The sequence below is a fragment of the Pectinatus frisingensis genome, from assembly GCF_014076555.1.
GTDB classification, from domain to species: Bacteria; Bacillota; Negativicutes; order Selenomonadales; family Selenomonadaceae; genus Pectinatus; species Pectinatus frisingensis.
In genome coordinates, this window is record NZ_CP045424.1 from 617,843 (window position 1) to 675,513 (window position 57,671).

Consider the following 57,671-nt stretch of genomic DNA (forward strand, 5'->3'; position numbering starts at 1 on the left):
TTTGCTGTTTTCTGTAATAAAGTAAGGATGAACAGCATTTTATCTTGTACGCTGAATTTATCGCGGGCAACTTTTTGTATGTTGTTTTGCGATAATTGTCCTTCGATTACATTTTGAAAGGCCTGCCAGAGTAAATTTACATCGAGATTTTCCGGGGGCAGATGTTGAATTGGTGGTAGATCAGTGGCACGGTAAAAGATATGGCCTTGTGTTATGGACATTTTATCTAGGACGCTGCTTACTTCTTTGAAACGACGATATTCTAACAGGCGTTGGACTAATTCCTGACGGGGATCTTCATCTATTTCATCTTCATCAGCAATATTGGGTTGTTCCGGCAGCAAAATGCGCGATTTTATTTGCAGCAGTGTAGCGGCCATCAATAGAAATTCACTGGCAACATCAATATTAAATTCACGGAATTGATCAAGGTAAGTGAGATACTGATCAGTAAGTACGGCAATTGGAATATCATAGATATCTATTTTATTTTTTTCAATTAAGTGCAGTAAAAGGTCCAATGGGCCTTCAAATGCATTTAGATGCACCGTATATTCTTCAACCATAGTGCGAACAAAACCTCCTGTAAACGTGACCAAGGGGAATTGACATGCTGCAATACTTAAATTGAAACTAGTATTGCGATAAGCAGCCTTATGAAATCGATAATAGGGATAATAAAAATATTGAGAAAACTTCCCAATATAGGGGTATTGGCGGCCATAATAAATATGAGAAAGATAAAAAGGCTGTAACGTTCGATTTGAGCATATTGGCGTGCCATGTTATATGGTAAAATATTCATTACTATTCTTGAACCATCAAGTGGTGGAATCGGCAGCATATTGAACACGGCAAAGTTTACATTATAGATTATTATCATCCATAAAACTTGATTTACCCAATGCTGCATATAACCTAATTTGTAAATAAACACCCATAATATAGCTGCTAATACGGCAGAAATAATATTGGATGCCGGACCAGCTAAAGAAACTAATATGTCGTCTCGGCGGGGTTTTTTAAAGTTGCGGGGATTTATCATAACGGGTCTTGCCCAGCCAAATCTGAAAAAAAACAGGGTGATAAGTCCCCATGGGTCAATATGTGCTATGGGATTAAGTGTAAGACGTCCTTGCAGACGTGGTGTAAAATCACCACAGTATACAGCTGCTCTGGCATGAGCATATTCGTGCACTGTCAAAGCAATTATAAGACCCGGAATCCCAAAAATCATCTCGGGGCCAAAACCAAACATAGAAACCTCCTGTTGCTGAAAAATCAGCGTGTATTATTTTTTATTCTATCAAGTAGAAGTATTGCTGCAATAGATTTTGCATCAATTATCTCATTATTATAAATCATTTTTATGGCTTTGGCTAATGGAATACGCAATAAATGAAGAAATTCATCATCGTCAGGGTGCATTTTTCCGGCCACAAGCTTTTCAGCCAGATAAATATGAATATATTCATTAGAAAATCCTACAGTAGTGGCAATAGTAGTGAGTTTGGTGTATTTATTGGCACTGTAGCCGGTTTCTTCGCTTAGTTCACGCTTGGCACACTCAAAAGGATCCTCTTGTGGTGAATCAAGTTTGCCAGCGGGAATTTCCAATGTGACCTTATCAACGGGATAGCGATATTGACGTACCATGATAATATCACCGCTGTCAGTATAAGGAATGACAGCAGAGGCACCAGGATGTTTTATCCATTCACGTGAAGCTGTGTGCCCATTTGGCAGGGTGACAACATCTTTTTTTACATGTAGTAAGTTGCCGTCAAATACATTTTCTGATGAAAGTTTTTTTTCAATTAGATCTTCATACATATTGTTCATCTCCAGATAAATTTCAAATGAATTATGTTAATTTTTTTTTAGCTGATTTTTTTTTAAGCGGGCGTTGTTAATCATTTCCATGGCATTATCCAGAGAAGCCGGTGTTACATCTATACCTGAGGCCATCCGGGCTATTTCGTTGAGTTGTTCACCAGCAGACAGTTGTTTTATGCGGGTTATAGTGTGGTTATTTTGGATATATTTATCAATATAAAAATGAGCATCAGCCATACAAGCTATCTGTGGTAGATGAGTTACGCAAAGTACCTGTTTAAAAATTGCTATTTTGGCAATGCGTTCAGCTACCATTTGTGCTGTTTTACCACCAATACCGCTGTCTATTTCATCAAATACCATTATACCAAGGTCATCATTGGCAGCGGTAACAGTTTTTATAGCCAGGGCGATACGTGATAATTCTCCGCCGGAGACAACTTTCTGCAGTGGTTTTGTTACTTCACCAAGGTTGGCGCAGAACATTATTTGCGCTGTTTCGGTTCCGTTAGGTGTGTAGTCTTTTAAATCGTTTATTTGAATATTGAACTGTGCATTAGGCATGCCCAAATCCAATAATTGTGCTTTTATAGCTTGGGATAGTTTGGCTGCCGTTGTCTGGCGCAATTGCTTTAATTGCACAGCGGCAGCCTGTAATTTCTTTGTTGCTGCAGTTAATTGCTGACGCAGTTCGGTTATTATTATATCGTGATTTTCAATTTCATTCAGTTCAGCTTTAATTTTTTCCTGGTAGTTCAAGACATCGGTTATTGTCGGACCATACTTACGGCAGAGACGTTCGATGTCATCACTGCGGTGCAGCAGTTGATTAAGCATATCGGGATCATATTCAATATTGTCGGCATAGTCGCGGACATCATATGATATTTCTTGCAATTGTATGTAAATATCATCTATTGTTGTTTTAGAATCGGCAAAGTGTTTATCAAATTTTTCTAATGATGCAAGATTTTTTTGTATAGAAGATAATAATGTGAGCAGGGAGATGTCAGTATCATTGGATAGTGTGGTGCAAACGGATTTTACCAGATCGGCAATTTTTTCGCTGTTGGAAAGTTTTTTAATTTTTTCTTCTAAATGGATATTTTCATCAGGGTTAACAGCCAGTGTATTTATTTCATTATACTGCCAACGGAGCATGTCCAGACGGTTGGTATAGTTTTGTGAATCAGTTAATTTTTGTTCTAGATTTTTTTGGGCTGCAATATATTGCCGATATTTTGCCGTATAATCGGCAATACAAGAAGCAAAGTTGGGTGAAGCACAGTCGATGATTGCTAATTGTGCTTCTGGACGCAGTAGTGATTGATTTTCATTTTGACCGTGAATATCAATAGTCAATTCACCCAGAGCTTTGAGTATGGTTAAGGTTACCTGACAACCGTTTATCTGGATGATGTTTTTCCCATTTTTGTTTACTTGGCGCACTACAATAAGTTCATTTGATTCGTCAATAATAGCGTTGTCGGACAAGAAAGCATGTATTTTGTCACTATTTATATCATAAACAGCTTCAACACGTAAATAATTACCACCATTTCTAATGGAATCAGTGTTGGAACGCTGTCCCATCAGAAGTCCCAAAGCACCAAGCAATAGTGATTTACCAGCGCCTGTTTCTCCGGTAAATATATTGAGTCCCTCATCAAAATGAACTTGTATATGCTCAATCAGAGCAAGGTTCCATACAGTCAATGTTTTTAGCATATAGAAATATCCTTCTTTAATATAAACATTGGTTGGTTAAAATAGATAAAATTTATTCATCAGTTCATAAATTTTTCTAATTTTTTTAATACTTTCTCCACTGCGGATAACGGTTTAATGATGATTAATATATTATCATCACCGGCCACTGTACCAATTATTTCCGGCCATTTGGCATAATCTAAAGTCGAGGCAACGGCATTGGCTGCACCGGGCAGGGTCTTTATGACTATGATATTTTCACTAAAATCAATATGTATTACACTGTCATGAAAAAGTCGTTCCATGCGATTTTTAGAAAAAAAGAATTTTTTGTCGGATGGGCAGGCATAGCGATATCTGCCGTCATCGGTGGGAATTTTTATTAGCATCATTTCCTTGATATCACGGGAAACAGTAGCCTGGGTAACGTCTATATGGTGATTACGCAGCGCTTCAGCTAATTCTTCCTGGGTTTCAATAATGGAATTTTCAATGATGCTTTTAATTTTTTCATGTCTCAATGATTTCATGTAGTCACCCCTGTTTTTCTATCCAGCATAGTGCTGGTGCATCGATATGATTGTGTAATTGATACCAACCGACGGTATAAGTATGTTTATCCATGGCTTTAGTATAGTTGAGTAAGGCGTTATATTCCCGTTTCCCTTCTGTATGTCCCGGGTAGGCCGTAATGGAAATTATGCCGTTGGTTTTTAGAAGTTGTCTCATTATGTCAAGCGTTTCCAAGGTCGTTTTAGTATGTGTCATTATCAAATGTGGTGCACCGGGCAGGTAGCCAAGATTAAAAACAGCTACATCAATTGGTATCTGTTTAATGTACTTTTTTACATTACTGTGTGAATCGCAGATATAAGTGATTTTGTTTTTATAAGGCAGTGTCTGTTGTTTGGTATTTTCAACAGCTGCTGGCTGTATATCAAAGGCATAAATTTTTGCTACGGGAGAATTTTCAGCAAGAAAAAGTGTATCTGAGCCATTGCCGCAGGTAGCATCAATTACCAATTTGGCATTTTGCAGTACTGTTTTCAGCAGACAATGATTTATTTGGATAGCATTACTGATTGTCTGCATTAGTATCGCTCCGAATCAATTTATTTAATAAAATTTTATAATAATTTTTATCATCAAATTTTATTATTTTAGCCATAAAAGGAGCTTTACAGATCATCACTTGTTCATCTGGTCCGATTGGGCAGATATCCTGCCCGTCAAAAGTCAAACTAACCTGCTGACTGGTGTTTTTAACTGTGATATTGATCTGCTCGGTTTCATTTATTATCATTGGACGCACATAAAAAGTGTGCGGACAAATCGGTGTTACTAAAAGAACTTTTACTTTAGGATTGATTATTGGTCCGCCGGCGGATAAAGAATAGGCAGTTGAACCGGTGGCTGTTGAAACGATAAGCCCGTCGGCCCGATAGTCGGCTACTTTATAAGAGTCAAGTTCCAATTCAAGTCCTATCATGCGGGCAACGCCGGTGCTGGTGAGTACAATATCATTTACAGCATAACCAGCCAGTTTCAATGCATTATCTTTCTTTAGATAACCGGCCAGCATCAGACGTTGTTCAATTTTATAATTACCGGTTAATATTTTTTGCAATTTATTGGTAAGTTCACTGACTTCGATGTCGGCTAAAAATCCCAGATTGCCGATGTTTATACCGCAGACAGGAATATTATGTGGTGCCAGCAGACGGCATACTCCCAGTAATGTGCCGTCACCGCCGATACTAAGCCCGACATCGATGTTGGTTTTTAAGATATTGTCGGTGGCGAAGATCTCATAACCAAAAAGTTTAGCCATATTTAAAGGGATAAATATGTCAGAATGACGTTCAGTGAGAAAAGCTATGACTTTATCTAAAATTTTTTTGCTGTCTTTTTTTTTGCAATTAGGGAAAATACCTATTCTCATATTTTGGCCTCAATATTATAGAAATTACATAAACAAATTTAATGTTGGTTTTTATCCAATTCAGTGTGAGCTGTATGAACAATTTCATGAATGACTTCATCAGTAATATTAATACTGTCGGTTGAATTGTCACAACCGAGGTGGATGAGATATTCAATATTGCCCTCGGGTCCCTTTATCGGTGAGTAAGTTATGTTTTTGATGATAAACCCGATTTGTACCGATAAATCGACTATTTTTCTTATCACAGCCGTGTGGATAAGTGGATCTCGTACGACCCCTTTTTTACCGACATGTTCCCGGCCAGCCTCAAATTGTGGTTTTATTAATGCCGCTATTTCACCGGTGGGTTTTAATAAAGTTTTTGCAACCGGCAATACTTTTTCAAGTGAAATGAAAGCTACGTCGATAGAAGCAAAATCAGCATATTCACCAAGAGTTTCAGGTTTTACAAAACGGATATTGGTGCGTTCCATATTCATCACGCGTTTATCAGTTCTGAGTGACCAGGCAAGCTGTCCGTATCCAACATCGATGGCAAAAACTTTTTTCGCACCGTTTTTTAGGGCGCAATCAGTGAAACCACCGGTAGATGCACCTATATCAATACAAATTTTATCTTTTAAATCGAGAAAAAAAGTTTTTATCGCTTTTTCCAGCTTGAGGCCGCCCCGACTCACATATTTGATGCTGTCGCCTAATAGACGTATGGGTAGATCTGGGTCGACCGGTGCTCCGGCCTTATCTATTTTTTGTTCATTGACCAGAACCAGCCCTTCCATGATCGAAGCTTTAGCCCGTTCTCTGCTTGAAAACAGTCCTTTTTCAACTAAAACTATATCTAATCGTTGCTTTTTCATCCAACTGCTCCATATCGTAATCAATTATGCTGATGATTGACCAGATTTTTTATTGTTTTTGCTATTCCTCCGGCAGTAAGACCGTAATCGCGGAGAAGTTCATCACGTGGACCTTGAGGAATAAATTTATCAGGTAATCCCAGACAGGTTATTTTGCCTGGAGAAATATTGTTTTGGGATAACACTTCCAGTACAGCTGAACCAAATCCGCCGGCCAGCACGTTTTCTTCAACAGTAATAAGATGTTTTTTGGTTTGTGCCAGAGTAATGAGCAACGCTTTGTCAAGTGGTTTTATGAAGCGCGCATTGATTACACTACACAAAATATTGTCGCTGCGCAGTATCTCAGCGGCTTTTAATGCCGGACAGACCATCGAACCAATTGCAATGATAGCATATTCTCCGCTGTCACTGAGTATTTTACCGAACCCTATAGGAAGATGATGCAGACTGATGTCCATTGGTATTCCACAAGCCTGGCCGCGAGGGTAGCGGAGCACGATCGGACCATTATGTTCTATGGCTGTGTAGAGCATGTGCTGAAGTTCATTTTCGTCTTGTGGTGCCATCAGGGTGATACCGGGAATATTGCGCAGAAAAGAATAATCAAATACACCATGATGTGTGGGACCATCCTCACCGACAAGACCGGCTCTGTCTAAACAGATCGTTACAGGCAGATTTTGAAGACAAATATCATGTAAAATCTGATCATAGCCACGCTGGGCAAATGTTGAATAAAGAGCTACAACTGGTTTTTTCCCAGCAGAAGCTAATCCGGCAGCCATAGTTAAAGCATGTTCTTCCGCAATACCAACATCAAAAAATCGTTCGGGATATTGACGAGCAAAAGCACTGAGACCCGTGCCGCCGGGCATAGCAGCTGTTATTGCTACAATATCTTTGTCATCAGAAGCTATTTTTAATAACGTATTACTGAATATTTGCGTGTAAGTGGGGATGGATGAAGGTTTGCTGACAGATTGACCGGTTTCAATATTAAAGCGGCCTATGCCGTGGAATTTATCTGGATGCTTTTCAGCGGGTGGATATCCTTTTCCCTTTTTAGTGAGTATATGCAGCATGACAGGGCCGTGTATATTTTTTATACGTTGCAGTATTGTTATCAGATTAGGCAGGTTATTGCCGTCAACCGGGCCAATATATGATATTCCCATTTCTTCGAATAAGCCGCCGGCAATAAAAGCATTTTTTACACTGTCCTTTAGTATTTCAGCTGTTTTGTAAAAAGTTTGTCCTACTTTAGGCAGACGGGCAATAAGGCTGCCTATGTCTTTTTTTACCCGGGTATATTCCGGATTAGTGCGAATCTGGGAAAAATATGATGATAGCGCACCAACATTTTTAGAAATAGACATTTCGTTATCATTTAGTATGATGAGCATGTCTTTTTTCAATGCGCCGACATTGTTTAATGCTTCGAAAGCTTCTCCGCCGCTCATGGCGCCATCACCAATTACAGCGATTACCTTAAAGCGTCCGCCATCAATGTCTCTGGCCGCTGCCATGCCTAAGGCTGCCGAAATAGAAGTGCTGGCATGGCCGACTCCAAAGGCATCATAAGGGCTTTCACTTCTCTTGGGAAAACCAGTCAGGCCGCCTTTTTGACGTAAAGTAGAAAATTGATCACGTCGTCCGGAAAGAATTTTGTGGGTATAAGCTTGATGCCCGACATCCCAGACGAGTTTATCAGTGGGAAAGTCAAAAATTTTGTATAAAGCTATTGTTAGTTCCACTGTACCGAGGCTTGGAGCCAGATGGCCGCCGTTTTTTGATACTGTATCAATAATTAAACTGCGTATTTCTTCGGCAAGCTGCAGTAGTTGTTTAGGCAGTAATAATTTTAAATCATCGGGAGTATTAAGCTGTTCTAAAATATTCAAAAAATCACTTCCCTTAACTTTGTCTATCCAGAAGGTTTTTTACTAAGGTTTTTAAAAATTGTGCGTTGTCACCAAATATGGTTAGGGCAGTGACAGCATTTTCTATTGAAGTTTGAGCTAAGTGTTTGGCTTCGGATAATGATAATAAAGAAACATAAGTTGATTTGTGGTTTTTAATATCACTACCGGTTGGTTTGCCAGTTTTTTTGTCATCTCCAATGATATCAAGTATATCATCAGTGATTTGAAAGGCAAGGCCAAATTCTTCTGCATATTTAGTAAGAGCGGCTAATTGAACAGCAGAAGCCTGCGCTAAAATAGCTCCGGAACGAACAGCAGCGCGAAATAATGCTCCGGTTTTTGCTGAATGTAATTGGCGCAGCTCGGTTAAACTTATATTCTTGTTTTCAGACAATAAATCTATTGCCTGACCGCCGACCATTCCTTGCGGACCTGCGGCATAGCTGATTTCTTGAACCACTTTTAACAGGTGCTCCGATTTGATATCGGGATTTGAAGCTATGACATCAAAGGCCATGGTCAAAAGAGCATCACCAGCCAGGACTGCCATGCCATCACCATATACTTTGTGATTGGTGAGCTTGCCGCGGCGATAGTCATCATTATCCATGGCGGGTAAATCGTCATGGATAAGTGAATAGGTGTGAATAAGCTCTAAAGCGCAGGCAATGCGGTTGTATTTTTCACCGTTATCTCCTATCGCATCGGCAGCTGCCATCAGCATCAGCGGACGTAATCTTTTACCGCCGGCAGTCAGACTGTAGTTCATTGACTGTGCTAATATTTTGTTTAAGGCAGCATCAGCTGGATATAAATCAGACAATGTATTATTGATAAGTTCGATTCTGTGGGCAATATATTTATTCATTGGAGATATTCTCCTTTGTCTCAAGGTTTAAAGATGTTGTGGTACCATCAGCGTTAATTTCCAGCAGTTTACAGATAGTCTTATCGGCACTGTCCAGTTCTTGACGGCAAAATTGAATGAGAGCAGTACTTTCCTTATATTTTTTTACTAAATCATTAAGAGTAAGTTTATTTGTTTCCATATCATGAACTAATATTTCCAGCTTGTTTATCGAATCCTCAAATGTTTGTTTCTTTTTTGGCATAATGCTCACCTTTCTTTTTTAAAGCATTGACAGTGGCGGATACTTGTCCGTCAGAAAGTATAATTTGCAGCAAGTCATTTTTAGTTAATTGGTCAGTGGAAGTTATAATAGTATTGCCACGGTAAACCATTGAATAACCTCTTTGCAAAGCAGTCTCCGGATTGAGCAGAGCCAATTTTTCAGACAATACAGTAATTATGTGTTGCCTATCAGTAAATTGATGATTTACAGCATTATTGAGCTGGCTGATAAGTAAGTCAAGCTCTTGCCAACTATCACCTAAAGGAGAGTATGTATCATTGAAAAGTTTGTTATTACGACAGTTGTTAAGGCGGGTATGACAGCTGTCAAGATAATTTTCAATGACATTGGATAAATTGGTTTGTAATAAATATATTTTTTTTAGAAGTTCTTCACGGGAGGGAACGCATAACTGTGCTGCGTGTGATGGTGTAGAAGCACGTACGTCACTGACAAAATCGGTAAGAGTATAGTCTGTTTCATGACCGACAGCAGAAACTATAGGTAATTTTGCAGCATAAACTGCCCTGACAACTCGTTCATCGTTAAAAGACCATAAATCTTCCATAGAGCCGCCGCCGCGGCCAATGATAAGAACGTCACAAAGATCATAATGGCAGTCAAAGTATTGCAGTGCCTTGACAATTTGCTCGACAGAACCATCACCCTGTACCATTACAGGATAAAGCAGTAACTTTACCGCAGGATTGCGCTGGGATGCTACATTGTATATGTCATGCAGTACAGCACCTGTTTTGGAAGTAATGATGCCAATGGTTTTAGGGTAAACAGGTAATGATCTTTTATGTTCGGGATTAAACAATCCCTCTGAAGAAAGTTTATTTTTTAGTTGTTCATAATAAAGATTTAAATCACCGATACCATCCGGTACCAGCTGTTCTATGTACAATTGATAAGTCCCGTCACGGTCATAGACGCTTATACTGCCGCAGGCAATGACTTTCATGCCATTTTCTGGTCTAAAACGTAATTTTTGCGCAAAACGACGAAAAATAACTGCTCGCAATGCAGCGTGCTCGTCTTTAAGCGTAAGGTAGCAATGACCGGAAGAGTGGAATTTAAAATTGGATATTTCACCACGGATCATCACTTTGCGTAAATTGTTATCTGTGCTGAAAAGTTCTTTTATATAAGTATTTATCTCACTGACATTATAAATAGTCATCAAATTAATTCCTTTTAAGAAAAAAGCCGGGCTTTTGCCCGACTTTGATTACTTTTTGACAATTGACCCTAAGACACCGTTAATAAAACGGCTTGAATCGTCTGTTCCAAATTGCTTGGCCAGTTCGACAGCTTCATTTATGACTATCTTAGGAGTCAAATCCTTATCGCCAAACTTAAGTTCATAAACGGCAATACGCAGGATATTTCTGTCCACGGCTGGCATCCTATCTAAATGCCAGTCCCCTGAAACAGAACTGATTGCTTCGTCAATATATAATTGATTATCAATTACTCCGCTGACAATTTCCTGCATATAAGCGGAGTCGGAGTCTTTTAAAGCCTTTATTGTGGTTAAGACAGCATTGACAGCAGATTCTTTATCGAGGCCGGTATTTAAATCAAGCTGGAATAAAGTTTGCAAAGCTGCGCAGCGTGATTGCCTGCGACTCATAAATGAAAAATTCTCCTTTTTAACGACGAAATATCGGCGGAATAAATTTTTGAATGTGATCAAGAATATCTTCCGCAGTTTCAAATAAATCATCTTTTTTATCTATTTTGTTACCGATAAACAGCCCTGCCCCAACAAAAAACAAAACAAATATAGTTTTAAAAAAACCAAAAATCAAAATGGATAAACTGAACACAAAACCTAGGATAACCCCGGAAATTTTTCCGGGATTGTTATTCCATAGATATTTTATATACTTTTTCCAAGAAAAGTTTTCCATAATTTACTCCATATTAATTACTGTTTTAAACTACGCGCCTTTTTTTTACGCTGCTGCTATCAGATACACTGTCGACGATGATATCAATTGCAACATCATTCAAGGACATATACGAAGACAGTTGATCTTTGATATTTTTTTGCAATTCGTCAGACATTCTGATGGCATCATATTCTTGGCCTATTATCAGTCTTATTTTTAATTGTGTGCTCATTTCAATGTGATTGGCTTTTTTTAAAAATTTTACTTTGATTTTTGTATCGTAAACACCGGGCATATTGTGACATAATCTGTTAGTGACGTCGAGAACTGCATTTTTAGTGATATGCACATCACCGTTATTGCCATGTACGATAATACCTTCATTGCCTAAATCACTGTCTTTTTTGCCGGAAAAACAATTACCCATTAGTTCAATGCTAAGCAAAAATATGACAACGGCTGCACCAATAGTTTCAAAACGGCTGAGCATATATAATGCATTATTCCACAAATCATCTATTGGAATGATACCTGTGCATAAAACAATTAAGCCTAAAGAAAGTAAGGCGAAAAATAATGTATAAAAAAACAATAAAAATCTATTGATAATCCCCATTAGAAAACCTCTTCCTTAGCGGACCCGGACGACCTCTTCCTTTTGTTCTTCAGGTGGAAACCCTACACCTTGAACATGAATATTGACTTCAACAACATGCAGTCCTGTCATCGTTTCAATGGCTTTTTTAACATTTTCCTGCACATTCAGGGCAATATCGGGTATACGGACACCGTATTTTACGATCAGATATAAATCTACGGCAGCCTCCTGTTCGCCTACTTCGACTTTGACACCCTTAGAAAAATTTTTTCTACCGAGCATTTCGGCGATGCCGCCAACTAATCCACCGCTCATACCGGCAATACCTTCGATTTCTGTCGCGGCGAGACCGGCGATGATGCTCACTACTTCATCGGCTATACGAATAGAACCGAGAGCGGTTGATTTAGTTTTTTTATCTGTAGCAGTATCCATTATTATCTCTCCTTTAGCTCATGAATGATTTTCTATTATTATATCAAACATTGTATTATTATACAAATTATTTATAAACGGAAAAAAGCTGCCGCACATAAACATTTTATTCGTAAATATGCAATATCGAGCTCTTTTATTCGTCTTTTTAAGGACGGATAAAGGAATTGAGACGGGTTGCATCTTTATGAGGTAATGTTGTTTATGCGGCAGCCTATCTATGCCGGCAGACAGCATAATTTTTTATAAGTAATATTATGAGAATTTAAATAGGAGCGTCAAGCCTTATCAGCAATTTGTTTTTGCAGTAGGCTGATGAATTGATCGGCAGGCATGGCGTTGGTGGCTTGTTCACCGTGTTTTCTGACTGATACGGTATTTTCAGCTAATTCTTTGTCACCGACTACCAATATATATGGAACCTTTTTGACTTGGCATTCACGCATTTTATAACCGACTTTTTCATTGCGGTCATCTACTTCGACACGTAAGCCCAAGTCAAACATTTTCTTTTTCAAGGCAAAGGCATAATCGGCATGTTTGTCAGTAACCGGCAGAATTTTCGCCTGTATTGGTGCAAGCCATACAGGAAAAACTCCGGCGTAGTGTTCAATCAATATACCGATAAAACGTTCGATACTGCCATATACAACACGGTGCATCATGACAGGACGATGTTTTTGTCCATCTTCACCGGTATAGGTAAGGTCAAATTTTTCCGGCATCAACATATCAAGCTGTATTGTGCCGCATTGCCAAGTACGGCCCAGTGAGTCCATTAGATGAAAATCTATTTTTGGACCGTAAAAAGCGCCATCACCTTCATTGACAACATATTTTAACCCACGGTTTTCAAGTGCATTGCGCAAAGCAGCAGTCGATTTTTCCCATACATCATCAGAACCCATGGAGTTTTCCGGACGAGTGCTGAGTTCGGCATGATATGATAGGCCAAATGTACTGTATATTTCATCGAATAAGTCGATTATACTTTGAATTTCACCTTCGATCTGTGAGGGAAGGGCAAAGATATGGGCATCATCTTGTGTGAAGTTGCGCACACGCATAAGTCCATGCAGAGCTCCGGATAATTCATGACGATGGACAAGCCCCAATTCAGCCATTCTAAGCGGCAGCTCCCGGTAACTATGGGGTTGGGTTTTGTAAACGAGCATGCCGCCTGGGCAGTTCATTGGTTTTATTGCATAGTCTTCACCATCTATCTTAGTGAAATACATATTTTCTTTGTAATGATCCCAATGCCCAGACTGTTCCCAAAGCTGACGATTCAATATCATCGGTGTTCTTATTTCCTGATAACCATAGCGGCGATGAACAGAACGCCAGTAATTAATTAGCTCATTTCTTATAATCATACCATTGGGATGAAAGAATGGGAAACCAGGACCTTCTTCATGCAAACTGAACAAATCAAGTTCTTTGCCTAATTTTCTGTGATCTCGTTTAGCAGCTTCTTCGAGCATATTAAGATAAGCATCGAGGTCCGTTTTCTTTTCAAAGGCTGTTCCGTAAATGCGCTGCAGCATTTTATTTTTTGCATTGCCGCGCCAATAAGCACCGGTAACATTTTGCAATTTAAGAGCTTTGATTTTGCCGGTCGAAACAAGATGGGGGCCGGCACAAAGATCTGTGAATTCTCCTTGTGTATAAAGTGTGATAAGAACATCTTCCGGCAGATCTTTTATTAGTTGAACTTTATATTTTTCACCCTTGGCTTCAAATAATTTTATGGCATCTTCACGCTTTACTTCTCTGCGTTCAATAGGCAGGTTTTCTTTGACGATTTTTTCCATTTCTTTTTGAATCTTATCTAAATCAGATTGACTAAGCTGTTTTTGCATGTCAATGTCATAATAAAAACCATTGTCAATGGCTGGACCAATAGCCAATTGGACATTTTTTTCACCATAAATACGCTTGATCGCCTGAGCCAGGACATGTGAAGCACTGTGACGCAGTGCCCAGCGTCCGGCCGCATCTTCAAAAGTCATGAAATCGATCGAACAGTCATTATTTAATGGTGTCATTAAATCAGAATTAACGCCATTGATTTTAACTGAAAGTGCTTTTTTAGCCAGACTATTACTTAAGGATTTTAAGAAAGTTAATGCTGTAGTGCCCCTTTCTATTTCGCATACTTTACCATCTTTTAACTTGATTTTTATCATTATAAATGCCTCCTATTGTTAGTAAAAAAACAAAACCCCGTACCTGCATGGAAAAATCCATACAGGGACGAGGTTATATTCGTGGTTCCACCCTGATTACCGCTATAAGAGCGATTCCTTAATTAAGTCTGTAACGGTGACGGCCGATATAGCATACTAAAATTCTGCTATACAGTTTGAAAGTGGTAATTGCTAAGATTATCTTAAAACGCTCACAGCAAATGCGTCTCTCTCTGAATGATAATATCCTGACAATCATGTCTTTCGCATTACTTTTGATAAAATTCATTATAGCATTAAAAATAGCGGTGTCAAGTGGTCCTTAATTTATATCATTATCAATCATATATTCGGCTATTTGTAAAGCATTAAGTGCTGCACCTTTTCTTATTTGGTCACCAACCACCCAAATATTGAGAGCATTTTTGATAGAATAATCTTTTCTTATTCGACCGACATATACATTGTTTTTGCCAGAAGTCATAAGCGGCATTGGATAATCCATTTCGGCCGGGTTATCCTGGACAGTCACACCAGGAAAAGCAGACAGTAATTCTTTTGCCTCAACAACACTTATTTCGTCGGTAAATTCGATGTTGATCGATTCAGCATGACTTCTAAAGACCGGTACACGTATGGTCGTTGCAGTAATGCCGATAGAATCATCATTTAGAATTTTATGGGTTTCATTGATCATCTTCATTTCTTCTTTGGTGTACAAATTTTCCTTAAATACATCAATTTGCGGAATGAGATTGAAAGCAATCTGGTAATGTTTTGGAAATGATGCTCCCGGCAAAATCTCTGCTTTAACCGGATTGCCGGCGACAATGTCTTTTGTTTGCTGCTGCAGTTCGGCCATTGCCTCTTTACCGCCGCCGGAAACAGCCTGATAGGTAGAGACTACTATACGCTTGATTTTTGAGCGGTCGTACAGCGGTTTAAGTGCCATTACCATGATTATTGTTGAGCAGTTAGGATTGGCTATTATACCTTTATGTTCTTTGATAAATTCAGGATTGACTTCCGGGACGATAAGCGGTACATCGGGATCCATGCGAAATGCACTGGAGTTATCAATGACGACTGCGCCTGCTTTTACGGCAGCCGGGGCAAAAGTTTTACTGGCGGCACCACCGGCAAACAAGGCAATCTGAATATTTTCAAAGGAATTGTCGGTTGCTTCTTCAACAGTGTATTCTTTACCCATAAAAGTTATTTTTTTGCCGGCAGAACGTTTGGAAGCCAGTAATCTAAGTTTAGCAAAAGGGAAATGCCGTTCTTCTATGAGTTTTAAAAATTCCTGCCCTACAGCACCGGTTGCTCCTAAAATAGCAACGTTGTATTTTTTCATGTATATTCCTCCGTTACATTATTTTGTCGAGGTTGCGGACTAAGCCTTTTAAATGAATTACTTTTTTACATGCCAGCAAAACCCCCGGCATAAAGGAAGTACGGTCAATAGAATCATGGCGTATAGTGAGTGTCTGACCGAGACCACCGAAGATTACTTCCTGATGAGCTACGTAACCGGGCAGACGTACACTATGAATTGGAATGCCGTTTAATTGTGCACCGCGTGCGCCTTTTAATTTTTCTGTTTCATTGGGATTGCCTTGTTTCATTGGTTTGCGTACTTCACTGATCATTTCAGCGGTGGTGATTGCCGTCCCGGAGGGAGCATCAAGCTTTTGGTCATGATGTAATTCGATTATTTCGACATTAGGGAGATACTTGGCGGCTTTCTTGGCCATTATCATCATGAGCACGGCACCAATAGCAAAATTTGCCGCAATAAAAGCCGGAGTATTATATTTTAAAGCTATTTCATTAAGCTTATCCTTAGCTTCATCTGATAGTCCGGTTGTACCAATGACAGGACAAACATGATTTTCAAGTGCCTGGCAGGCATTATTAAAAACTGCATCGGGACGTGTAAAATCAACCATTACATCAGGGTTCACAGTAGTGATTACCCGTTGCAAATCACTGTCGACAATGATACCGGTTTTTGCTGCTCCGATGAGATCACCGATATCCATTCCACCAGTGACATCAACGGCACCGACTAACTCTAAGTCTTTGTCGGCAGTTACAGCAGTCAGAACGGCACGGCCCATTTTGCCGCGGGCACCGTTAACTATAACTTTGATCAAAAGATTACCTCCTAATAGATTGTAACATTGTATAATGTCTTGCTTTTTTATTATACTAAAAATATAAATAAAATCAATAGAATAACCATGAAAGTATTATTTTTTATTACGAATGTGCTTTTTATTGAAATACCAAATGCCACCATAAACTATTATAGCTAATATAATTACTATGAACAAACGTTCTAAGTTCTGGTTGTAGGTGAAGATATCATGGCCGATCATAACTTCGAGAGCAGTTGCCGGCAATTTGCCGATAAAACTGGAAAGAGCATAATCTTTGGTTGATATTTTACTTATGGCACCAAAGGCTGTGAGTACACCGGAGGGAAAGTAAGGCAGTGATCGTAACACCAGCATAAGCTTGAACCCGCTTTCACCGCTGAAATCATCGATTTTGCTTAGTTTAGAACTTTTATGAATAAGTTTTTCAGCTGTGGGACGGAGAATAGTACGCATTAACCAGAAACCTATCACTACGCCGATGCTTTCGGCAATCCAGGAAATCATTATGCCGATAGCAGGACCAAACAATAAACCATTGGCTGTGATTATAAATATAGATGGCAGGCCGACAATATTAACGAGCAATACCAGCATAAATCCAAGGAAAATAGCCAGTGTGCCGAATGAATCAATGTAGGCGGCTATTTCCTCCATATTGCCATTGACGGCCAGATAGAAAATATTGTTATAAAAATCCGGTGCCAGGACATACACACTGCCAATTAAAATAATGAGCAGCCCATAACCTAAAAACTTTACTTTTGTTTCTGCTTTCAATTAGTAGTACTCCTCAGATTAATTTGTTTACGGCCTTATTTTATCATAAATTGATTTTCATTACAGTAATATATTATAGCAGATTTACAAAATGAAAATTTTCGACAGTAGAATTGGTTGGCTTTATCGGATTATATTGCAAATGAGCCGGTTATGTTTTATACTCAGTGTATTGGTAGTATCTCTGCGGGGAACTGCACAATGATTATAGTATTATAGAAGTGTCACACGTAATATAGTCAATTTATGAATATGCAATATGCTTATCATTGCGGGAACTGCATTTTATGAAACTGATACCATTCGTGCGACAGATTAAAAACACCTGTTATGTCCATTATTTTATATTATGCTTTGATCCTTGCGGGACAAAGACTGACACATATTGCATTAGGAATAATAATGTCTTTTTCATTTAAAAATGCATCAGCCTTTGTTGCGACGATGTATTCGGGTGAAAAAGGCATTTTTTATTTTTTAAGGAGTTGATATTTATAAATATAGGATTTATCGGAGCTGGAAAGGTTGGTAAATCATTGGGGATATATTTAAAAAAGCATTGTCTGACTGTTGCCGGATATTACAGCAGATCATTTGAATCTGCCAACAATGCTGCAAACTTGACACAAAGTACAGCTTATATATCACCTGACGAACTGACTGCCGGCTGTGATGTTATTTTTATAACTGTAAATGATGATGCATTACCGGATGTTGATGCTCAGATCGCTGCGCTGTTACGGCGGAAAACGTGGCGTTGCAAAGTATGGCTGCATACGAGCGGAGCTCATAGCAGCGAATGTCTGAAAAATATTAAAATTGCCGGAGGTGCAGTAGGCAGTATTCATCCATTACAAAGTTTTAGTGATCCACAAATCAGTGCAAAATTTCTTGAAAAAACATTTTTTACTATTGAGGGAACAGCACAAGCACTGTTGGTAATACAGGAGATTTTGAATGCTGCTGATGCCGATTATGGACAAATAACTGTACGGCAAAAAGCCCTATACCATACCGGAGCTGCAGTAATATCCAATTATCTGGTTACATTACTTGATTTTGGGATGCAATGTATAGAAACAGCAGGTATTGATAAGAAAGCTGTGTTTTCAGCAGTTGCTCCACTTATAGAAGGAACACTGGACAACATAAAACGATATGGCACAGTTAAAGCGTTGACGGGACCAATAGTACGCAATGATGCGGGGACAGTAGCAGCGCAATATGACAGTATTAAAAAATATTTGCCGGAAAAAACTGAGTTATATCGTATTTTGACTATAGCAACAATAAAAATGGCAGAAAATAAAAGAATTACACTGTCTGATGCCCAAAAATTAAAATGCTTATTAAAAAAGGAGAATTATGATGAATAAAGATAAATTTACGACGCAATCGTTTTTTGATGCCAAACAGACCGGTAAAAAAATAACTATGCTGACTGCATATGACTATTCAATGGCACAAATTGTCGATGACAGCGGCATAGACAGTATTCTTGTTGGTGACTCACTCGGTATGGTCATGCAGGGTAATAAATCAACACTAAAAGTGACAATGGAAGATATGGTTTATCATTCCCGTTGTGTTTCCCGTGGGGTACATAGAGCTTTGATAGTTGCCGATTTACCGTTTTTGTCTTATCAGGTCAATAGTGAAGATGCCATACGCAATGCCGGCAGGTTGATCCAAGAGGGCAGTGCAGATGCAGTGAAATTGGAAGGCGGACAGCGTATGGTGCAGACAGTACAGGCTGTTGTCAATGCACAGATACCAGTTATGGGGCATATTGGCTTGACACCTCAGTCGATAAATATCATGGGTGGGTTTAAAGTACAGGGAAAAGAAACAGCTGCTGCGCAGAAGCTTATAGATGATGCTATGGCTTTGGAACAAGCAGGCGTTTTTAGCATTGTATTAGAAGCGGTACCGGAAAAGCTTGCACAAATAATAACTGAACGGGTCAAAGTACCTACTATCGGAATAGGTGCCGGACGATATTGTGATGGACAGATTCTTGTTGTAAATGATGTATTAGGAATGTACAGTGATTTTACACCCAAATTTGTAAAGAAATATGCCGATTTAAAGACAAGCATCACAAAGGCACTTAATAACTATGCCACAGAAGTGCAAAACGGACAATTCCCTGAAAAGAAGCACACTTTTAAAATTGATGAAACAGTTTTGGAAAAGTTATATTGATAATAATGATTGCCGTTGTTTGTGAATCTCATCAGCAAATTTATATTTATTATGACCTTGTTTTTTTGCTTCGTACATTGCCGAATCGGCCAGGTTAATCAACTGTTCAACGTTTTTACCGTCAGACGGATATAAAGTAATGCCGATACTGGCACTGAGCTTTAGATAATGGCCATCTATTATAAATGGTTCTGAAATGGTTTTCAATATTTTTTCGGCAATTTTTGCGGCAGAATTTCGTGTTTGCAGATTAACCGCAACTACCAGAAATTCATCACCGCCAATACGGGCTGCTGTATCCGTTTCACATATGGAACTGCGCAGGACTGCAGCAAAATGTTTAAGAGCAGCATTGCCGGCTGAATGACCATAATTGTCATTTATCTTTTTAAAAAGATTTAAATCCATGAACATTACGGCGACAAGTCTATTATAACGTTTGGACATACTTAAAGCGGTGGAAAGCCGTTCACTGCTCAGCCTGGCATTGGGCAGATCAGTAAGTATATCATGTGTTGCCAAGTGAATAAGTTGATTTTCAAATTTTCGGCGCATGCTTATATCACGTGTTACACCGACAAGTTCGATAAATTCTCCATTGCTGTCATAAACTGAATTCATAGTAAGCTCGCCCCAGAATAAACTGTTGTCTTTACGTTTTACCTGTACTTCCTGGCGATAAACATGAGCTGATTTATTGGCATTTATATTAGAATATATCTCAGTTAAAATTTTTTGTATGATTTCCCACGAGCTTTCAGCAAACATATTTTTGATAGATGATTTAAGACACTCGTCCACAGTATAGCCGGTTATATTTCTGACGGTTGGACTGACATAAGTTAAATTACTATTTTTATTTAATGTCCAGATTACATCCAACGAGTTGTCATATAAAAGTTCATTGTTAGTTTCACTTATCGAAAAATCATTCTGCAGATAAGTGATTCTGGATAAGTCGATAAGTGAAGTCAATAATATCTTATCAAGAACCACTGCGATAATTAATGTGCGGCGGAGTGAAAAATCAGGAGAAACCAAGTTCATTTCACAAGGATTAGTTGGAGTACCCGGATTGCTTACTGCCTCATGCACAACCTTTTTCCATATATAATAATTGGTTTGTTCTGCGTCATCAGAATTATTTTTACTGAACCAATCAGATAATGACATTATGTCACTTGTAAATTCACCAAAAGTTTGTTTAAAATGTTGATTGACATATAATATCCTGTATTTGGGTGAAAGCAGACTTAGACATATTGATGTGGGAATATTGTCAATTACCTTATGCATTAGTGAATTATCTGCCAGATGTTTCATATTTATAAACTTATTTTCTATTATTAGATTTTTTTCCAGCAGATCGCGCATTTTTTCCATTAATTTGATAATATGGGGGGGAAAATGATTTTCTTTGTTATCGAGAATACAGATTGTGCCAAATGGAGTGCCATCAGAATCCCGTATAGGAAAACCTAAATAGGCAATCATATTATATTGCAGATCAGGATTGTGATTCCATTTATCCGATTTTAATGCATTATCGACGAGCAGCATTTCCTGTTTTTTTATGACTGTTTCGCAATAAAGACCGGAGTCTTTCAAATGATTTTTTTCGCCTATGAGATAGGGACTGGTTTTGTTGGTATTTTTTGTGAGTACCTCCAGGTAATCTCCATTTATATGCATGATTAGACCTGCTTTGACTCCGCTGATGCTGACAATTAAATTTAAAATTTCCTGCCATTCTGTTATTATTTTGTCTGAAATTATAAAATTTTTCATTTGATTTTCACTTCTTTATATACAAAATTAACACATAATGATTATTAATTTATATGCATATTCTATAACATAAATTATATAGAGAGAAAGTCTGTTAGTAAAGTATAATTTAATCAATAAATAGCATGAGGCAAATGTAATTTTAAGGTATGCAATATATTGACTATCACTATTATAAAACATTTACTGTGTGTATGTTTATCAAAATATTTATAAAATAGGAAAAGCTAAAATAGTATTCAATTAATATCAGTCAGCACGACATAAAACAATCATTCATAGATTTTATAGAATACATAAAAAAATTGAGCATTTAAGACAAAATAAATAGATAAATTTGACTGGCAGGCTTTTGTTTTATTGATATGTCTGCTACAATTTAAGGCGTAATGTCTGAATGTGATAATTATTTTATGGCGTTGCCAAATAAAATTTTATAAAGAGGGAATACTTGTGGATATAACAAAAATTCGGCCGGCCTGGGTGGAAGTCGATTTAGATGTATTGGCGCAAAACATGCGTGAAATTCGCCGCCTTACTGCTGAAAAGGCTCAGGTGACTGCGGTTATAAAGGCAAATGCCTATGGGCATGGTTCCTGTGAAACGGCCAAAGTAGTATTGCAAAATGGTGCTGACCGGCTGGCCGTAGCAGAACTTGATGAAGCGATAGAATTGCGTCAGCACAATATAACGGCACCTATTTTGATTCTCGGCACAGTGTTCCCCGAGCAGGCTGACTTGGTCGTTTTATATGGCATAGATATTCCAATATTTGATTATGATATGGCTAAAGCTTTTTCTGATGAGGCGGTACGACAGCATCGCAATGTACGGCTGCATATAAAGATTGACAGCGGCATGGGACGTATCGGTTATCAGCCTAATGAAACCAGCATACAGGAGATAAGACGTATCAGCAAGTTACCGGGTATCGTCATGGAAGGCATTTTTACACATTTTGCTACTGCTGACAGCAAGGATAAAAGTTTTACCAACGAACAATATAAACGTTTCAAATATGTCTGCACCCGTCTTGAAGAAGAAGGGGTAAAAATAAATGTACATCATTGCGCCAATAGTGCGGCTATTCTTGACTTACCCCATTATCATTGGGATATGGTTCGTGCCGGTATAATTATTTATGGACTGGCACCGTCAAGTGAAGTAGATATAAGTAGAACAGCTTTGAAACCGGTAATGTCATTTAAATGCCGTATTACCCATATAAAAAAGCTGCCTAAGGGCAGCAGTGTCAGTTATGGCCGAAAATTTATTGCTGACAAGGAGTGTATGATAGCTACTTTACCAATCGGTTATGCCGATGGTTATACTCGTATGCTTTCGGGAAAGGCAGATGTTTTGATTCATGGACAAAAAGCACCTGTTGTAGGAAATATTTGCATGGATCAATGTATGGTGGATATAAGCGGAATAAAAAATGTTCATAGCGGTGATGAAGCAGTATTGTTCGGTTCCCAGGGCAGGGCTGTGATAACTGCTGACGAAATAGCTGAAAAACTCGGTACGATAAACTATGAAATAGTCTGTATGATGGCACGGCGATTACCACGGGTGTATTTATGCGATGGCAGGCCAAAGTTTTATCGAAACTATCTTTTGCCGATAGAGTAATTTTTATAAAATTACCCGGCTGAGGTGCAATATCATTTGATCCTATGATTAAGGGGCCGCTGCACGCAGCCCCATTTTTATTATCACAAAAAAATACAGTATCTTTTGATAGGAAATCAAGCACTGCTTTTAAGACTGATATTCTTTTAAGCATTGTTTTTAAGTATAAACGGCCTATATTATTAATATAATATTAACAATAATAATTTAACAATATAATATATGTGAAATACAATAAAGCGCATGTATATGGAAATTAAATTTACTTAAAAAAAGAGATGTATTATTATGCCGGTAGATCTCCTAAACCAATATCTTCGCATAGTCTCTACTGGTTGATCCATAATAATAATGCTTATAATATTTTTTCATATCATGGCAGAATTGGAAGAAAAATTTTATTAAAACATTAAATGTGATTAATGGTTAAATTTACCTGATAATATACTATAAGATATCATTCCAATTACTCCTACAACCATAGCCGAAAAATATAAGCTGCGAATTCCATACATGAAAACAGTATTTCCCAATATAATAGGACCAATACCATACCCCAGTTCAAGCAATGCATAAAAAGTAGCTGTCGAAGTACCTATTTCATTTGGTGAAACTTTATTTATAGCAATAGTATGTCCTCCTGCTGTGATACCTGCATTTGCTGTTCCTATTAAAAAAGCACTTAATAATAACACACTTTCAGTATGAGCAATACCAGTCAGAAACATAGATATAATTATTAAAATCAAAGCCGGATACATTATGATATTACTTCCAAATCTATCAAACAATTTACCAATAATAGGACGGCTTATAAATGAAGCTATCCCATAAACAATAAAATATATTCCTGCGGCGTCAGCTAATCCAATCATTTTGGCATATATTCCTATGTAGCTCAGCACTGAAGAAAAACAAATTCCAGATAAAAAACCAATAAATCCAATTGGCAAAGCTTCTTTAGAAATAAATTTTCTGATGGATTTACCTGATTGTAAGTCATTACACTTTCGTGTAGAATTATTTTCCGGAATTTTTACAAAAATAGTAAGAACAATAATTATTATAGACATTAAAGCAGCAATATATAGTCCAACAGAAAAAATCTCTTTATTGATAAGCGTTAGAATAATAAACGGTCCAAAAGCTGATGCCAAGGTCATACTTAAAGTAAAGTACCCAATACCCTCACCTTTTTTTGATTTTGGAATAATTACAGCTGCTAACACACTGGAAGCAATAGCAATAATTCCAAACCCAACTCCATGAAAAAATCTTACTATGATGAATACATTGTAATTAATTGCCACAAAATATAGTATTATTCCTATTGAATAGATTATGGCACCTATTAAGATTGTTTTTTTGCGTCCAATAATATTTATATAAAATCCAGAAATAAAACGAGAAATCAAACTTCCTATTATGAATATTCCTGATGCCATACCAGCTTCACTCACGGTAGTATTAAAATATTTTATAGAATAAATAGTTGAATATTGCATCATTTGATATGAAATTGTATACACTAAAAAATTTATGGCAATGTTTTGTATATAAGTTTTTGTCCAAAAAGACTTTTTCAAGAAAACCACCTGATTTTATTAAAATAATATTTGGGGGAAGTTTTAAAATTTTTATACGCAGGATTTGAATTTATAATATAATTATAGTGCAATAAAAACTTTAGATGGACAAATTTTACTGCGTGATACATTCGTTTATGAAATAATAATAGCTGCAGAATTTGATATATAAAGTGGTATAATATTTTTATAAATAATGGAGAGGTGTGTAGCTTGGATGATTTAGACTTAAAAATCATAGAATTATTAAGGGAAAACTCCAGAGCTTCTATGAAAAACATAAGTGAAAAAGTTCACTTAACTGCTCCTGCTGTAAAAAACAGATTAAATAAATTAGTTGCAGATAAAGTAATAAAGCAATTTACTATAATAACCGGTGATGATTTTTTAAAGAAGACAAAATCATTTGTGACATTATTTATGAAAACAACATCACATCAGCAATTGAAAAGGTTTTTGAGAAATAATGATAAAGTTCTCAGTGCTTATCAGATAAGTGGTGAAGGCGGATATCTGATTAATTTGGTATATAATAATCAAGCTGAGCTATTAGATTTTTTGAATAAATTATCGGTATATGGCACATATCAGGTTAGTATTTCGATCGAAAAAATTAAATAAATATAATTTATTCAGCCCGGTAATGTAAAAAAGGACGCCTGATTGATATACCGTAAGATAATCAATCAGACGTTCCCTTTTATGAAAAATATATAATATTTTTAAATAATTGCCGGTTTTTCTGGAAGGTTCAAAATATACGTTAGGCGACTTTGTCTTTTTTTAAAAGTCTGCCGAGTAATTCTTGCTGTATTTTCTCAGCAGCCCCCGAGATTTTTAGATTAAGCATTTTTTGGCGGATAAGGCGGCGTTTATCGGGATTATGCAGCAGGTCCTTAATTAATGCTGGAAGCTGTGCAGTTTCATGAGCCCAAAATCCCAAACCGTTTGTTTCAATGAAACGTGCATTGGCCTCTTCTATACCGGGGATAGGTGATGAAATTATGAGCGGTATGCCGACAGCCAGCGCTTCCGACAATGTGGCACCACCGGGTTTAGTGATAAGAAGGTCACATTTTTTCATATAAAAAGCCACATGTTTTGTAAATCCGATTACAGTAAAATTTTTGTGGTATGTGGACAGTTCTTTTAGCTGGGAATAGTATTGTTTATTATTGCCGGTTATAAAAGTTATTGAAATTGTCGATGGAAGCCGCACGGCTGTATTTATTAAACAGGATATATTCTGTTGTGTTTGATTGCTGGTCATAATCAAGATATTGTTTGATATGGTGGGAGGATAAACAGGGGTAAATTCTGTACCTACGGGAATTCCTGTGGGAATAATCTGGCAGGCTGGATTAAAATCAACGGGAAATTGCCCGATAAGAGACGGATGTGCTAAAAAATATGTGTCGACGGAGTCTATTTGCCAGACAGGGTGTACTGTATAATCCGTTACGATACCGACTAATTTGAAAGGTAAATGATATTTTTCTTTGCAGGAGGCAGCCGCTGCCAGCGGGAAAAAATGTGTGCAGACAATACAATCAGGATGGTATTGTTTTGCGAGTCGATGGATTATATGCCGGTTCATTTTTCCAATAAGATATTTTATATTGTTGAGCCGATTATTTTCACTGACATGGCATATTGAACGAAAAAAATCAGGTTTATATTGTAATATCCTCTGATATACATTACAAAATAAATTATTTAAATCATAGGAAGATGCTTGGAGAAAATCAACAGTATTTACATTACAATTGGCAGCAGTAAGTTTATGCTGCAGATTTAAAGCAACCTGATTGTGACCGTTTCCTACGGATGCAGTTAATATCAAAACATTCGTCATAATAATCACCTCATATATTAAATGAATTTTAAATATGCTATATTTTTATCATACTATATTTTTTACTTGTAGTATATGGCTGCGAGAATAACTAATGTTAAGATTTTGCTAAAATTGTATTATATATGTTAATTGCGGTCGCTTTTTGTCTTGTTTGGCAATATAATCAGCCGTAAAAGAGGAAGAATTGATTATAACCACTGAAAAAGATTATGTTTGCTAAGACGTTCGGCTGTATCAGATTCATCTATAGCAAGATGCTTGGCGACCGCTTTGATCACTATAAAGAAACAGGTAAGAAACTGAATAATACACCAGCACAGTACAAATATGAATTTCCTTGGCTGAAGGAAGTTGACAGCATGGTTCTTGCGAACGCCCAACTGAATCTGAATAGGGCTTACAATAATTTTTGGAATAATCGTAAGCATTTTGGCAAGCCCCGCTTCAAGTCTAAGAAGACAGGGCATTTTTCTTACTTTGCGAATAATCGGAAGGGTTCTGTCCGATTAGAGAAAATAAACTCAAACCGTGATAATTATTGTGAATTCAGTAATTCCGTGAAATTTTATCCTTTTCACCTGATGAGAAAAAATGTATAATACAGTGCAGATGCCGTCAGGCGGCAGAATTGATTTTAATAGAGGTGTTTGTGGGTGAGATTTAATAGAATTTTTTTAGTATGTTCCTTATTGTTGCTTTTGTTTACACGGTCAGTATTTGCCTTTGGCTTTATTGACGATAATTCAGAAAAAATTATCAAGGATACTTGGGATTCACAAACCTTTAGTCAATTGGAAAGTGGAATTGTAGCGGTACCGCAATCGGTGGTTGATAGCTATGTCCAGTCGGCTGTGACCAATTATCCGGATATAAGCAGCCTGGAAGTTTTGATCCATCCGGACAATCTAATTGAGGTAAATATTGACAGCAAGGCATCAGGTAAAGTAAAGCTGGAAGGGACAATAACGCAGTTTGTCCAAAATAAGGATATATCTTCAATGACAGTTCATATCCAGAAAAAAGAACTTGTGGGCCGTCCATTGACTTCATGGATATTTTCCCGAGTAAGTGCGGGACTTTTGGTAAAATTGTTCGGTAATCCGCTTAATGGCAATGAATATGGAATTACTACTGATGTTGATGGTAATAATTTAATAATTAATTTTAAACCATTTATCGATCAGTCATCATTAAAAGATGTTACAATAATGGGCAGCAGTCTTGTGGATGCAATAAACATAGACAGTGTGAGCACACAAGAAGGTACATTGTTCTTGCATACTTCTCTTAACGGCGGCAGTGTGGCTTTTAATGCTGTCAAAAGTTTCTTGTAATAAATGGCGGCAGATATCCTTGGATTGATGTACCGATCATTGGTCAAAGATATAACGGGCTGTCGCACTAATGGCATTAGCTTCATAAAGTGTAATTCGCTGCCGTCATGTGGTTGTCTGTCTTTTGTGGGCAGAGGGGAACGAAATAACACATTTGTGAATGAAAATGTTTAGGTGCGACAGCTTTGTTTATTTCCAGACATAAAATTAGGTATAAGTCTTACACTGATTTTTTGTGAAAAGGATAAATTATAAGATAAAATGATATTAGAGCACCAAATTCTCCTAATACGATAATAACGGCCATGGGAATTGCCGTGTTGCTGCCGGCTATTCCCACAAGAGGCGCCATTACGGCACCGGATATCATAGAAAAAAAGCCAATGAGCGCTGAGGCTCCACCGGCAGTTTTTCGCTGAGCCTGCATGGCCAGTGAAAAACTGGTGGAACTCATGACAGATACTGTAAAAATGACCAGAAATAAAATAATAATAATCAATGAAAGCGGAGCTTTGGTAAGAAAACAAATAAGCAGAAGTAAGCTGCCGCAAAAAGCTTGCAAAAGCGATATTAGCAAGAGTTTCCATTCAGCAATATGGCCGGCCAGCCTGTTGACAAGAACTCCTCCTATCATAAGGCCGATGCCATTAGCACCAAAAATGTAGCTGAACTCCTGCGGTGAAACATTATAAATATTTTGAAATACAAAAGAAGAACCTGAAATATAAGCAAAAAATGCAGCAAAAGCAAAACATTGCATTATGCAATGTCCCATGAAATAACGTTCTTTGAATAACAGAGTAAAGCTATGCAGACTTGCCGAAAAATTGCTGGAAAGACGTTTTTCTACCGGAAGTGTTTCTTTCATAGTGAAAGCGCCTATACTGAGCAATATACCGATTAGAAAGAGGAAGATAAATATACCGCGCCATGAAGAAAAACGTAAGATTTGGGCACCTATAACCGGTGACAATATAGGTGCCAGACCATTAACAAGCATCAGCATGGAAAAAAATTTAGTTAGAGCCGGGCCGGAGCATACATCGCGGGCAATGGCTCTGGCAATGACGATTCCCGCTCCACCGGTAAATCCCTGAATAAGACGAAATATCAGAAAAATGTCGATCGATTTTGACAAGGCGCAGATGACAGTCGATATAGTAAATAGAATCATACCCAGAAATAGGGGAACTTTTCTTCCCTTGCTGTCACTGAGCGGGCCGGTAAAGATTTGGCCGGCGGCCATTCCTGCCATAGATGCTGTTAATGTCATCTGAATAATTGACGGTGATACGGAAAAACTGTTCATCACTTCCGGTAAAGATGGTAAATACATATCTGTTGAAAGCGGTGCTATGGCTGCCAGCATACCTAAAAAAATAGTAAGCAGGGTTGTATTGATTTGTTTATTATGGTCTGGTGCTGTCATAAGATGATTTATCTCCTTCATTGGTATGGCTGGACAGAAATAAGGTTGTGAAAAAATTGTGCGTAGTATTTTAAACTTCTTGATAGCAGCATGGGCAAAGTTTTTTCTTTTTTTATTTATGTTCATGATGTTTTAACAGAGCAGATTAATAGGGAACATATAGAAAAAGCGGCTATTATACATGCCAAAGTACAATAATAGCCGCTTACTCAGTATGCCATACAAGTGTCATTGTATATTTTTATGCCATGTTTTGACTAGTTCGGAAGCAGCGTACTGTGGGTCAGCAGCCTGTGCTACTGCGGAGACAACAAAAAATCCGGCGGCTTTTGTATGGGCTAGCTGCGGGATATCATTTATTTTGACACCACCGCCAACGACGACAGGAATGGGACTTATTTCTGCCAGTTTTGTAATATCAGCAAAGCTTCGCGTGATGATATTGCCCTGCTTATCTTTGCCACAATCCGGTTTTGTGGCAGTTTCATGCAGTGGACCTGCCCCAAAATAGTCGATTTGACCTACATCGGCTGTTTTTACATAGGAAAATAATTCATCTGTTTTTGCCGATAAACCTATTATGGAATTTTCTCCTAAATATTTTCTGCAGATATTTACGGGGATATCCGTTTGTCCGACGTGAATGCCATCTACCTTTATACTTGCTTGTCTTGCAGCTAAAACAACATCGAGACGGTCATCAACGAGAAGAGCAACTGTATCTGTTTTACCGGCTGCGGCAATGACAGCCGCAGCCTGCTTGGTAAGCTCTATAAGTTCACGTGCCGATGCTGTTTTGGAACGTATTTGTATACAAGTGAATCCGGCATTGACGGCGGCTTTTATAATGTCTTTTACAGGGCGGTTATTTGTATTTTCAGGACCGACCACTAAGTAAGCAGAAATATTTAGGACTTTTCGCATATTCATTTTGAATCCCCCAGAATATGGTTTATTTTTGCGGTTTTTTCCTGCATCATGTTTTTGAATCCGGGACGTATATCTGCTTTCAAAACAACTTCAGTGCGGATTCCTTTTTCTGCTAATATAAAGGCGGCTTCTTTAACCACTTTCATTACGTCATCCCATTCGCCTTCAATCTCGGTAAACATGGAATTGGTTCTATTAGGCAGACCTGAACTGCGGATAACCTGAACAGCTTTGGCTACGTCTGGGGACAATTCATCTCCTACACCGCAGGGAGCGATGGCAACAGCGATTAATGTATTCATTTTTTATATCTCCTCTATGGTAAATAAGTTGGCAGCCACATCTTCAGCAGTTACCTTATAAAGTTCATCCAGAAATTGTACCTGAAAATGGCCGGGACCATGTATAGATCTTTCGGCACGTTTCCCAGCTAAGTTATAAATGGAAACAGCGGTCAGCGCTGCGATAAGCGGAGATGAAACTGTTGCATAAATAGCAATTACTCCACCCAGAGAACAACCTGACCCCGTAATTATTTTGAAAAAAGGTGAACCGCCATATGAAAAGATAATATGGCTGCCGTCCGTGATCAGGTCTGTTTCACCCGATACGGCCACGGTGCCGCCGGTCCATTTTGACAAAGAAATTGCTGCTTGTTTGGCAGAAATTACTTCATCCGTAGAATCAACGCCACGGATGCCTGAACGTGCCACACCACTGGGTAATCCCCATAAGTTGGCTAATGCAATTATTTCTGAAGCATTACCGCGTATTATATCAGGTTTATAAATTTTTAACAAATTAAGCAATTTTTTTCTTAAACTGCCCGCACCTATACCTACAGGGTCTATGATCAGCGGTTTTTTTTGATCATGCAGAGTTTTTACTGCCAGGGGAATGGATTCTTCATAGACAGGCAGTAATGTCCCAAAGTTAATATACATGGCATTACCGGCTTTAGCCAGAGCTTCGGCTTCATCGGGCAGATAGATCATTGCGGCTGAACCGCCAACAGCAAGCTGGGCATTGGCTACAAAATTTATTGTAACGGTGTTTGTAATAGAAGCTGCCATAGGGTTTTTCTTTTTTACATTGGTTATTGCCTCAATAATTTGTTTTTGGATACATTCTTTGGAAATCAATTTAATTACCCCGTTTCTTTTTTTGATAAAAATCAGTTGCTAAGTTGATTGTATATGTTAAATTGAATAGAAGAATAAATAAGATCATGATGATTTTTGTGGTAATGGAACGTTATTATTATGAGGTGTTAATATAATAATATATATTAATCCTAACAGGATAATATAGAAATGCAAGACCAGATGTTTATGATGATATATTATTTTAGTAAACATTTATCAATATGACCTGGAATAAACAGCCTGGAATGACAAACCGAAAATTGGTGATATAATAAATGGCATGTTTGATTTTATTACTAATTTGTCTTCTGCAACAGATTAGCTCAGTCTTTTCCGGATAAATGAAATGATATTTTTAATAATCGTTAAGAATATCATTTTATAGGTATAGGTATTATTATACTTATTAGTGAAATATACTTATATCATAATATACCAGAAATCTCTGTATTCAATCGGTATTTTATATTGTCTGAATAATCAAAGAAAAATATATTCTAGGAGGAAAAGTATTTATTTATGAAACGTGGTGCGGCAGCGACAACTTACGCCCATGACCATCATAATTTGCTGGTAATCGGTCAAAATAAAAAAGATATGACGATCGCCGCTAACACCATTATAAAAAATCAAGGTGGTTATGTCGCTGTATTGAATGATAAGATAGAAGCTTTTGCACCGCTTCCTATTGCCGGAATCCTTTCTGATCAATCGTTGCCGGTATTGGGCGGGCAGATAAAACAAATCCGCCAATCGCTGGAACAACTTGGGTATGAACATAATAACGTTATTATGTCGCTGAGTACTTTGTCCCTTCCCGTAAGTCCTTTTTTAAAATTGACAGATAGGGGAATTATTGATGTGCAAAGACAAAAAATTGTTCCTTTAGTGGTATGAGTGTCATTCTTATTTATAGGAATATGATTTTAAGTTTATTTTGAAGATTGTTGCGCGGGTAGTGATAAGAATGTCAGGTTTATTTACAAAGTGACCGATGTGATGATTCAATTTACAGAATATGAATATATTTCTTTCGCTTTAAAAAGTTTAAATAATGTGATTTAATGGGAGGTGGTCATGTGATAGAGGGTATCAGTCATATAACTTTTATTGTTAAAGACCTTATACTTGCAACCAAATTTTTTAACCAAATATTTAATGCAGAAGAAGTTTATTCCAGTGGGGATAATACATTTTCGATATCAAGAGAGAAATTTTTCGTAATCGGCGGGCAATGGATCGCGATTATGGAGGGGAAATCACTTTTAACACGAACTTATAACCATATTGCATTTAAAATACCGGAGACTGAATTTGAAATATATGAATCACGGATTCGACAATTGGGAGTGGAATTTAAACCATCACGTCCACGCATATACGGTGAAGGGAAATCATTATACTTTTACGATTTTGATAATCATTTGTTTGAAATACATACCGGAACACTTTCGCAGCGATTAAAAAGATATAAAATGAAATAATAAGGTTATCAGCATTTCATTTAAATATCAAGTTGATGCTGTACTTTGGATTATAAAGAAAATTACCATAATGGATGGTGGCTTTCGCAGCAGCAGACAACAGTTTAAACAACTCATTACCAGAAATATTAACAGGGACTGTCCGGTTATTTTCTTTAGTGCTTATAGAAAAATTCCCTTTATATTCTTTGATGACTGTTTCGTTGGGAATAGTACACTTCTTTGATAATAGTACATAGCCTGATTTCCCTTGCTAATACTCGTTGACAACTTTCATCTTGAATTCAAAACTATATTTTGCTATAAAAAGCTGACCCCCATAAGCTAGATTCCTCAGTCTAACTTATGGAGGTCAGTACACTATTTCGCAAAAGTTGGTATTTTTATTTGATTACAAATTAAAATGATCATCTCATGGTTCTTTTTTGAGAAAAACCATGAGAATGCAGATAGAATTTAAATTTTTATACATAAATTTTATGTTAGCACTCTCCAATCTATAAAAACGCAGATGATTAATCAAACATAATTTTCTCATCTGAACTTTTATAAATTTAGGCACATTGGGTTATTAATTTTTATTATATCATTATAAAGTAACATGAATTTACCGCGATGATTGTAAATCAATAATGGTTCTCTTTTTTGTTTTAAAAAGCAGTGTAGTGAGTAATGCAGCTAAAAACATGAATAAAGCAAAAATATAAAAACTTATATCGACGGCTTTAACCAGAGAAAATATTTGTAAATCAGAATGAGTTTGCGCAGCATCGGACATAACTGTTGTTACTAAAGCAGCCGGGACTGATATTTCCATGAACAATAATACCAATGTCTGAGTTACAGCACGTGAAGCATAATTTATAGTGAAAAACATGCCTGATGCTATTCCGGCTTCCTTCAAGTTAATTGTTTCCAGAATTGTTTTGGCGAGAGACGGCCATGCCATACTATTAGATGCGGAAATTATTACCAGTGCTATTATTAGTAACGGCATTGATAATTTGGTATTTAAAGTTCCTAAGATTAATAATCCTAATGTTTGTCCAAGCAGACCTGAAAATAGAAGAGTTGGCGCGCCTATACGGTCGACTAATGAACCGAAGATTGGGCTCAAAATAAGCTGAGGTAATGATAATGGTATAAGCAGCAGACCTGCATGCAGTGCATCAAGCTGCAATATTCCCTGTAGGTATATAGTCAGTAAAAAAGTAATGGAATAATATCCAATTAAATAGCATAGAGTGATAAATAGACCAGTGGTGTACTGCCTGTTATTGAAAAGCGAAAGATTAAATAAGGGAGATATATGATTTTGTTCAACATATATAAAAGTAATAAAGCCGATGAACGTTATTGCGATAAGACTTATGATTGAATATGATGTCCAGCCCCATTTGTTCCCTTCTGATAAAACTATCAGCATTGATGTTAATGCTGTGGAAAAAGTGAATAATCCGCGCCAGTCCATTTTTGATTTGGCACGTAAAGTAGCGTCACCTGGCAGAAAAAATACTGCCAGTAATGAACCAGCTATGGCAAATGGTGCAGTTAAAGAAAATATGGAACGCCAGCCAAGAGTATCAATCAAAGCACCACCGATCACTGGTCCGATGATGGCACCAAGTACCCATGAGGTAGCATTTATACTTATTGCTAAACCGAGCTGTTTTTTTTCAAAAGTCTGCATGATGATGGGAGTAGCTGTTGCTAATGCCATAGAAGCGCCAGCACCCTGCAGAAAGCGAAAAGGTATAATGGTAAAACCGGAAGTTGCAATGGCACACAATATTGTAGCAATGGTAAAAACAGTGAAACCACCGATAAATATAATTTTTTTACCTATCATATCGGCCCATTTACCGGCAGGGAGAAGAAAAACTGTACTGGTTACAGCATAGGATGTAATTATCCATAGTCCGGCATCCACTGATAAATGTAAATCTTGCATCAGTTTTGGCAGGCCGATAATAACGATAGTGGCATCAACATTAGTAATAAATGATGCTAGTGTGATGATTGATAGGATGATCCATTTGTTATGTTTGTGTTTAGTCATTTTTAAGCTCCTTTGCATTGTGAAAACAACGATTTATCCTCAGCTGTATCGTGAATACAGTTTACAGTAAAATAAATATGATGTAAAATGAATATATACGATGAGATAAATCATTATAAATGATAGTGAGGCTACAATATGGAAAGCAATGATTTACGTATTTTCAGAGCAGTTGCGCTTGAAGGAACAATTACAAGGGCAGCGCAGTTGTTGGGATATGTTCAGTCTAATATAACGGCACGTATCCAGGTTTTAGAAAAAGAACTGGGAACGGTGCTTTTTTATAGAAAACATGGAATGATTTTATCCCCGGCGGGTGAAAAATTATTGCCATATGCAGAGCAGGTGGTACGTCTGCTGGATGAGGCGCAATATAAGTTTAGTAATATAAATAAACCTGACGGAACGCTAAAAATTGGTACATATCATCATGGTTCGTCAATTAACCTGATGAATATATTTTCTGAATACCATAAGAAATATCCGCAGGTGGAATTATCACTTTTTATATTACCATCGACTGTTTTAGCAAATAGAATAGAGCAGTTTAAGCTTGATGGGGCATTTATTAACGAAGCAATGTTTGATAATTCATCATTGGTAGAGGATTGGGTAATTGAACAGCAGCTGGTTTTAATCGCACCTGTATATGTTAAAAATTTGGAAGAAGTCTATAAATTGCCATTTTTAATGAATACTGCCGGATGCTATAATAGAGAAAGACTCGAAGATTATTTGCATACAAAAGGCGTTTCGTATATAAGATATATGGAATTTAATGATTCTAATGCTATTATAAGTGGTGTGGAAGCAGGGTTGGGGGCATCATTTGTCATTAAGAATATTGTAAGGGAGCGGGAAAAAACATTAAGAATTTTTTCTGTACCTGATAAATTTAGTAAGATGCGAACAGGTTTTGTGCATTCTAAAACAGTGGCTCCATCTGCGGCATTGGAGCAGTTTATTATGTATATTCACAGACATAAAGGCAGATGAACAGTAAAGTTTTTGAAAAATCAGCAAAATTTAATGGATATATCAGAAATCATCACAACAACTTCAAAGAAAATAGCTGGCACGGCACAGAAGATGGTATCGATTGCTGAAAATTTGTTCAATGGGTTGAAGTTAATAGATTCAATAGGAATAATGATAGAACAAGAGATAAAAAAGATGGATAAAATGCTTGATTTTGGCAGGATATGTATCTAGTAAAGACACACAAGCTTTGGTGGCAGATTTAAAGCTTGTATATGCTGCCCCAATAAAGAAATAGTATTAGCTAAGCTTGATCATTTTAAAGAAACATGGGATGGCAGATATCCTAAAATTTATAAATCATGGTATGAAAAATGGGCTGTTTTAGCAACATGTTTTGAGCATCTATTAGCTGTTAAAAGACTCATTCCTATTACGAATACCATGGAGAAATTTAGCAGGCAACTTATAAAAGTCACCAAATCCAGGACAATTTTTCCTTCAGCTGACAACCTCTCAAAAATGTTTTATCTGGCAATGATAGACATTACTAAAAAATGGACTGGACGGCGACAAGGCTGGAGTCAATAAGGGCACAGCTGGATATCTATTTTGAAAAACGCCTTTTAGAAAGAGATGCTTAAAGGGCATCACTTTTTACAAGCAATGCCCTTAAAATATATTACTATTAATTTTATATTGTTTTTTAGCGTTTACACAAAACTTGAAGAACTCTCTCCTTTCCTAAATTAATTTTTTGTCTTATATTTTTCCAAGAAAGTTGAAAGAGTTTCTAAAACTATTTCCGGTTGTTCTTCAGGAACAAGATGACCACATTCCTTAATACCAAATCCGGCTACATTTTCAGCCCGTTTTTTCCAATTAGCCAAAACATTCCACAAATTACCGACTACACCATTCGCTCCCCATAATACTAATAATGGTGTTTTTATTATTTTAGTTCTGTCAGCTATATCATATTTCATATCAATGGTAGCTGAGGCCCGATAATCTTCACTTACACCATGAATAGTCATTGGATCAGAGAAGCATTTAATATACTCCTGTAGTACATCTTCAGAAAAATTGTTCTTGGTTTTAGGATTAATTTTCAACTGTAAATTAAATCTGATAAAAAAATCAGCGTTACCATTTAATAATTTTTCAGGGAGGCCATTATTCTGAATGTAAAAAAACCAATGCCAATACTTAGTAGCAAACTCCTGGTTCGTATCATGATACATATCATATGTAGGTAAAATATCCATTAATGTACAGCTGATCGCTTTTTCAGGGTGATCCATAATTAAACGATGACAAACACGAGCTCCTCTATCGTGACCTACTAAATGAAATTTTGTAAATCCAAGCTTTGCCATAACTTTAATTACATCATCAGCCATTACTCTTTTTGAATAATTAGAGTGGTCAGGAAGGCCTTGTGGTTTTGTACTATATCCATAGCCGCGAAGATCTGTTATTATCACACTGTATTTGGAAGTAAGCTTTGGGGCTATAAAACGCCAGGTAAGATAATTTTCTGGATGCCCGTGTAAAAATACAACTGCTTCTTTACCATGTCCGCCTATTAAAGTATTAATTTTTATGTTTTCACCTACATCTATTAACTTGTTAACAAATTTGGGAAAATATTTTTCTATTAACATGTATTCCTCCTGTATGATTTATTACTTTTATTTAATCAATTTCCATTGAGCAAATCGTTTCTTCCTGCATTTTCCGAATCATGGGAATAATACCGCCATTTTGTAATATATTCATCATATAATCGTTCATTGGTTCTGAATGTGCAGATTTCCCTGTTGTAATATTTTTAATTGTACCTGTTAGAAAATTGACACTTAATTTATCTTTTTGATGGACCATATTATGTATACCTTTACATGTAATCGCTGGAATACCTAAATTTATTGCATTACGATAAAATATACGGGCAAAGGATTCTGCCAATATTGCCCCTACGCCAATCCCTTTCAAAGTCATTACAGCATGTTCACGTGAAGAACCACATCCAAAATTTGTTCCACCGACAATAATATCGCCAACTGTAAATTTTTGTACAAGATCAGGTTGACTGCTGCCACTCATGGCATATTTTTTTATATCGTCCATTTCTGTAAATTCAACATATTTACCCGGATAAATTTGATCAGTATCAATATTATTACCAAACAGATACACGATACCTTTTGCTATTTTTTTCATAGTCAATTTTCTCCTTAAAAACATTCTGCCGGATCAGTTATTTTCCCATACAGTGCAGCAGTTGCTACTGATGCTGGTGAGCCCAGATAAATACGTCCGTTTACATTGCCCATCCGTCCCGGAAAATTGCGATTAGTAGATGATATGCATGTTTCGCCATCTGCAATAAGGCCTTGATGAATGCCCAGGCAGGCTGCACAACCTGGTGCCGTCAGTGTCGCTCCAGCAGCTACAAGTTCTTGGATATAGCCATTTTTTAAACATTCCTGCAGTACAAAGCGTGTTGCCGGTACCAGAATCATACGTGTACCAGTGTGAATTTTTTTGCCGCTTAATATTTTAGCCGCAATTGCAAAATCTTCCGTTCGTCCGCCTGTGCAGGAGCCAAGATAAGCTTGATCTATGTGGATACCAGCAAATTCATTTAAATTGGCTACATTATCCACACTAAATGGTGCTGCAAGTTGTGGTCTGATTTCCGATACATCATATGTGATATCTGCTGCATATTTATAGTCCCTGTCAGTATTATAAATTTTATAATTATGATTTACATGTGCAGCAAGGTATTTCATCGTGATTTCATCAGGCTGTATATAACTTGTTTTTGCTCCCATTTCTGTTGTCATGTTGCAAAGCACCATGCGTTCAGATATATTGAACTCCTTAAGAACCGGGCCAGCAAATTCAACAGCTTTATATACGGCGTAATCAGCTTTTAAATTGCCAATGATATGCAAAATTACATCTTTGGCATAAACTCCTTTTGCCAATTTGCCTGCGAGATTTATGCGAATTACTTCCGGTACTTTAAACCAAAGCCTGCCGGTTACAAGAACTACTGCCAAATCCGTTGCTCCGACACCTGTACCAAAAGCGCCAAAAGCTCCATGCGTATTTGTATGTGAATCAGTGATCGTAATAACCTCGCCAGGATATGATAATCCATAATCTGCCATAAGCTGATGACATACACCCTGATTAATATCCATAAGTTTCTTTATGCCTTGTGATTTGGCAAATTCTCTAAATTTTTTATGATTATCTGCCTGTTTTTCTGTTGCACAGGGTGCATAGTGGTCAAAGAAAATTACAATCTTTTCCGGACTAAAAACTTTTTTCCCGCCCATCTCCCAAAAAGATTTTACGGTCTGATAATAAAGATCATTGATTCCGGCAATATCAATATTACAATTGACAATTTCTCCAGCATGTACAGAGGTTTTACCAGCGTTCACTGCCAATATTTTTTCGATAGCATGCATATTTCAAACTTCCTTTCATATTTCTGAAATTTTCTAACTTTTTCATCTTGATTTTACAGTAGGTACGTTATAAAATCAATTTTATATATTATATAAGTATATAAAATTATTTTATATATAAAAGGACGGTAGTATTATGCAGCAAGAAATGAATTATATTTATGAAGTTTATAAAATGGGTAGTTTTTCTAAAGCAGCAGCTAATTTGTATTTGTCACAACCGGCTTTGAGTATTTCTGTAAAAAAAGTAGAAAAGGAAATTGGCATGCCCATTTTTGATCGAAGTCAGCAACCTTTAAAATTAACTGAAGCTGGTAAAATATATATTCAGAAAATAATTGACATAAAGTTGCTGGAAAATGATTTAGAAAATGAACTGCAGGATATTGCGAAACTGAGTGTTGGTAAATTACGTCTTGGTGGAACACAATATTTTAATTCGTATGTCATGCCAATTGTTATAAAAAAATATATGTACTATTATCCTAAAATCGAATTATCCTTATTTGAAGATAATTCTGGTCTGCTTGATACTAAACTAGCTGACGGTTCAGTCGATATAATGTTTCATTGTGGTTCATTTGATAAAAAGTCTTTTATGGGGACCGATATATTCGAAGATCGTCTGCTTTTGGCTGTGCCTGAGGAATTATTAACAGACAAAAAAACAGCCAATAAAGGATTAACGGCAAATCAGGTAAAAAAGGATATACTTTTTACTAAAGACTGCCCATATGTTCCTTTATCGGCTTTTGCTGATATTCCTTTTTTGATTTTAACTGAAAGCAATAATTTGCATGAACGGTCATTGGCAATTTGTACAGGTGCGGGTTTTATACCTAAAGTACGATTTTATGTTGAACAGTTGGAAACTGCTTATCATCTTGCCTATAATGGTCTGGGCGCAACTTTTATAAGTGATCTTATGATAAAAAAAGCCCCCCGGGATAATATGCTTTATTATAAAATTATTGAACCTGAAGCTATACGCCATTTTCAAGCAGTTATAAGGAGAAAAGGTTATACTTCTTTTGCAATGCAGACTTTTATTAAATTAACTAAGTCTATATGGGTTAATAGATTATCATGCTTACATGTACAAAAAGAGCATTAGAGAGACTATTCAGGCCAATGGGCATAATTATTTTAATTTTCTTCCCATTTCTTCGGCTTTTTTCAATATTTCCGGCTGTTCCATGATATCGTCTTTTTCCCTCAAATTACCGGCAATAATACTGCCGACACTTTCCATACTAAAATAACTAAAGAACTTATCTAAGTATGTCGTTACATTACTGAATTCTTCTGCGGTTGCACCGCTGCTTGTCACTGTGATGTACTTTTTCCCCGGTAGGTATCTTGCAGTAAGATCAGAAGTTAAAAATGGGCGTAAACGATCAAGAAAATTTTTTGTTATACCACTAACTTGCAGCATATATATTGGAGTTCCCAGAATAATACAATCAGCTTTTGCTATTTCTGATAAAAGAGGTGTTAATTCATCATCAATAACGCAAAATTTAACTTTTCCAGACTGGCAGGCATCGCATGCCATACAGTCTGTGTAGTTCATGTTTGATAAATTGTAAATATTAACGTCATGATTACTTTCCTTCGCACTTTTACAAATTGCATTTACTATTTTTGCTGTATTTCCATCTTTTCTTGGACTTCCTATAAATGCTATTATTTTCATTTTGATTCCTCCTAAATAATAATGATTAGCCAGGCTAACTAATTTAGAAAATAAAATTGTCGTGTTAATATTAATCAATTTTTATTAATAAGTGAAGCAAACGAACAACTTCAGCATCAGTTAGTTTTTCAGTAAAGTCAGCACATGTCTGCCAATAACCAGGCAGAACAAGTTTTAGAAGTTGGTGCCCTTTTTTAGTTATTGTTACATTAACCATTCGCTTATCTTTTGGACATATATTTCTTATAATAAGCTGATGTTTTTCCAGCCAAATTAACTGTTTGGTTACAGATGCCCGGCGAATTCCCATTATATTAGCAATTTCCGACGGTTGTAACGATTGATTTGTACTAGTATTGAACAGTAGCAAGAGTAAAGCAAATTTGCTTTCGGTAATATAATATTTTTTTAATATATTATTGATAGATAGCAAAACGTCATCTGATATATGTAACAACACCTCACCTAACTGTGATCTTGTACTGGGGGAAATGGTAATAATGTGTTTTTTCATAAATAAAATCCTTTACTATAATTAGCTTGGCTAATTAGTATTATATAACAAAAAAAGATATTGTCGAGGAAATTTATAAATAAAAAATTTTTTACTAGTATATTAAGTATTATAAATGCAAATAATGTAAATCGAGAATGTAGTATATCGATAAAATGTCACCTAAGGCCTACGTCTCGTTTCCCCACCATATAAAGCAGGAATTGCGTCCTTTATTTCGCCAAAGCAAGTCAATAATTCCCGATTGTGGTCTGGATTACAATAATAGTTCAAGCCTCCACGAAATCCAGCTGCAGAAAAATTATAGCTTAATATCTCAAATTTATTGCTGTTATAAATTACTGGACAGTCGTTGTTTCTCGGCATTAATGCTGCTTTTTATTGAGTAGTTTGATATCAGCAGCAATGTCGGCCAAGGTAATCACACATGCAAGGCAACAGATAAAAGATTGGATTTGAAAAGCTTTGGATTGCCTCTGCCATTTTATTTTGAAATACGCAGGAAACTGCTTGCAATTGGTTTTTAAGAGAGATATTGGATTATTGAAAAAGATGACGAAAAAGTCTGCTTAAAGGTTTTAATACCAGTACCTGCCTGCATGCTGTCATGTCAAAATTATCGTAAATAGAAAATAATTGCTTTTATACCATAAGATTTATCAAAATTAGTTGGTGATTTATTAAAATCCTGAATCAATGATATAATTAATGAAAATGGTAAAACAATATTAAAAAAATAATACAAAACTTTTAATTAATCTATCGCATCGGCGTTTAAAAATATACAGCTTACATTAAAACTATGCTGTGTAATGATTAAACAAGAATAATTGAAAAATTCACTTTTGGAGGGAATCTTGATGGAAAATGCAATAAGCCGAAGAGACAGGAAAAAAATTCAAATATTAAATACTTTAGTTGATATTGCAATAAATTTATTTGTAAATAAAGGATTCGAAGAAACGACTATAGCTGAGATCACAAAATCGGCAGATCTTGGTACAGGTACTTTTTATAATTATTTTCATTCTAAAGAGGATATCATTCAATATGTATTGACTAAAAAGGTTAGTCAAGCTGAAAATTCGCTAGAAAAACTAAACAAGTCAACAATCTCTTCTCAAGAAAAAATTTCACAAATTTTAGTAACATTAGGAAGGATATATGAAGATAATCGGCAATTGTTTGACTTATGTATTAATCATTTAGGCCTAAAACAACCACCGCATGGGCCTCGGTTTAAAGAAATTCTTGTTAATATTATCGATGAAGGTCAAAAAAATGGAGATTTTAAAAAAACTATTCCAATTGAAATAGTTACTGAAACGTTTATGGGGCTGATCAAATCCACTGCGGTCAGTCGTTCGAAAATCTCTTTTATGGAAAACCTTAATTACAAACTAGAGTTATTTTTGAATGGATTAGCGGGGAAAAATAATAAATAGTAAATTTAGGATAATAATTAAACCAGGGCATTAAACAGGTAACGTTTAATGCCCTGGTTTAATTATAAATTTATACTAACAATCATCTAAATTATTAACTTTGTTGCGGGTTGTTTGATAAGCTGTACGCGCTGCATTCAGATAGGTATTAGTCATCTCTTGGTGCTTGTTTGATATTTTTTGTGCAAGCTCGGGACCAGCAAGGCTGGGACTGCCTACTTTAAACTTAGGATGTGGATCGTATTCAAAAGCTAATTCAATCGTTTTTGCTATATCATCTCCACGTAGTGTAGAAATAACTTCAATTGCTGCTTCAAAACATCCATGCGCCGGGCCTGCCGTATACAAATTACCGTCAATAACAACTTCACTGGTCAACACAGGAGTAGCACCAAATTCTTTTAATGAATCTCCTACAGAAAAATTGGAGGTAGCCCGCTTGCCTTCTAAAAGACCCGCACTTCCAAGAACCAGAACTCCATAACAAATGCCGATTATTGCATTGGCATGCTTTGCTTTCTGCTGGACAAATTTTATAATTTCTTGATCTGCCGCACTGTCTGGAGCCATCATACCAATGATTAATACATCAACATCAGGGCATTCATTAAAGGTAGTTGTTGCTGCCATAGGCCAGCCTGTATATGCATTGAAAGGTTCGAGGGTTTTCCATACGAGATATGTTTCTATATTGGGTGATAAGCTAAAAGCGGTATGTGCATTAACTACATCTGGTAAAAAAACGCCTGGACAAACAAGAGTAGCAACTTTTAATTTTTGATTGATTGGTTTTAACATTATATCATCTCCTGATTTATGAACTCATTCATAAATGAATACGTTCATAAATATTATATGATTATATTTTTAGTCCGTCAAGATTTTTGGTATATAAATGATTTATTTTTTTGCAGTTCTCGCTCATAAAACATCATAATGTAGTTTTTCTTTCTCAAAAACAGATGTTATATATTCTCTTGTTTATGATACATGTTAATAAAAAGTTTGTTTGGTTTACAACGTACAATGATTGTTTATTTATTTTCGCTCCGGACATTTTATTTTCAATATGGGGAAACATTGTTTTTAAAACCATAATACAATATGCATTTCATTCAATGGGGCTCTCCTTCAGCGTAGGCGGCGTACTCATTCCCCTGATCGGCTGGTTCGCCGATAGTTATGGACTGACAGCAACCATGGAATTACTCACCATCGTTGCAATATGTGCCGCTATATTTTCGCTCTTTTTGCCAAAACGTTAAAAACAACACCTAAATCTGTTGCTGTGGAAGTTGCATCATCCAAAAGTCAGTGGAAGATAACTGTAAGAAAACTTTAGTGAAATAAAAAAATGAAAATGAACTTCTATAGAAAAGAAAATAAAACTTCAAAATAATATATGAAAAAAATGGGGTTGTGAAATAACATACCTTATTTTGTGGTAAAATTTTATGTAACTAATGAAAAATTTAACCATCGGTTATTTTAAAACAAAATAGGTTGTTTTACCAGCGAGGATATATTTGTCAGTTTATTTTGCACTAAATTTTGATATAGAACCATAGTAACTTTAATCGTGACCAGCGGTCCTTGTCGCCTCCGCATGGAGAGTGTGAATTTTAAGCATCGTCATCCAGATTATTTTTGTCTAATACGAAAAATTGGGACACAAGTATATAGGCTTGTGTCCCAATAATGTATTGAAGAAAAGAATTCATTTGTAAAAATGGGATTATATAGGAATAACGATTGTTATGATTAGCATAAATTCTATGATCATCTATTGGATAATTGGTCAAAGGCATGTTAAATATTTTCGAAGAAGCATTTGGGATGTTTTTTAGTGCGTCTAAAAATTTAAAAAAGTAAGATATTTTATTATTTTAGATTTTGAGAATGTTTTGATAGGCTGTCGCATAGACAGCATTGATTTTATAAGGATGTAACTCACCACTGCTACGCGGTTCCCTGTCCTTTTGAGACCTGACAAAAAGAGTAGAATATTGCATATTTATGAATGAAAATGCTTGCGTACGATATCATTATTATTGATATTTTTTCAAATCCCAATAGTTAGTTATTTTATTTTTCCATACAAAATTATATTTTTGTACTAAATCTGCGATTTTTACAGGAGCATGTCCAGTCAGCTGTTTTATGGTATTAGTTCGAACCGACATCATATTGTCGCGTACGCTGCACTCATTCGTTACCATATCGTTGCCACAAAATGGGACGGGTGATTTACTATAGTCACCATCTGTTGTCCGAGGAATGTGAAGTGAGTCAAGATATGAGAAAAATGTTTTTTCATTGACTGGTTGATATTCGTAATTTATACCTGATACCTGTGCGACCATTGCACAAATTTCTCTTTCGCTCAGAAGATCTCCGCCGGTGACGTCGTAATCTTTATTTTTTTTACCTTTACCAAGCAGTAACGCTGCTGCTACACGTCCTGAATCGTCTTTGGCGACAAAGGTGGCTTTTCCATCTCCGGCAGGAGTTATCCACTTATTGCTGCTTATATTTGCCAAAAAAACCGAGTTTATAAGATAGTTTTCAGCATATAGATTATTTCTCATAATATTATATTCTATACCGCTGGCAGCTATATATTTTTCCGTTTCTGTGTGGTCGGGGATAACATATTGGCTATAATCAGCACGGTTGGCACCCAAAAAAGATGTATAGGTGAGGTGTTCTATACCTGCTTCCAATGTTGCATCAACTACGTTTTTGTGTTGGATAACACGTTGTGGTCCGTTTATTATGCTGGAAACGATATAGATCCTGTTACCACCCTTAAATGCCAGTACCATACCTTTTTTGTCATTATAATCTGCTTCACGTACGCTTACACCTTTTTCTTCCCAACGCTGCCGTTTTTCCTGAGACAGGTATTTATGATTGCGGCATGTAAATATCAAATTATTGCCGGGAACGCTATTGAGCATATTTTCGGCCACACGTCCTCCAAGTTGTCCGTCTACGCCGGTGACAATATATTTCATATATAATCGTCCTTTCTTAAAATATGATATTTTATAATCAATAAAATAATTTTATCAGTTTACAAATTGAAAATGAAATTGAAATATGTTATCTTTAATAAAATCTTTTTATAAATGAAGGGAAATTTTATAAATGAAGGGAAATTATTTTGAATACAAGGCAATTGGAATGTTTTACAAAACTTGCGGAAACACTCAATTTTTCCAGAACGGCGAAGTGTCTATATACTACACAACCTTCTGTTACATATCAAATAAATGCATTAGAAAATGAACTTAAATTAAAATTATTTCTTAGAAACAAAAGAAGAGTCGAGTTGACATCGGCAGGAAAAGTTTTTTATGATGATATAAGAGAAGTTCTCATAAAAATTAATATTGCTGTGACAAAGGCAAAGAATTATTCTCAGAATTTTAATAGCAGTTTATCTGTGGGATATGATAGTAATATCAATATGGGATATATACCGGCTATTTTGAGAGAGTGCAAAAGAAAACAGCCGCAAATATATATTTATTTGAGACAGTTTTTTTATGAGGAAAAAATAGTAAAATTTTCTAATTATAAGCTGGATGTGATTTTTACGGTAAAAGAAAGCGTTGTAAATTTACCAGATGTTAATTACAGGGAATTATGTATCAGCCATTTTGTCTGTGTTTTACCTGTCAATCATCCATTTGCAGGCAGAAAAACTGTTGAAATAAAAGATTTGCAGGCACAGTCACTCATTGTGCTGGACCCTTTGAAAAGACCGAGTGAGATGGTCTGCATACAAAATGAAATACAAGTTCAGTGTACCAATACCCATATTTATTTCAGTGATAGTGTAGCTACTGCTTATGCAATGATAAAGGGTGATATGGGGATTGCTGTTATGCCTGATTTTGTGTGCCAAACAGGCAATGGGTTAGCAATTATTCCGCTGCTTTTTGAACCTTCTGTTTCTTATGGTATTGCATGGCATGCAAGTGACACCAAGCAGGAGACAAAAAAGTTTATTGATATTACAACGAATTTATATTTAAATAAAGATTGTTGATCAATATGCATAGGTCGTAAGTACAGCTTTGTAAATTTTGTGTATTAGTAGTATTCAGTACGTTTTTTATATGCAGCGTCTTTTTACTGCGGTTCAGTTCGATTTTTAGTTGCTATATACATGAAAGGGTTAAGTTTCATCGTATTACAGATAAAAGGCAATGATTGTAAACAATAAATCGATTTGATAAAATTAATACTAGTAATGTATACTTATAACTATAATTAATTATTGGAAGAGGTGGCCTATGGATATAGCGGTGGCTTTTAGTGACTGGCATTACTGGATGGAGTTACTTATTGTTCCTTTTTTTATATTGATAGCAGCTTTTACTATCGGCAAGCTGATAAATAAATTTATTAATAAAAAATTACATGAACATATCGAAAAACATACATGGCCATATGTTTTTGCCAATGCTGTACGAGGATTGCCTGTGGCATGGTGTATGGGAGTGGGTCTTTATTGGACAATTCATTCGATAAAAGGAATTGATCCGACGCTAAGCATGTTGTTTTCTGCATTTTTATATGCTGTCATTGTATTTTCTATAACACGAGTCGTTTCACGAACTGTATCAGGAATAATCGATTTGCATATTCAGCGTTCTGAGGAAAATGTGCAGGCAACATCTCTTCTTAGCAATATAGTCGCCTTTATAATATACGCGACTGGATTGATGATAATCTTGCAATATCTTGGAATATCAGTAACACCGTTTTTGACAGCATTAGGTGTTGGTGGTATGGCAGTGGCTTTAGGACTGCAGGATACTTTGGCAAATATTTTTGCAGGTGTTTATATAATTTTATCGCGGCAGCTGCAAATATATGATTTTGTTAAATTGAGTAATGGCAGTGAGGGACAAGTAGTCGATATCACGTGGCGGTTTACTAAAATACAGTCAACGTCCAATAATATTATTATTGTCCCAAATAAAGAAATCGCTTCTTCTACAATAATTAATTATAATATGCCGGCAAAAGAGATCTCTATCGGAATTACTATAGGGGTAAGCTATGACAGTGATTTGGATTTTGTGGAAAAAATAACTTTGGAGGCTGCCCGGTCTGTTTTAATGAAGATAGAGGGAAAAGTTGAATTTGAACCGGTGGTGCGATTTTTTGAATTTGCCGATTCGAGTATTAAATTTAATATATATGTAAAATCCACCAATTTTTTGAATCAGTATGTGATAAAACATGAACTGATCAAGGCGATTAGCAGCCGTTATCATCAGGAAAATATCAATATTCCGTTTCCTGTTCGTGAAATTATTTCTCATAAGTAAAGGTTATATTTCTTTGTATACAATGTTCTTGTGATAATGTCTGGAATATGCTATATTTAATTTAGTTCGTTTTTTTATGTACATTTATGAAAGGCAGACATAGTATGCAGGATTTTATGGCTGCACGTGGCCGGATAATTATAAGGACGATTGCTGTCATAACATTGATACTAGGCTTGGGATTGTATGTGAAATCGCAGCTTTATTTGCTTTTGGCGGTAATTGGCGGATATTTAACAGCAATGTATTATGTTTTTATGCTGGCGGCGCGGCTGCAAAAAACGATGCTGTATTTGCCAAATAAGGCGAAGCAGAAGGCATGGATGGGAACGATAATGCGGTTTACAATGTTGTTGTTGGTTTTGCTGCTGGCAGTGAAATTATCAATAACGATTTTTTTCGCTGTTGTTATTGGTTTTTTTATCATGGATATTATAGTGTTTATTAATATAATAATATTTTCTTATAATAAGAAAACTTAAATAGATTTATATCATTTTACATTTGTAAAGTGATTATAAATAAAATTAAATCATTATCCAAATTGACATGATGTTTATTTAGTCGGATAGACATCATTGCAGCACATAAATGGCTGTTGGATAAAATCCATTGTAGGGAGTGGTTTTATGGTTGAAAGCGCGGCTCATGAATTTATGTTGTTTGGGTTATCCTTTAATGCGGAAACTTTGGAAATGACATGGATGGTCATGGCTGTAGTTCTTATTCTTTCTATAGTTGCTACCCGCAACATGAAATTGGTTCCAACCGGAATGCAAAATATCTTTGAGATGGTTATAACTGGTTTAAACGACCAGATTAATGCCAGTATTGGTAAGCGTGGCAGTTTATTTGCTCCGTTTTTAATCTCATTGTTTTTGTTTTTGCTGATTTCCAACTGGTGGGGATTGATTCCGGGGATGGCATCACCGACAAATACACTTAATACTAATCTGGGGTTAGCGTTATTGGTAGTTGTGATGCTGCATGTATTAGGTTTTTATTATAAAGGGCCCAGATACTTAAAACATTTTTTTGAACCATTTGCCTTTTTTGTAGTAATAAAGCTTATAGAAGAAGTAGCCAAACCGATAACACTTGCCTTTCGTTTATTTGGTAACATTTTTGCGGGTGAGCTGCTCATTCATATCTTACCGCACCTGCTTCCGAATATAATAGCTGAGGTTATTCCTGGTGTATTATGGCTGGGATTCAGTGTGTTTGTCGGCGGAGTCCAGGCATTTGTATTCACGATGCTGTCTACTTCTTATCTTGCCGAAAGTATTAGAGATGAGGATGAATAAGGTCTCTGAAAATCTTGCACGGCATAAATACAATATAAAATTTTTACATTTTTAAGGAGGATTTTTTAATGGAAAGTTCAATCGCAATAGCAGCAGCATTAGTGGGAGTCGGTGTCATGCTGGGATTAGCTGCTTTAGGTGCTGCTTTAGGTGATGGGTTAGTAACTGGTAAAATGGTTGAAGGGATTTCCCGCCAGCCGGAAGCTAAGAGCACGTTGTTTATGAATACATTGATTTCCGTCGGGCTTATTGAATCAATGCCTATTATTGCACTGGTTGTTGCGCTTATCATATTGTTCGCGATAAAAGTTCTCTAAATTTTAAACATCGATTGAGTTTATGAAAAAGGGGGACAGGTGAATTGATTAATATTGATGGAACGCTTTTGGCGCAACTCGTCAATTTTATTGTACTGGTCATCCTGCTTAAGAAATTTGCTTATAAACCGATCATGAAAATGCTTCATGATCGTCAGGCTAAAATCGCCAATTCAATAGAATCAGCAGAAAATGACGAAAAGAAAGCCCAGCAGGTTTTAGGAGAATATCAAAAACAGCTCGCTGATGCACGTGTTTCGGCTCAGAGTATAGTTGATAAGGCTATGAAACGTGCTCAAGAAGAGCATGATGCTTCTATAGCACAGACAAAGCAGGAAATTGAACAAATGCGCAAGAATGCTAAAGAAGATATCGCACGTGATCGTGAACGTGCTGCCATGCAGTTGAAAGGTGAAGTGGTTTCTTTGTCTATGGCGGCGGCAAGTAAGATAATTGCTGCGAACATGGATGAATCTGCCAATAAAAAACTGGTGGGAGATTTCATCGAGAAACTTGATAAAGATAAGCTGGGTGGCTTATCATGTTAAATATTTTATTGGCAAAGAAATATGCTGCAGCTATGTTTGAACTGGCACAGGAAGAAAATAAACTGGCTCAAAGTGATAAACAATTGGCTCAAATTGGTAGATTATTTGATGAATGTGTAGGATTGAAGGCATTTATGGACAATCCACAGGTTGCTATACAAGCTAAAAAAGAACTTATGAAGAAAATCCTGTCTGATGATTTTGATCAGTCAGTGGTTAACTTTATGCTGCTGTTGGTTGATAAACATCGTATAACATTGCTGACAGAGATTATCACAAGTTTTCACGCTCTTTCCAACGAAGCACAAGGTATTCAGCTTGCCTATGTAAGAACGGCTGTGGCTTTGACAAATGACCAAAAGGCTGGCCTCGTAAAAAAATTGGAAAATGTAACAGAAAAGCGCATCCAGTTAAGAGAACGTATTGATCCGTCGCTTATTGGCGGTATCGTTATAAAAATAGGTGATAGACTTATTGACGGCAGCGTTGTAGGCCAAATCAAATCTATAAAGAAACAACTGATGGCAAATTGTTGATTGGGGTGACTAACTTTTTATGAAAATGAATCCTGAGGAAATAACAGCCATTATCAAGGATCAGATCAAAAACTATGATGTTGATTTGAATGTTGATGATGTCGGTACTGTCATGGAAATTGGTGACGGCATAGCTCACATTCATGGTCTGGATAAGGCAATGTCAGGCGAACTTCTTGATTTTGGTAATGATATTTACGGCCTTGTTTTGAATTTGGACCAGGATAGTGTCGGTGCAGTTTTACTTGGCGGTGAATATAAAATTAAAGAGGGTATGACCGTAAAACGCACGGGCAGAATCATGCAGGTACCTGTTGGTGAAGCAATGATCGGCCGTGTTGTTGATGCCCTTGGTCGGCCTATTGATGGCAAGGGACCTATCAATAGCACTGAAAATCGGCCAGTAGAATATCCAGCTCCGGGGATTGCTGATAGAAAATCTGTACATGAACCACTTCAGACAGGGATAAAAGCCATTGATGCATTGGTGCCTATTGGGCGCGGTCAGCGTGAACTTATAATTGGTGACCGTGGTACTGGTAAAACAGCTATAGCTGTAGATACCATTTTAAACCAAAAAGGTGAAAATTGTATTTGTGTATATGTAGCAATAGGACAAAAGGCGTCTACAGTTGCCCGGGTAGTAAAAACTCTGGAAGATCATGGCGCCATGCAGTATAGTATTGTCGTTGCAGCGACCGCAGCTGACAGTGCGCCTTTGCAGTATATCGCACCTTATGCTGGTGTATCAATGGCCGAGTATTTTATGTATAAGGGTAAGCATGCTTTGTGTGTATATGACGATTTATCTAAACATGCGGCAGCTTATCGGGCAATGAGCTTGTTGCTGCGCAGACCACCAGGGCGTGAAGCTTATCCTGGGGATGTATTTTATTTACATTCAAGGTTGTTGGAACGTGCTGCAAAATTATCCGATGAACTGGGTGGCGGTTCAATAACGGCATTGCCGATAATCGAAACACTGGCGGGTGATTTATCCGGTTATATCCCGACTAATGTCATCTCCATTACTGATGGACAGATAATGCTGCAGACAGAAATGTTTTACTCAGGGGTGAGACCTGCTATAGACGTTGGCCTTTCAGTTTCCCGTGTTGGTGGCAGTGCGCAGATAAAGGCAATGAAACAAGTAGCTGGACGTATGCGTCTTGATCTTGCGCAGTATCGTGAATTGGCGGCATTTGCTCAATTTGGTTCTGATCTTGATAAAGATACAAAGGACCAGCTGGACCGTGGCGCCCGCATGGTGGAAACGTTGAAGCAGGCGCAGTATTCACCATTGAATGTAGCTGAACAAATATTGGTTATTTTTACAGCTGTACGTGGATTTTTAACTGATGTTCCAGTAGAAAAAGTAACGGTATTTCAACGTGATTATCTTAAGTTCATTAATTCGTCACATGCTGAGCTGATCGAGCAAATCAACAAACAGCAAAAACTTGATGATGATTTAGAGGAAAATATTAAAAAATCTATAGAAGAGTTTAAAGCATCATATACCGTTTGATATATGAGAATTTATTTTTGATAAATAATTGAATCAATATAAAGGGCGAGGTGATTAACCTTTGGCCAGCTTACAGGATATCCGCCATCGTGTAAAAAGTGTAAAAAGTATTGAACAGATAACTAAGGCTATGAAAATGGTGGCGTCGGCGCGATTGCGCAGGGCTCAGATGGCAGCTATCGCTAATAGACCCTATACAGAGAAAATGTATCAGGTTATCGGTGATATAGCTGCCAGTAATAATGGACTCACGCATCCGCTGCTGGAAGTGCATGATACTGGGAAAACTCTGTTCGTTATACTTTCTTCCGATAAGGGACTGGCTGGTGCTTATGCCAGCAATGTTTTTAAAGAAGCGAAGATTCATGTTACAGGGACAGCAGAGGCAGAAAATTTTGTACTGGAACATGAAAAAGCAGATAAGGGTAATATTAATAAAACATTTGTTTCAGAACAAAATTCTGATATTGGTAAAGACTTTGTAACAGTGAATTCGGTTAACCTTGATATAATAAGTGTTGGGCGTAAAGCAACGGAGCATTTTAAGAATCATGGCTACAATGTTGTAAAGAGTTATATAGATTTTAGTGAACGCCCCAGATACGATGATGCGCGTAAAATCGCATCAGAAGTAATGGAGCAGTTTACAAAGGGTAAATATAAAGATGTATATATGATTTATACACGGTTTATTTCGGCGATTTCGGCTGTGCCGGAAACTGTGAAATTGTTACCATTGGAAAATATTGGTAAAGAGGAAGCAAAAAAACCGGCGGCTGAATATATTTATGAACCATCGGCAGAAGATGTATTAGGTTTTTTGTTACCACAATATTTTATAACAATGGTGTATGCCGCATTATTGCAGGCAGCAGCTAGTGAGTTGTCAAGCAGAATGACTGCTATGAGTAATGCGACAGATAATGCCCAGGATTTGATGGCACGACTGGATCTATATTATAATAAGGTTCGTCAGGCCAATATTACCCGCGAAATCACCGAAATTGTGGGCGGTGCAGAAGCACTGAAGTGAGGAGGTTTTTAATCGTTGGCTAAGGGTAAAATTGTACAGGTCATAGGGCCTGTAGTAGATATTGAATTTCCTGCCGAAGAGTTGCCATCAATTTTAAATGCTATTACCATAAAAGGTAAGTCCGGCGATATTGATATAAATCTGACTGTAGAAGTAATGCAGCACCTGGGTGATGGAATAACCCGGTGTATAGCAATGAACTCTACGGATGGATTGACACGCGGTATGGAAGCTGTTGACACTGGTTCCCCAATTAAAGTACCAGTGGGTGAAGAAACATTGGGACGTGTTTTTAATGTATTAGGGCAGACAGTGGATCACAATCCGGCACCTGTCGGTAATAAAGAGTTCTGGCCTATACATAGACCTGCTCCGAAATTTGATGAACAAGAAACATCAACACAGATTTTGGAAACAGGTATAAAAGTTGTTGACCTTATTGCACCATATTCCCGTGGTGGGAAGATAGGTTTATTCGGTGGTGCAGGTGTTGGCAAGACCGTTCTTATCATGGAGCTTATTCATAATATTGCAACACAGCACGGTGGATATTCTGTATTTTCTGGTGTTGGTGAACGTACTCGTGAGGGCAATGACCTTTGGTCAGAAATGACGGAATCAGGTGTAATTAATAAAACAGCGCTGGTATATGGACAGATGAATGAACCACCAGGGGCTCGTATGCGAGTAGCTTTGACTGGTCTTACAATGGCTGAATATTTCCGTGATGTACAGCATCAGGATGTATTGCTGTTTATTGATAACATATTCCGCTTCATTCAGGCTGGTTCTGAAGTTTCGGCATTGCTGGGTCGTATGCCGTCAGCTGTTGGCTATCAGCCTACTCTTACAACAGATGTGGGAGCATTGCAGGAACGTATTACTTCAACTAAGAAAGGTTCCATAACTTCTGTTCAGGCAGTATATGTCCCGGCAGATGACTTGACTGACCCGGCGCCTGCAGCTACATTTACTCATCTTGATGCAACAACAGTATTATCACGTCAGATCGCTGAATTAGGTATATATCCGGCAGTTGATCCACTTGATTCTACTTCACGCATTCTGGATCCGCATGTAATTGGGGAAGATCATTACGAAGTTGCCCGCGGAGTTCAGGCTGTATTGCAAAAGTATAAAGAATTGCAGGATATAATAGCTATCCTGGGCATGGAAGAATTGTCTGATGCAGATAAACTTACAGTTGCCAGGGCTCGTAAAATTCAGAGATTTTTGAGTCAGCCGTTTTTTGTGGCCGAACAATTTACCGGAAGCCCCGGTAAATATGTCCCGCTTAAAGAAACTATCCGTGGTTTTAAGGAAATATTGGAAGGTAAATACGATGATCTGCCAGAAAGTGCATTTTATATGGTTGGCAGTATAGATGAAGCCGTAGAAGCAGCAAAAAAAGCAAAACAGGAGGCATAGTCCATGGCAACAGTTAATTTGGAAATTGTCACTCCTAATAAAAAGGTTTATTCTGAGAATATTGGAATGGCCATTGTTCGCTCTACGGGTGGTGAGCTGGGCATTTTACCCAAACATGCCCCGTTGGTGACAGGTATTTTGCCACACGCTATGCGTGTGAAAAAAGAAGACAGCAGTGAAGAACTCATTGCTGTCTGTGGTGGATTTATGGAAGTGAAGCCTGATAAAATCACAGTCCTGGCATCTGCAGCTGAATTGCCAATAAATATCGATGTCAATCGTGCCAAAAAAGCATATGGTAGGGCAAAAGAACGACTTGATGCATTGCAAAAATCTCAGGAAGAATATAAAAATATTGATTCAATGCGTGCGCAAGCCGCCTTGGAACGTGCAAAAGCACGGTTAAAGGCTACAAAAAATCCTATAGATTAGTTTTGTAACGGAGTAAACAGTAATGTATTACTCCGTTATTTTATAGGGTGTGCCGGGCATTATTCAATTAAAATAGGCTGTTGTATGAATGGCATTGATTTTGCAAAAAAGCAACCAACCTCCGTTATCGCTATGTGGTTCCTGCTCATTTAAAGACAGACAAAGAAAGTAAAATACTCATATTCATGAATGAAAATGAGTATGGGTAACAACTCTTTTACTATAAAGCACATATTTTTGCATTAAGGAATAATAAATTTATTTTTGATAGCTATTCTCGTTTCCTTTAATCCATTGTCATAAGTAATATAAGCTAGTATGCTGCAAATAATTCCCAATATTATTAAGGCCAGTATACTTTGCTTCAAATGTGGTGACTCACCGGAAAGAAACAATTCTCTGGCAGTATTGGATAACCATGATAATGGAAATGCAGCTGCAAGAGTCTGCATGACTGGCGGCATTGATGCAGCAGGCCAGGTATAGCCGGAAAAAATAAACGCTGGGACAGGATACATAATAATACCACGCACAAACTGCATTTCTTTGCGGAATAAAGAAGCAAAAAATGTACAAAAGGCTATAGCAGAAAAGCAAAAAGCTGCTCCTAGTATAGATATTTGCCATAATGGTGCTTTTATAGGAATACCCCATAATACATGGCAGAGAAAAACAACCATACCGTATGAAAACATGGATAAAATCCAGTAAAATATATACTTTATCAACAATAATTGTTCTGTTTTGAATTTACTGCGCAGTTCCGGGTGTTCGTATTCATAAGTTGTTGAAGCACCCACACTGAAAAATATACCTTGTTGGAATGCTACAAGAGCCAGCCCTATAAGAAAGAATAGAGTATAGCCTTGCGTGGAGTTGTTGAGAATGCGAAAATTATATTGTATGGGAGCAATGCGCTGCAGTGCGGTCTGTTGATCCAGGGAATAGCGTAATGCCGCTTGCTGGCTTGCTAATCGATCAGAAAAATGTGTTGTGATGTTTTGTGCCGCTGAACTGGTAACATTAGTTAGGATAATATTGGAACCATTAACCATAAAAAGTAAAGTGGATGAGTCTCCAATTGTGATTTTTTGAGAAAAATCTTTAGGAATTTCTATGGCAGCATAAACTCGTTTTTCCTGTAGAGCTGATAACATTTCTTCTTTTGAGGCGGCATAGCTTATTACGTGAAAACTGTCACTGTCTTCAAATTCTCGAGTAAGCTGACGACTTATGGCAGATTGGTCGTTATCATAAATAATACAGGGAACATGTGTTATGATGTTGGGAACATACAAAAGACCAAATATAATGAGATAGGCTGCTGCAGCACCAAAAAGAAATATGAAACGTCTGATATCATGAGTGCACTGTTGCCATTCCCGCTGAAAAAGATTTATCATGAGCTGCATGGTCAGTTTTTCTCCTTTTTCCATTCATAGTGTCTGCGGACAGCAACAATCAAGGTAGCCAATAATGCTGCAATACATCCATTAGCAAACATTATCATACAATCATGCCATAGGTGAGGTGCATATCCTGCTAATAAGATATCACGCAGGTTATCTCCAGCCCAGGACATAGGAAGAAATAAAGAAATAGTTCCCGCAATGGCGTTCATATCAAATGACGGCCAAGACAGGCCACTGTACAAAAGGCCTGGCATGATGTACACCATCGGAACTTGAAGAGATAAAATTCGGGATGGGCAGCAAGATGAAAATAGCATAAGTACACAAAGCACAAAGAATGAAAATCCGCCGGCCAGACAAAGTGCTTCGCTCCAGTTGCCATGCATTGGTATATCAAAACAATATATGAGGACGAAAAGGGATAAAGCGAAAGATATAAGGCTGGTAAACCAGTATGGCATAATTTTACCCATGTCGATAGATAATGAAGAATATTCTCTGCCATAGCGGCGACGGAGTATTTCCGTTACAATAGTGGGAGAGAAGGCAAGCATAAGTCCGATTTGAAATCCGTTGAGCATGAGACCTGACAACATAAAAGAACCATAACCATTAATTGGGTTGTTGAGAATACGTACTCCAAGATGTATTGGATAAACTGCATTTATGGCATTTTGCGGGAGAAATCCACCAGCTTCAAGTATTTGTGAACCAACTGCCAGCGAAAAAGTCCTGTTTATTTC

Annotated in this window: 61 protein-coding genes and 1 other annotated feature (2 of these 62 running past the window's edge); of the genes, 24 read left to right on the top strand and 37 right to left on the bottom strand. The window is 37.0% G+C overall.

Annotated elements, in window-relative coordinates; all coding sequences use genetic code 11:
• The 20 genes from F8M42_RS02970 to F8M42_RS03065 form a co-directional block, all read right to left on the bottom strand.
• Nucleotides 1–566 carry the 5' portion of a segregation and condensation protein A gene (locus F8M42_RS02970; RefSeq protein ID WP_182187895.1) on the bottom strand. The gene continues 172 nt to the left of window position 1, outside the view, so 566 of the gene's 738 nt are visible here — the first part of the coding sequence; the start codon lies at nt 564–566; its stop codon lies beyond the left edge, outside the window.
• Between the two features lie 56 nt (nt 567–622).
• A complete protein-coding gene (locus tag F8M42_RS02975) occupies nt 623–1,258 on the bottom strand; it encodes a site-2 protease family protein (RefSeq protein ID WP_182187896.1) in 636 nt (211 codons plus the stop codon).
• Nucleotides 1,259–1,281: 23 nt separating this feature from the next.
• Entirely contained in the window at nt 1,282–1,833 is a 552-nt protein-coding gene (locus F8M42_RS02980) for an NUDIX domain-containing protein (protein ID WP_182187897.1), read from the bottom strand.
• Between the two features lie 36 nt (nt 1,834–1,869).
• Entirely contained in the window at nt 1,870–3,564 is a 1,695-nt protein-coding gene (gene recN / locus F8M42_RS02985) for a DNA repair protein RecN (RefSeq protein WP_182187898.1), read from the bottom strand.
• Between the two features lie 59 nt (nt 3,565–3,623).
• Nucleotides 3,624–4,076: an arginine repressor gene (argR, locus tag F8M42_RS02990; RefSeq protein ID WP_182187899.1), complete on the bottom strand. Its 453-nt coding sequence runs from the start codon at nt 4,074–4,076 to the stop codon at nt 3,624–3,626.
• Between the two features lie 4 nt (nt 4,077–4,080).
• Nucleotides 4,081–4,638: a class I SAM-dependent methyltransferase gene (locus tag F8M42_RS02995; protein ID WP_182187900.1), complete on the bottom strand. Its 558-nt coding sequence runs from the start codon at nt 4,636–4,638 to the stop codon at nt 4,081–4,083.
• Nucleotides 4,622–5,488 (bottom strand): NAD(+)/NADH kinase, encoded by an 867-nt coding sequence (locus F8M42_RS03000; protein ID WP_182187901.1) that lies wholly within the window; start codon nt 5,486–5,488, stop codon nt 4,622–4,624. The genes F8M42_RS02995 and F8M42_RS03000 overlap by 17 nt, the downstream gene beginning before the upstream one ends.
• 38 nt (nt 5,489–5,526) lie before the next feature.
• The gene (locus F8M42_RS03005; protein WP_182187902.1) at nt 5,527–6,348 is read right to left on the bottom strand and encodes a TlyA family RNA methyltransferase; all 822 of its coding nucleotides are present in this window, start codon (nt 6,346–6,348) and stop codon (nt 5,527–5,529) included.
• A gap of 20 nt (nt 6,349–6,368) precedes the next feature.
• Complete coding sequence (gene dxs, locus F8M42_RS03010; protein ID WP_182187903.1) at nt 6,369–8,252, bottom strand: 1-deoxy-D-xylulose-5-phosphate synthase; 1,884 nt, start codon at nt 8,250–8,252, stop codon at nt 6,369–6,371.
• A gap of 13 nt (nt 8,253–8,265) precedes the next feature.
• Nucleotides 8,266–9,141 carry a polyprenyl synthetase family protein gene (locus F8M42_RS03015; RefSeq protein WP_182187904.1) on the bottom strand — a complete coding sequence of 292 codons (876 nt, stop codon included), beginning with the start codon at nt 9,139–9,141 and terminating at the stop codon, nt 8,266–8,268.
• Nucleotides 9,134–9,385 (bottom strand): exodeoxyribonuclease VII small subunit, encoded by a 252-nt coding sequence (xseB, locus tag F8M42_RS03020; protein ID WP_182187905.1) that lies wholly within the window; start codon nt 9,383–9,385, stop codon nt 9,134–9,136. Before xseB ends, F8M42_RS03015 begins: the two co-directional genes overlap by 8 nt.
• On the bottom strand, nt 9,360–10,592 hold the full coding sequence (xseA, locus tag F8M42_RS03025; protein WP_182187906.1) for an exodeoxyribonuclease VII large subunit: 1,233 nt from the start codon (nt 10,590–10,592) through the stop codon (nt 9,360–9,362). The genes xseB and xseA overlap by 26 nt, the downstream gene beginning before the upstream one ends.
• 48 nt (nt 10,593–10,640) lie before the next feature.
• Complete coding sequence (gene nusB, locus F8M42_RS03030; RefSeq protein ID WP_182187907.1) at nt 10,641–11,045, bottom strand: transcription antitermination factor NusB; 405 nt, start codon at nt 11,043–11,045, stop codon at nt 10,641–10,643.
• A gap of 19 nt (nt 11,046–11,064) precedes the next feature.
• Nucleotides 11,065–11,325: a DUF2273 domain-containing protein gene (locus F8M42_RS03035; protein ID WP_182187908.1), complete on the bottom strand. Its 261-nt coding sequence runs from the start codon at nt 11,323–11,325 to the stop codon at nt 11,065–11,067.
• Nucleotides 11,326–11,350: 25 nt separating this feature from the next.
• Nucleotides 11,351–11,923: an alkaline shock response membrane anchor protein AmaP gene (gene amaP, locus F8M42_RS03040; RefSeq protein ID WP_182187909.1), complete on the bottom strand. Its 573-nt coding sequence runs from the start codon at nt 11,921–11,923 to the stop codon at nt 11,351–11,353.
• A 15-nt stretch (nt 11,924–11,938) separates the two neighbouring features.
• Nucleotides 11,939–12,340, bottom strand: a complete 402-nt coding sequence (locus tag F8M42_RS03045; RefSeq protein WP_182187910.1) for an Asp23/Gls24 family envelope stress response protein — start codon at nt 12,338–12,340, stop codon at nt 11,939–11,941.
• A gap of 278 nt (nt 12,341–12,618) precedes the next feature.
• Entirely contained in the window at nt 12,619–14,529 is a 1,911-nt protein-coding gene (gene thrS, locus F8M42_RS03050; RefSeq protein ID WP_182187911.1) for a threonine--tRNA ligase, read from the bottom strand.
• 60 nt (nt 14,530–14,589) lie between these two features.
• Nucleotides 14,590–14,808: a binding site (T-box leader), on the bottom strand.
• Between the two features lie 43 nt (nt 14,809–14,851).
• Nucleotides 14,852–15,883: an aspartate-semialdehyde dehydrogenase gene (locus F8M42_RS03055; RefSeq protein WP_182187912.1), complete on the bottom strand. Its 1,032-nt coding sequence runs from the start codon at nt 15,881–15,883 to the stop codon at nt 14,852–14,854.
• Nucleotides 15,884–15,896: 13 nt separating this feature from the next.
• Complete coding sequence (gene dapB, locus F8M42_RS03060; RefSeq protein ID WP_182187913.1) at nt 15,897–16,685, bottom strand: 4-hydroxy-tetrahydrodipicolinate reductase; 789 nt, start codon at nt 16,683–16,685, stop codon at nt 15,897–15,899.
• A gap of 96 nt (nt 16,686–16,781) precedes the next feature.
• The gene (locus F8M42_RS03065) at nt 16,782–17,468 is read right to left on the bottom strand and encodes a TVP38/TMEM64 family protein (protein WP_182187914.1); all 687 of its coding nucleotides are present in this window, start codon (nt 17,466–17,468) and stop codon (nt 16,782–16,784) included.
• Between the two features lie 536 nt (nt 17,469–18,004).
• On the opposite strand from F8M42_RS03065, the gene F8M42_RS03070 reads away from it, so the two are divergent.
• Nucleotides 18,005–18,844 carry a Rossmann-like and DUF2520 domain-containing protein gene (locus F8M42_RS03070; protein WP_229711419.1) on the top strand — a complete coding sequence of 280 codons (840 nt, stop codon included), beginning with the start codon at nt 18,005–18,007 and terminating at the stop codon, nt 18,842–18,844.
• Nucleotides 18,834–19,673, top strand: coding sequence for a 3-methyl-2-oxobutanoate hydroxymethyltransferase (gene panB / locus F8M42_RS03075; RefSeq protein ID WP_407672851.1), 840 nt, complete (start codon nt 18,834–18,836; stop codon nt 19,671–19,673). Before F8M42_RS03070 ends, panB begins: the two co-directional genes overlap by 11 nt.
• On the opposite strand, the gene F8M42_RS03080 is transcribed toward panB, so the two are convergent.
• The gene (locus F8M42_RS03080) at nt 19,665–21,461 is read right to left on the bottom strand and encodes a sensor domain-containing diguanylate cyclase (protein ID WP_182187916.1); all 1,797 of its coding nucleotides are present in this window, start codon (nt 21,459–21,461) and stop codon (nt 19,665–19,667) included. The two genes, panB and F8M42_RS03080, sit on opposite strands and share 9 nt — an antisense overlap.
• Nucleotides 21,462–21,914: 453 nt before the next feature.
• Between F8M42_RS03080 and alr the strand changes: the two genes are divergently transcribed.
• Entirely contained in the window at nt 21,915–23,093 is a 1,179-nt protein-coding gene (gene alr, locus F8M42_RS03085) for an alanine racemase (RefSeq protein ID WP_268233956.1), read from the top strand.
• A gap of 419 nt (nt 23,094–23,512) precedes the next feature.
• Here the strand turns inward: alr and F8M42_RS03090 are convergent, their stop codons facing one another.
• Complete coding sequence (locus tag F8M42_RS03090) at nt 23,513–24,679, bottom strand: MFS transporter (RefSeq protein WP_182187917.1); 1,167 nt, start codon at nt 24,677–24,679, stop codon at nt 23,513–23,515.
• Nucleotides 24,680–24,892: 213 nt separating this feature from the next.
• Here F8M42_RS03090 and F8M42_RS03095 point away from each other — a divergent pair, with 213 nt between their 5' ends.
• Entirely contained in the window at nt 24,893–25,300 is a 408-nt protein-coding gene (locus F8M42_RS03095; protein ID WP_182187918.1) for an Lrp/AsnC family transcriptional regulator, read from the top strand.
• A 142-nt stretch (nt 25,301–25,442) separates the two neighbouring features.
• Here F8M42_RS03095 and F8M42_RS03100 read toward each other — a convergent pair whose 3' ends face one another.
• A complete protein-coding gene (locus F8M42_RS03100) occupies nt 25,443–26,534 on the bottom strand; it encodes an MGDG synthase family glycosyltransferase (RefSeq protein ID WP_182187919.1) in 1,092 nt (363 codons plus the stop codon).
• 212 nt (nt 26,535–26,746) lie between these two features.
• Here F8M42_RS03100 and F8M42_RS03105 point away from each other — a divergent pair, with 212 nt between their 5' ends.
• Both F8M42_RS03105 and F8M42_RS03110 read left to right on the top strand, forming a co-directional pair.
• The gene (locus F8M42_RS03105; RefSeq protein ID WP_229711420.1) at nt 26,747–27,136 is read left to right on the top strand and encodes a helix-turn-helix domain-containing protein; all 390 of its coding nucleotides are present in this window, start codon (nt 26,747–26,749) and stop codon (nt 27,134–27,136) included.
• Nucleotides 27,137–27,190: 54 nt separating this feature from the next.
• The gene (locus F8M42_RS03110; RefSeq protein ID WP_182187920.1) at nt 27,191–27,871 is read left to right on the top strand and encodes a hypothetical protein; all 681 of its coding nucleotides are present in this window, start codon (nt 27,191–27,193) and stop codon (nt 27,869–27,871) included.
• A gap of 220 nt (nt 27,872–28,091) precedes the next feature.
• Here F8M42_RS03110 and F8M42_RS03115 read toward each other — a convergent pair whose 3' ends face one another.
• The 4 genes from F8M42_RS03115 to thiM all read right to left on the bottom strand — a co-directional run bounded on the left by F8M42_RS03115 (nt 28,092) and on the right by thiM (nt 31,372).
• Nucleotides 28,092–29,300: a multidrug effflux MFS transporter gene (locus F8M42_RS03115; protein WP_182187921.1), complete on the bottom strand. Its 1,209-nt coding sequence runs from the start codon at nt 29,298–29,300 to the stop codon at nt 28,092–28,094.
• Between the two features lie 228 nt (nt 29,301–29,528).
• Complete coding sequence (locus F8M42_RS03120; RefSeq protein ID WP_182187922.1) at nt 29,529–30,230, bottom strand: thiamine phosphate synthase; 702 nt, start codon at nt 30,228–30,230, stop codon at nt 29,529–29,531.
• Complete coding sequence (locus F8M42_RS03125; protein ID WP_182187923.1) at nt 30,227–30,532, bottom strand: thiamine-binding protein; 306 nt, start codon at nt 30,530–30,532, stop codon at nt 30,227–30,229. The genes F8M42_RS03120 and F8M42_RS03125 overlap by 4 nt, the downstream gene beginning before the upstream one ends.
• 3 nt (nt 30,533–30,535) lie before the next feature.
• Nucleotides 30,536–31,372 carry a hydroxyethylthiazole kinase gene (thiM, locus tag F8M42_RS03130; RefSeq protein ID WP_182187924.1) on the bottom strand — a complete coding sequence of 279 codons (837 nt, stop codon included), beginning with the start codon at nt 31,370–31,372 and terminating at the stop codon, nt 30,536–30,538.
• Between the two features lie 522 nt (nt 31,373–31,894).
• Here thiM and F8M42_RS03135 point away from each other — a divergent pair.
• Together F8M42_RS03135 and fosX are read left to right on the top strand one after the other, a co-directional pair.
• Nucleotides 31,895–32,272 (top strand): adenine deaminase C-terminal domain-containing protein, encoded by a 378-nt coding sequence (locus tag F8M42_RS03135; RefSeq protein WP_182187925.1) that lies wholly within the window; start codon nt 31,895–31,897, stop codon nt 32,270–32,272.
• A gap of 182 nt (nt 32,273–32,454) precedes the next feature.
• Nucleotides 32,455–32,859 (top strand): FosX/FosE/FosI family fosfomycin resistance hydrolase, encoded by a 405-nt coding sequence (gene fosX, locus F8M42_RS03140; RefSeq protein WP_182187926.1) that lies wholly within the window; start codon nt 32,455–32,457, stop codon nt 32,857–32,859.
• Nucleotides 32,860–33,466: 607 nt separating this feature from the next.
• On the opposite strand, the gene F8M42_RS03145 is transcribed toward fosX, so the two are convergent.
• Nucleotides 33,467–34,918, bottom strand: a complete 1,452-nt coding sequence (locus F8M42_RS03145; protein WP_182187927.1) for an MFS transporter — start codon at nt 34,916–34,918, stop codon at nt 33,467–33,469.
• Between the two features lie 138 nt (nt 34,919–35,056).
• Between F8M42_RS03145 and F8M42_RS03150 the strand changes: the two genes are divergently transcribed.
• Genes F8M42_RS03150 through F8M42_RS13825 form a run of 3 tightly spaced genes read left to right on the top strand, consistent with a single transcriptional unit; the run spans nt 35,057 to nt 36,487 of the window.
• On the top strand, nt 35,057–35,914 hold the full coding sequence (locus F8M42_RS03150; protein WP_182187928.1) for a LysR family transcriptional regulator: 858 nt from the start codon (nt 35,057–35,059) through the stop codon (nt 35,912–35,914).
• A gap of 12 nt (nt 35,915–35,926) precedes the next feature.
• Nucleotides 35,927–36,130 (top strand): hypothetical protein, encoded by a 204-nt coding sequence (locus tag F8M42_RS03155; protein ID WP_182187929.1) that lies wholly within the window; start codon nt 35,927–35,929, stop codon nt 36,128–36,130.
• A 60-nt stretch (nt 36,131–36,190) separates the two neighbouring features.
• Nucleotides 36,191–36,487 (top strand): transposase, encoded by a 297-nt coding sequence (locus F8M42_RS13825; protein ID WP_407672868.1) that lies wholly within the window; start codon nt 36,191–36,193, stop codon nt 36,485–36,487.
• 158 nt (nt 36,488–36,645) lie between these two features.
• On the opposite strand, the gene F8M42_RS03165 is transcribed toward F8M42_RS13825, so the two are convergent.
• Genes F8M42_RS03165 through F8M42_RS03175 form a run of 3 tightly spaced genes read right to left on the bottom strand, consistent with a single transcriptional unit; the run spans nt 36,646 to nt 39,387 of the window.
• Nucleotides 36,646–37,563, bottom strand: coding sequence for an alpha/beta fold hydrolase (locus tag F8M42_RS03165; protein WP_182187930.1), 918 nt, complete (start codon nt 37,561–37,563; stop codon nt 36,646–36,648).
• A gap of 31 nt (nt 37,564–37,594) precedes the next feature.
• Entirely contained in the window at nt 37,595–38,122 is a 528-nt protein-coding gene (locus tag F8M42_RS03170) for a LeuD/DmdB family oxidoreductase small subunit (RefSeq protein WP_182187931.1), read from the bottom strand.
• 14 nt (nt 38,123–38,136) lie between these two features.
• Nucleotides 38,137–39,387 (bottom strand): 3-isopropylmalate dehydratase large subunit, encoded by a 1,251-nt coding sequence (locus F8M42_RS03175; protein ID WP_182187932.1) that lies wholly within the window; start codon nt 39,385–39,387, stop codon nt 38,137–38,139.
• A gap of 136 nt (nt 39,388–39,523) precedes the next feature.
• Here F8M42_RS03175 and F8M42_RS03180 point away from each other — a divergent pair, with 136 nt between their 5' ends.
• Nucleotides 39,524–40,501, top strand: coding sequence for a LysR family transcriptional regulator (locus F8M42_RS03180; protein ID WP_182187933.1), 978 nt, complete (start codon nt 39,524–39,526; stop codon nt 40,499–40,501).
• A gap of 27 nt (nt 40,502–40,528) precedes the next feature.
• Here the strand turns inward: F8M42_RS03180 and F8M42_RS03185 are convergent, their stop codons facing one another.
• Both F8M42_RS03185 and F8M42_RS03190 read right to left on the bottom strand, forming a co-directional pair.
• The gene (locus F8M42_RS03185) at nt 40,529–41,083 is read right to left on the bottom strand and encodes a flavodoxin family protein (protein WP_182187934.1); all 555 of its coding nucleotides are present in this window, start codon (nt 41,081–41,083) and stop codon (nt 40,529–40,531) included.
• Nucleotides 41,084–41,153: 70 nt separating this feature from the next.
• A complete protein-coding gene (locus F8M42_RS03190; protein WP_182187935.1) occupies nt 41,154–41,597 on the bottom strand; it encodes a MarR family winged helix-turn-helix transcriptional regulator in 444 nt (147 codons plus the stop codon).
• Nucleotides 41,598–42,457: 860 nt separating this feature from the next.
• On the opposite strand from F8M42_RS03190, the gene F8M42_RS03195 reads away from it, so the two are divergent.
• Complete coding sequence (locus F8M42_RS03195; RefSeq protein WP_196594192.1) at nt 42,458–43,042, top strand: TetR/AcrR family transcriptional regulator; 585 nt, start codon at nt 42,458–42,460, stop codon at nt 43,040–43,042.
• A 75-nt stretch (nt 43,043–43,117) separates the two neighbouring features.
• Here F8M42_RS03195 and F8M42_RS03200 read toward each other — a convergent pair whose 3' ends face one another.
• Nucleotides 43,118–43,840, bottom strand: a complete 723-nt coding sequence (locus tag F8M42_RS03200; protein WP_182187936.1) for a DJ-1/PfpI family protein — start codon at nt 43,838–43,840, stop codon at nt 43,118–43,120.
• Between the two features lie 1,250 nt (nt 43,841–45,090).
• On the bottom strand, nt 45,091–46,059 hold the full coding sequence (locus F8M42_RS03205; protein WP_182187937.1) for an NmrA family NAD(P)-binding protein: 969 nt from the start codon (nt 46,057–46,059) through the stop codon (nt 45,091–45,093).
• A 149-nt stretch (nt 46,060–46,208) separates the two neighbouring features.
• On the opposite strand from F8M42_RS03205, the gene F8M42_RS03210 reads away from it, so the two are divergent.
• The 11 genes from F8M42_RS03210 (at nt 46,209) to F8M42_RS03260 (ending at nt 55,516) form a co-directional block, all read left to right on the top strand.
• Nucleotides 46,209–47,099 (top strand): LysR family transcriptional regulator, encoded by an 891-nt coding sequence (locus F8M42_RS03210; RefSeq protein WP_182187938.1) that lies wholly within the window; start codon nt 46,209–46,211, stop codon nt 47,097–47,099.
• A gap of 247 nt (nt 47,100–47,346) precedes the next feature.
• On the top strand, nt 47,347–48,390 hold the full coding sequence (locus F8M42_RS03215) for a mechanosensitive ion channel family protein (RefSeq protein ID WP_182187939.1): 1,044 nt from the start codon (nt 47,347–47,349) through the stop codon (nt 48,388–48,390).
• A 104-nt stretch (nt 48,391–48,494) separates the two neighbouring features.
• Nucleotides 48,495–48,872 (top strand): hypothetical protein, encoded by a 378-nt coding sequence (locus F8M42_RS03220; RefSeq protein ID WP_182187940.1) that lies wholly within the window; start codon nt 48,495–48,497, stop codon nt 48,870–48,872.
• A 147-nt stretch (nt 48,873–49,019) separates the two neighbouring features.
• Nucleotides 49,020–49,694 carry a F0F1 ATP synthase subunit A gene (gene atpB / locus F8M42_RS03225; RefSeq protein ID WP_182187941.1) on the top strand — a complete coding sequence of 225 codons (675 nt, stop codon included), beginning with the start codon at nt 49,020–49,022 and terminating at the stop codon, nt 49,692–49,694.
• A gap of 68 nt (nt 49,695–49,762) precedes the next feature.
• Nucleotides 49,763–50,011 (top strand): F0F1 ATP synthase subunit C, encoded by a 249-nt coding sequence (atpE, locus tag F8M42_RS03230; protein WP_182187942.1) that lies wholly within the window; start codon nt 49,763–49,765, stop codon nt 50,009–50,011.
• Between the two features lie 44 nt (nt 50,012–50,055).
• A complete protein-coding gene (gene atpF / locus F8M42_RS03235; protein ID WP_182187943.1) occupies nt 50,056–50,559 on the top strand; it encodes a F0F1 ATP synthase subunit B in 504 nt (167 codons plus the stop codon).
• Nucleotides 50,553–51,095 carry an ATP synthase F1 subunit delta gene (gene atpH / locus F8M42_RS03240; protein WP_182187944.1) on the top strand — a complete coding sequence of 181 codons (543 nt, stop codon included), beginning with the start codon at nt 50,553–50,555 and terminating at the stop codon, nt 51,093–51,095. Before atpF ends, atpH begins: the two co-directional genes overlap by 7 nt.
• A 19-nt stretch (nt 51,096–51,114) precedes the next feature.
• Entirely contained in the window at nt 51,115–52,623 is a 1,509-nt protein-coding gene (gene atpA, locus F8M42_RS03245) for a F0F1 ATP synthase subunit alpha (RefSeq protein ID WP_182187945.1), read from the top strand.
• 61 nt (nt 52,624–52,684) lie between these two features.
• A complete protein-coding gene (atpG, locus tag F8M42_RS03250; protein ID WP_182187946.1) occupies nt 52,685–53,656 on the top strand; it encodes an ATP synthase F1 subunit gamma in 972 nt (323 codons plus the stop codon).
• Nucleotides 53,657–53,671: 15 nt separating this feature from the next.
• Nucleotides 53,672–55,084: a F0F1 ATP synthase subunit beta gene (atpD, locus tag F8M42_RS03255; RefSeq protein WP_182187947.1), complete on the top strand. Its 1,413-nt coding sequence runs from the start codon at nt 53,672–53,674 to the stop codon at nt 55,082–55,084.
• A 3-nt stretch (nt 55,085–55,087) separates the two neighbouring features.
• Nucleotides 55,088–55,516, top strand: coding sequence for a F0F1 ATP synthase subunit epsilon (locus tag F8M42_RS03260; protein ID WP_182187948.1), 429 nt, complete (start codon nt 55,088–55,090; stop codon nt 55,514–55,516).
• 242 nt (nt 55,517–55,758) lie between these two features.
• Here the strand turns inward: F8M42_RS03260 and F8M42_RS03265 are convergent, their stop codons facing one another.
• Together F8M42_RS03265 and F8M42_RS03270 are read right to left on the bottom strand one after the other, a co-directional pair.
• Nucleotides 55,759–56,952: an ABC transporter permease gene (locus tag F8M42_RS03265; RefSeq protein WP_182187949.1), complete on the bottom strand. Its 1,194-nt coding sequence runs from the start codon at nt 56,950–56,952 to the stop codon at nt 55,759–55,761.
• Nucleotides 56,931–57,671: the 3' portion of an ABC transporter permease gene (locus F8M42_RS03270; protein ID WP_182187950.1), read on the bottom strand. Its footprint extends 411 nt past the window's final position; the window shows 741 of its 1,152 coding nt (coding positions 412–1,152); its start codon lies beyond the right edge, outside the window; its stop codon occupies nt 56,931–56,933. The genes F8M42_RS03265 and F8M42_RS03270 overlap by 22 nt, the downstream gene beginning before the upstream one ends.

Excerpts from the sequence above, each read along its gene's own strand:
- panB (WP_407672851.1), top strand. The coding sequence starts at position 18,834 with ATGATGAATAAAGATAAATTTACGACGCAATCGTTTTTTGATGCCAAA.
- amaP (WP_182187909.1), bottom strand. The coding sequence starts at position 11,923 with ATGGGGATTATCAATAGATTTTTATTGTTTTTTTATACATTATTTTTC.
- F8M42_RS03195 (WP_196594192.1), top strand. The coding sequence starts at position 42,458 with ATGGAAAATGCAATAAGCCGAAGAGACAGGAAAAAAATTCAAATATTA.
- xseB (WP_182187905.1), bottom strand. The coding sequence starts at position 9,385 with ATGCCAAAAAAGAAACAAACATTTGAGGATTCGATAAACAAGCTGGAA.
- F8M42_RS03260 (WP_182187948.1), top strand. The coding sequence starts at position 55,088 with ATGGCAACAGTTAATTTGGAAATTGTCACTCCTAATAAAAAGGTTTAT.
- argR (WP_182187899.1), bottom strand. The coding sequence starts at position 4,076 with ATGAAATCATTGAGACATGAAAAAATTAAAAGCATCATTGAAAATTCC.
- F8M42_RS03000 (WP_182187901.1), bottom strand. The coding sequence starts at position 5,488 with ATGAGAATAGGTATTTTCCCTAATTGCAAAAAAAAAGACAGCAAAAAA.
- F8M42_RS02975 (WP_182187896.1), bottom strand. The coding sequence starts at position 1,258 with ATGTTTGGTTTTGGCCCCGAGATGATTTTTGGGATTCCGGGTCTTATA.
- F8M42_RS02995 (WP_182187900.1), bottom strand. The coding sequence starts at position 4,638 with ATGCAGACAATCAGTAATGCTATCCAAATAAATCATTGTCTGCTGAAA.
- F8M42_RS03215 (WP_182187939.1), top strand. The coding sequence starts at position 47,347 with ATGGATATAGCGGTGGCTTTTAGTGACTGGCATTACTGGATGGAGTTA.
- F8M42_RS03145 (WP_182187927.1), bottom strand. The coding sequence starts at position 34,918 with ATGACTAAACACAAACATAACAAATGGATCATCCTATCAATCATCACA.
- F8M42_RS02980 (WP_182187897.1), bottom strand. The coding sequence starts at position 1,833 with ATGTATGAAGATCTAATTGAAAAAAAACTTTCATCAGAAAATGTATTT.
- F8M42_RS03200 (WP_182187936.1), bottom strand. The coding sequence starts at position 43,840 with ATGTTAAAACCAATCAATCAAAAATTAAAAGTTGCTACTCTTGTTTGT.
- atpA (WP_182187945.1), top strand. The coding sequence starts at position 51,115 with ATGAAAATGAATCCTGAGGAAATAACAGCCATTATCAAGGATCAGATC.
- atpE (WP_182187942.1), top strand. The coding sequence starts at position 49,763 with ATGGAAAGTTCAATCGCAATAGCAGCAGCATTAGTGGGAGTCGGTGTC.
- F8M42_RS03190 (WP_182187935.1), bottom strand. The coding sequence starts at position 41,597 with ATGAAAAAACACATTATTACCATTTCCCCCAGTACAAGATCACAGTTA.
- xseA (WP_182187906.1), bottom strand. The coding sequence starts at position 10,592 with ATGACTATTTATAATGTCAGTGAGATAAATACTTATATAAAAGAACTT.
- F8M42_RS03135 (WP_182187925.1), top strand. The coding sequence starts at position 31,895 with ATGAAACGTGGTGCGGCAGCGACAACTTACGCCCATGACCATCATAAT.
- F8M42_RS03180 (WP_182187933.1), top strand. The coding sequence starts at position 39,524 with ATGCAGCAAGAAATGAATTATATTTATGAAGTTTATAAAATGGGTAGT.
- F8M42_RS03115 (WP_182187921.1), bottom strand. The coding sequence starts at position 29,300 with ATGACAGCACCAGACCATAATAAACAAATCAATACAACCCTGCTTACT.
- thrS (WP_182187911.1), bottom strand. The coding sequence starts at position 14,529 with ATGATAAAAATCAAGTTAAAAGATGGTAAAGTATGCGAAATAGAAAGG.
- F8M42_RS03105 (WP_229711420.1), top strand. The coding sequence starts at position 26,747 with ATGTTTGCTAAGACGTTCGGCTGTATCAGATTCATCTATAGCAAGATG.
- atpH (WP_182187944.1), top strand. The coding sequence starts at position 50,553 with ATGTTAAATATTTTATTGGCAAAGAAATATGCTGCAGCTATGTTTGAA.
- F8M42_RS03170 (WP_182187931.1), bottom strand. The coding sequence starts at position 38,122 with ATGAAAAAAATAGCAAAAGGTATCGTGTATCTGTTTGGTAATAATATT.
- F8M42_RS03120 (WP_182187922.1), bottom strand. The coding sequence starts at position 30,230 with ATGAATATGCGAAAAGTCCTAAATATTTCTGCTTACTTAGTGGTCGGT.
- F8M42_RS03055 (WP_182187912.1), bottom strand. The coding sequence starts at position 15,883 with ATGAAAAAATACAACGTTGCTATTTTAGGAGCAACCGGTGCTGTAGGG.
- F8M42_RS03015 (WP_182187904.1), bottom strand. The coding sequence starts at position 9,141 with ATGAATAAATATATTGCCCACAGAATCGAACTTATCAATAATACATTG.
- F8M42_RS03175 (WP_182187932.1), bottom strand. The coding sequence starts at position 39,387 with ATGCATGCTATCGAAAAAATATTGGCAGTGAACGCTGGTAAAACCTCT.
- F8M42_RS03100 (WP_182187919.1), bottom strand. The coding sequence starts at position 26,534 with ATGACGAATGTTTTGATATTAACTGCATCCGTAGGAAACGGTCACAAT.
- F8M42_RS03125 (WP_182187923.1), bottom strand. The coding sequence starts at position 30,532 with ATGAATACATTAATCGCTGTTGCCATCGCTCCCTGCGGTGTAGGAGAT.
- F8M42_RS03150 (WP_182187928.1), top strand. The coding sequence starts at position 35,057 with ATGGAAAGCAATGATTTACGTATTTTCAGAGCAGTTGCGCTTGAAGGA.
- F8M42_RS03220 (WP_182187940.1), top strand. The coding sequence starts at position 48,495 with ATGCAGGATTTTATGGCTGCACGTGGCCGGATAATTATAAGGACGATT.
- F8M42_RS03165 (WP_182187930.1), bottom strand. The coding sequence starts at position 37,563 with ATGTTAATAGAAAAATATTTTCCCAAATTTGTTAACAAGTTAATAGAT.
- F8M42_RS03265 (WP_182187949.1), bottom strand. The coding sequence starts at position 56,952 with ATGGAAAAAGGAGAAAAACTGACCATGCAGCTCATGATAAATCTTTTT.
- F8M42_RS03035 (WP_182187908.1), bottom strand. The coding sequence starts at position 11,325 with ATGGAAAACTTTTCTTGGAAAAAGTATATAAAATATCTATGGAATAAC.
- F8M42_RS03205 (WP_182187937.1), bottom strand. The coding sequence starts at position 46,059 with ATGAAATATATTGTCACCGGCGTAGACGGACAACTTGGAGGACGTGTG.
- F8M42_RS03080 (WP_182187916.1), bottom strand. The coding sequence starts at position 21,461 with ATGAAAAATTTTATAATTTCAGACAAAATAATAACAGAATGGCAGGAA.
- F8M42_RS03005 (WP_182187902.1), bottom strand. The coding sequence starts at position 6,348 with ATGAAAAAGCAACGATTAGATATAGTTTTAGTTGAAAAAGGACTGTTT.
- nusB (WP_182187907.1), bottom strand. The coding sequence starts at position 11,045 with ATGAGTCGCAGGCAATCACGCTGCGCAGCTTTGCAAACTTTATTCCAG.
- atpB (WP_182187941.1), top strand. The coding sequence starts at position 49,020 with ATGGTTGAAAGCGCGGCTCATGAATTTATGTTGTTTGGGTTATCCTTT.
- F8M42_RS03185 (WP_182187934.1), bottom strand. The coding sequence starts at position 41,083 with ATGAAAATAATAGCATTTATAGGAAGTCCAAGAAAAGATGGAAATACA.
- recN (WP_182187898.1), bottom strand. The coding sequence starts at position 3,564 with ATGCTAAAAACATTGACTGTATGGAACCTTGCTCTGATTGAGCATATA.
- F8M42_RS03045 (WP_182187910.1), bottom strand. The coding sequence starts at position 12,340 with ATGGATACTGCTACAGATAAAAAAACTAAATCAACCGCTCTCGGTTCT.